A 56497-nucleotide genomic window follows, 5' to 3' on the forward strand; every position below is an offset into this window, starting at 1 on the left:
GGCCACCAATTTCTCCTCGGCCCAGGGCATCGCGTTCATGCATGAGTCCCTGTATGCTGCGGTGGGCAAGCGTCTGCCCTATGTGCTCAACATCGGCTGCCGCGCCATCACCAAGGCCTCGCTCAACGTGCATTGCGGCCATGACGATTATCACTGCATCGACGACACCGGTTTCTTCCAGGTCTTTGCCTGCGATGCCCAAGGCGCCGCCGACCTCAATTTGATCGGACGCAAGATCGCCGAATTGTCTCTGACTCCGGCGGCGGTGGCACAGGACGGATTCCTGACCACCCACCTGATCGAGCCGGTGATGGTCCCTGAGCGCGAATTGATCGCCGAGTTCCTGGGCCGACCGGACGACATGATCGACTGCCCGACCCCGGCGCAGAAAATGATTTTCGGCGAGCGCCGCCGCCGGGTGCCGGCCATTTGGGATGTGGACAATCCGATGGTCTCGGGTGCCGTGCAGAACCAGGATTCCTTCATGCAGACCGTGGCCGCCCAGAGGCCTTATTTCTTCGATCATATCCGCGACATCGCCGATCAGGTCATGGCCGAATTCGAGGATCTGACCGGTCGCCAGTATCGCCGCATCAGCACCTACCGGATGGACAAGGCGGATTATGTGATTGTCGGCATGGGCTCGATGATCCCGCAGGCCCGGGCCATTGCCGACTACCTTCATGAGACCCGTCATCTGAATGTCGGGGTGCTCGACGTGACCATGTACCGCCCGTTCCCGGGCGACCTGATCAGCCAGACCCTGAAGGGCAAAAAGGGCGTCACGGTTTTGGAACGCACCGATCAGCCGCTGGCCGAAGACCTGCCGCTGATTCGTGAAATCCGTGCCGCGATCCTGAAAAGCGTCGAGAACGGCCGGACCACCTCGGGGGACAAGCCCTACCCGGACTATGCCACCTATGGATCGTTCAAGGACCTGCCGCCGCTCTATTCCGGGGTTTATGGCCTGGGCAGTCGGGATCTGCAACCGGAAGGCCTGATCGCCGCCATCGAGAACATGCTGCCCAACGGGACGGCGCGGAAGCTGTTCTATCTGGGCATTGATTTCGTGCCCGCCGTCGCCACCACGCCGAAACAGGAGATCCACCAACAGAAACTGCGGGACCATTATCCCGATGTGGAACGTCTGGCGTTGCACGGCTCCGAAAACCCGGACCTGCTGCCGAAGGGGGCGATCACCGTCCGCATGCACTCGGTTGGCGGCTGGGGGGCCATCACCACCGGCAAGAACCTGGCCATGACCCTGTTCGAGTTGCTGGGCTATCACATCAAGGCCAATCCGAAATACGGCTCGGAAAAGAAGGGCCAGCCGACCACCTATTACATGTCGGCCGCGCCGGAACCCATTCCGTTGAATTGCGAGTACCATTACGTGGATGTGGTGCTCTCGCCGGACCCCAACGTGTTCAGCCATTCCAATCCGATTTACGGCCTGAAAAAGGACGGCGTGCTGATCATCCAGTCGTCGCTCGATGACCCGGACGCCCTGTGGGACAGTTTCCCCCGCGCCGCGCAAACCTACATGGTCGAGAACAACATTCGGGTGTTCTTTATTGATGGTTTCAAAATCGCCCGGGAGGAGGCCTCGTCGGCGGACTTGCAGTTGCGCATGCAGGGCAACGCCTTCCAGGGGGCGTTTTTCGCCGCCTCGCCGCTGATCGAGCGGGCCGGGCTGAATGAGCAAAAGCTGTTTGCCGCCATTACCGATCAATTGCTCGAAAAATTCGGGGCCAAGGGCCGCCGCATCGTGGAGGACAACATCCGCGTTGTCCGCCGGGGCTTTGACGAAATCAGGGAAATCACCAACAAGCCCATCGGCGACGGTTCACGGGATCTCGGCAAGCAGAAGAACAAGCTGCCGATCATGTTGAAGTCGCTGCCTGAGGCCGGGGGCGGATCATCCGACATCCATCGTTTCTGGGAGCAGATTGGCCATTTCTATGCCACCGGCAAGGGCGACAACGTGCTCGCCGACCCGTTCCAGGCCCTGTCCCTCATTCCGGCCTCGACCGGCGTGTTCCGGGACATGACGCAAATCCGCTTCTCCTATCCCGACTTCCTGGCCGAGAACTGTACCGCCTGTGGCGAGTGCTACACGGTCTGTCCGGATTCGGCCTGCCCAGGTTTGGTCAATTCCGTTCAGGAGATTTTCCATTCCGCCATCCTGATCGCCGAACGCAAGCTGGGGGCGACCGAATACCTGCGCCGCGAAACCCGGGCCTTCGAAAAGGCGCTCCGACCACTGCTCGACGCGGCCGGTGAACAGGCCAACGTGCGGGCGCTCCTGGATCAGGTCATGGATGAGGCTCTCCAGGCCTCGGATCTCGAAGGCGCGGCGCGGAGCAAGCTGGAAGCCGAAGTCACCGCCTTCCGGCAGGCGCTGGGCGATTTCAGGTTCGCCGTCACCAAGCCGTACTGGACCACCAAGGAAAAGAAATCCAAGGGCTCCGGCGGTTTGTTCTCGATCACCGTCAATCCCTATACCTGCAAGGGCTGCATGCTGTGCATCGAGGTTTGCGATGATGGCGCGCTGGTGGAGGTGCCGCAAGACACCCCGGCGATCCAGCGGATGCGCGACGAGTGGGACTTCTGGCTGCAACTGCCGACCACCAGCCCGCAATTCAGCCGCATCGACGATTTGAATGAAAAGGTCGGCGCCTTGCAGACTCTGTTGCTCGACAAGGCCAGTTACAATTCCATGGTCTGCGGCGACGGGGCCTGCCTGGGCTGCGGCGAGAAATCCATCATTCACCTGTTCACCGGGACCGTCACGGCGCTGATGCAGCCGCGCATCCAGAAGCATCTGGAAGAGTTGAGCCAGTTGATCAAGGAGTTGGAAACGCATATCCGGATGACCCTCTCCGAAGGCCTGGACCTCTCCGACGTCGGGGCCATCGCCGGCATCCTGTCGGAGGATGCCGATCGGGACCTGACCCTGGCCGACCTGTCTGGCAAGCTGGACAGCGACCGGGAGGCCACGGTGCTCAACCGGGAGTCCATCCGTGGACTGACCAAGCTGCTGGACACCCTGCGCGATCTGAAGTGGCGCTACGAGTCCGGCCCCACCAACCGGGGTCGTGCCGACCTGGGCTTTGTCAATGCCACCGGCTGCACCTCGGTATGGGGCTCTACCTATCCCTTCAATCCCTATCCGTTCCCCTGGACCAGTCATCTGTTCCAGGACAGCCCGTCCATCGCCATGGGTCTGTTCGAGGGCCACATGGCGAAAATGGCCGAGGGCTTCAAGGCCATCCATCTGGCCAAGCTGGTGCTGAACGGCACCTACAACAAGGCCGAACACGATCCGCAATATGAGCATTTCGGCTGGAAGAACTTTTCCGACGAGGAATGGCTGTTGTGTCCGCCAGTGGTCTCGGTCGGCGGCGACGGGGCGATGTACGACATCGGCTTCCAGAACCTGTCCCGGGCCATGGCCTCGGGCATGCCGATCAAGGTCCTGGTGCTCGACACCCAGGTCTATTCCAACACCGGCGGTCAGGCCTGCACCTCCGGTTTCATCTCGCAGGTCGCCGACATGAGCCCCTATGGCTCGGCCTGGAAGGGCAAGGAGGAACCGCGCAAGGAAATCTCCCTGATCGGTCTGGCCCATCGCAACAGCTACGTGCTGCAAGGCTCCCTGAGCAATGTCACTCATTTGCTGGAAGGCTTCATTGACGGACTGAACTGCCGCAACCCGGCGCTGTTCAATATCTATGCCGTATGCCCGCCGGAACATGGCATCGGCGACGATACGGCGGATAAGCAATCGAAGTTGGCCGTGGAATCCCGCGCCTATCCGCTGCTCAAGTACAATCCCGATGCCGGTGAAACCTTCGCCGAATGTCTGGACCTGGAGGGCAACCCGTCGATAGAGGCCGACTGGCCCGAATACAGCATCAAGTTCGTGCATGAGGACGGCAAGGAAGACAAGCTGATCACCCCGCTGACCTTTGCCGATTTCGCCGCCACCGAGGGGCGCTTCGGCAAGCACTTCACCCAGGCCCCGCCGGAAACATGGAACGACGACATGGTTCCCTTCCATGAGTTCCTGGATCTCGACGACGACGATCGCGAGGGCAAGTACCCCTTCATCTGGGGGGTGAACAAGAAAAACCGGCTGGTGCGAATCCTCTGCTCGCAGGAAATCGTCAGCTCGGCCGAAGAGCGCCGTGGGTTCTGGCACCAACTCAAGGGGATCGCCGGACTGATGGATGCGGTGGACGTGGCCGCAGTGGTTCAGAACACCAAAATGGAAATGGCCCAGAACCTCACCTCGGCGCTGCTCGGTCTTTCGGCAGCGGGAAAAGCCGGGGACTTGCTCGGCGGCCTGGCAAAAAGCAACGGCGGCAGCCCCACGGTGGCGACCGGGCCGGGCAATGGCGGCACCGCCCCGGCGGCGGACTACAATCCGGTCTGGGTGGAGACTCCGGAATGCACCGCCTGCGACGAATGTATTGTCATCGCGCCCGGTGTGTTCCAATACAACGAGGACAAACAGGCCATCGTCACCAATCCGCAAGGCGCCTTGTTCAGGGACATCGTCAAGTCGGCCGAAAAATGCACTGCCGGATGCATTCATCCGGGAACACCCTGGGACATGGGCGAAAAGGATATCGAAAAACTTATGAAACGAGCGGACAAATATCAGTAGGGCGAACCCATGAACATCCTTTCCAGGTTCGGAAAAAAAAGGTTCGGCCACGGGATTCATCCGCCGACACAGAAGGACATCACGTCAGCCATTCCCATCCGTCGGCTGGCCTTTCCGCCGCGTCTGGTCGTGCATCTCGATCAGTTCATCGGCGTGCCTGCCGTGCCGTTGGTGAGCAAGGGCCAGGAGGTGGTGCGCGGCGAACCCATCGCCAAGTCGGGCGGTTTCGTTTCGGTCCCCATGCATGCCCCGGCCACGGGCACGGTCCGGGGGATCGAGCCGATGCCGTCGGCCCGGGGCACGATCACCAACGCCATCATTATCGATGTCCAGGGCGGGGCCTCGCAGGAGGTGCTCTATGCCACCCCCCAGCCGCTGGACCGCCTGAGCCGCCGAGAGCTGATTTCGGCTATACAGAACACCGGTCTGGTCGGCCTGGGCGGGGCCGCCTTTCCGACCCATGTCAAATACACCTCGCCCCCCGGAGACGAGCACGAATTGGATACCCTCATCGTCAACGGGGCCGAATGCGAGCCTTTTCTGACCGCCGACCACCGTGTCATGGTGGAGCAGACCGAAGACCTCCTGCGCGGCATCCGCCATGTCATGCGGGCCACCGATGTGAAACAGGCGATCATCGGCATCGAATCCAACAAGCCGTCCGCCGTCGCGGCCCTCGAACGGTGCCTGGCGGGCGAAGCGCCGCCCGGCGAGCCACCCATTCGGGTGCAGGTCGTGGAAACCAAATATCCTCAGGGCGCGGAAAAGATCCTGATCAAGTCCCTGCTTGGACGCACCGTCCAGCCGGGCCAGTTGCCCCGCAGCGTCGGCGTCATCGTCAGTAATGTGGGAACCCTGGCCCAGGTCGGCTATCTGTTGCCGCGCGGCGAAGGCATGGTCGAGCGGGTCATGACCGTGGTCGGGATCGGCGTGCAACGACCAGGAAACTATCGGGTGCCCATCGGCACGCCCCTGCGCTTCATCCTGCAACAGGTCGGCTACGAAGGCGACGTGGCGAAAGTCATCCTGGGCGGGCCGATGATGGGGCTGGCCGTTTCCGATCTGGACACCCCGGTGACCAAGGGCGTGTCCGGCATTCTGGTCCTCAGCGAACCGGCGGTGGACGCCCACGTCGGCCAGAAATGGCCCTGTATCCGGTGCGCCCGATGCGTCAACGCCTGCCCCATGTTCCTCAATCCGTCCCTGCTCGGTCAACTGGCCGCCAAACACCGATACGAAGAGATGGCTGAGAAGTATAATCTCACCAGCTGCTTCGAATGTGGTTGCTGTTCTTATGTCTGTCCTTCACACATTCCTTTGGTGCAGTATTTCCGGGTGGCCAAAGCGGTCAATTTCCAAAGGGCCGCATAGCCGATGAAAAAACATAAAATACGGTTGGAACAAGGCACCTCCCCGCATATTCACAGCGGTCAGGACGTCGTCCAGATCATGCGCAATGTGGTCTACGCCCTGTCCCTGCTGGCGGTCTATATGATTTGGCAGTTCGGTCTGAGCGCCATCGCATTGCTGCTGGCCATCACCGCCTCGTGCCTGTTCACCGAGTGGCTGTTTTCCCGGCTCAAGGGACAGCCCAGCACGCTGAACGATTCGAGCGCCATCATCACCGGCATTTTGTTGACCCTGACCCTTCCCCCCAGTTTTCCCATGTGGATGGGAGCCGTTGCCGGATTCGTGGCCATCGGCTTGGGCAAGGCCATTTTTGGCGGATTGGGGCTGAACATGTTCAACCCGGCCCTGGTCGGGCGGGCGTTCGTGCAGGCCGCCTTCCCGGTCGCCGTCAACACCTGGCCGCCGGCCTTTTTCGAGGGTCGGTTTTCGTCCTTCATTCCCTCGACCCTGACCCCGCCGATGCTGTCGCCACCCAACATTATCGCCTGGGGACAGAGCGTTTCGGATGCCTATTCCGGGGCCACCCCCCTGGCGCTGCAAAAATTCGACGGCCAACAGGTCCCGACATTTGAGCTGTTTATGGGTCTACAGGCCGGATTCTCCACCGGCGCACCGGCGGCGCTCATCCTGGTGTGCGGGCTCTATCTGGCGTTCCGCGGGATGCTGGACCTGCGCATTCCCCTGTCGATCCTGGTCAGCGCGGCAGCGGTCGCAGGGATCATGTACCTGATTGATCCCGGCAAATATCCGGACCCCATGTTCGTGCTGTTTTCGGGCGGGTTGATGCTCGGGGCTTGGTTCATGGCGACCGACATGGTGGGCTCGCCCGTCACCCCCCTGGGCACGGTGATTTTCGGCGTGCTGATCGGCGTCATGACAGTGGTCATCCGATTGTTCGGCGGCATGGCGGAGGGGGTGATGTACGCCATCCTGCTCGGCAACGCGGCGACGCCGTTGATCGAACATTTCACCCAGCCGCGACCGTTGGGCAAGACTCGCGACAAACCTGAAGCAGGGGAGGGCTGATCCCATGACCCAGCCGAGCCCCGACAGTCCCCGCCCCAACACCTCGCCGTTTCCGTTGATCGTGGCGCTGGGGGGTGTGGCCACTCTATCCGGTTTTTTGATCGTGCTGGTCTTCCAATTGACCCGCCCCTATATCGCGGAAAACCAGCGCGTCGCCATCGAGCAATCCATTTTCCAGGTTGTCCCCGGCGCCGTCGAACAGCGCAAGTTCGTGGTTTCGGACAAGGGCGTCTTTCCCTTCGAGGACGGCAGGGACGGCACCCTGATCTATGCCGGATACGATGCGGATGGGCAGTTGCTCGGCATTGCCGCCAAGGCCGCGGCCCAGGGCTATGCCGATATCATCACCCTCCTGTACGGCTACGACCCCGAATGCGAATGTATCCGCGGCATTCGCATTCTCAAAATGGCCGAGACCCCCGGCCTCGGCGACAAGATCAAGACCGACCTCAAATTCCAGAAGAATTTCGAGAGTCTCGACGCCACCCTCAACGACGAACGGACCGCCCTGGAAAACGCCATCGTCACGGTCAAGAGCGGGTCCAAATGGCACGATTGGCAGATCGACGCCATTTCCGGAGCCACCATCTCTTCTCGCGCCGTCGGCAAGGCGCTCAACGGATCGGCCCAGGCGCTGTTGCCGCAATTGGTCCGCCATCTGGATGTTTTACGCCAGGGTCCCCCGCCCCCCACCGGAGCCGGGTCCCTCCCCTGAGAAAGACAGTCCCATGAAACGGAAACAAGACGAGACGATTACCCTGAGCGTTTTCACCGAGGGGCTGTGGCGTGAAAATCCGGTTTTCGTCATGCTCCTGGGCATGTGTCCGGTTCTGGCGGTCAGCAATTCGGCGATTAACGCCCTGGCCATGGGGTTGGCGACGACCTTCGTGCTGGTCGCCTCAGGCATGCTGGTGTCGCTGTTGCGCAACGTGATTCCCCGGCAGGTGCGGATTGCCACCTACATCATCATTATCGCCACCTTCGTCACCATCGTCGACTATCTGATTCAGGCCATCTCGCTGGATCTGTATAACGCACTGGGGGCATTCATCCAGTTGATCGTGGTCAACTGCATCATCCTCGGTCGCGCCGAAGCCTTTGCCTCGAAACATAAAATTCCCAAGACCGTGGTCAATGCCCTGGGCATGGGGCTGGGCTTCACCATCGCCCTGTTGTGTCTGGGGGTGGTCCGCGAGGTGCTCGGGGCCGGGTCGCTGTTCGGCATTGACCTGTTCGGACCGCGCTTCGAGCCCTGGGTGGTCATGATCCTCCCGGCGGGCGGCTTCATCGTTCTCGGTCTGTGGCTGGTGCTGTTCAACGCGATCAATCAGCGTCTGGCCAAGCGGAACACAGAGATGGGAGTGTCCCATGCAAGCTGAAAGCCTGTCGTTCATTTTTCTCAATGCGGCGTTGATCAACAACTTCGTGCTGGCGCTGTTTCTGGGACTGTGTCCTTTCCTGGGGGTATCGGCCAAGCTGAATACGGCGGTGCCGATGGGCTTGGCTACCTGCTTCGTGATGCTGGTCAGTTCGGTTTGCGCCTACGGAATCAATCTCCTGCTGACCAATCTCGGCATCGAATTTCTGCGCCTGATTGCTTATATCACCGTCATCGCCTCGGTGGTTCAGTTGGTCGAGATGATCCTGAAGAAGTATTCCCCCACCCTGTTTAGGGCTCTGGGAATCTTTCTGCCGCTCATCACCACCAACTGCGCCATCCTCGGTCTGGCGCTGTTTCAGACCTTCAAGGAATATGACTTCCTTCAATCGCTAGTCTATGCCCTGGGCGCGGGGGCCGGGTTCACCCTGGCCATTTCCCTGATGGCCGGGTTGCGCGAGCAGTTCGAACTGTCCGAGGTGCCGAATATCGTGCAGGGAGCCGCCCTGAGCCTGATGCTGGGCGGGATCTTGTCGCTGACCTTCATGGGCTTTGCCGGACTGGGCGGCAGTCACTGAGGCGCAACGAAAGGAGCCACGGGTGACCGATTATCTGATCGCCATTTTGGGTATTGGGGGTTTGCTGTCGGGATGGATTTTCGTCCAGCAGGTGTCCCGCAACTACGCCCTGAAGCACCCGGAGTTCGGCCCGCCCAAGGAGGAAGGGGGCGGCTGCGGCGGCCCTTGTTCCTGTTCGTCGGCCAGCCACTGCGCCAAGGCGGATCAGAACTCGTAGGAACTGGTCGCCTCTTCGAGGTTCTTGATATATTGCAGGCGGGTCAGCAGGCCTTTCTCGCCGTCCTCGGCATTCCGCAGGGCCAACCCCCTGATCTCGTCGACGCTGGCATGGCCCTCCTCATCCAGCCACGCGGAAAGCCCGCTCCTGAGCTCCGACAGATACTTCGGGCCGTTCCTGTAGAGGGTCGAACAGACCTGGGTGACCGTGGCCCCGACCATCAGCATCTTGAGGACGCTTTCGGTATCGGAAATCCCGGTGGAGGCGGCGATATGGCAATCCAGCCGCTCGGCGGCCAATCCCACCCAGCGTAACGGCAGGTTCTGTTCCGACGGGGAACTGAACTTGACGGCGGAGACCAGACGCTTGCTGCCCAGGTCCACATCCACCGTGTGGTAGCGATTGAACAGCACCAGCGCCTTGGCCCCCGCCGCAACCACGTCCCGCATCACGCGCAACGGAGAGGTGAAGTGGGAGCCGATCTTGACCGCCACCGGAATCGACACCTTGCCGATGACCTCACGCACGATTTGCACATATCGCGCCTCGATGTCGCGGGAATCCTCTTCCTCGTCCAAGGGAAAATAGGAAATGTTGAGTTCCAGGGCATCCGCCCCGGCGGACTCGATGCTGCGCGCGTAAGAAACCCATTGTTTCGGCGAAACGCAGTTGATGCTGGCGATCACCGGCAGGGAAACTTGCCTGCGCACCTTTTCGATGAATTCCAGGTAGGCCATGGGTCCCAGACTCTTGCCGATATCGACGTAATCGTAGACCTCCGGACGTCCCGCCCCGGAGAAAATCAACGACTTGTCCAGGTCCTTCGACGCCGCGAGGATAAGCTCCTCGAACATGGACTTGAGCACCACCGCCCCGGCTCCCGCATCGGCACAGCGCTCGATTCCAGACACTTGCCCGGTGATGCCGGAGCTTGAAACAACCAGCGGATTGTCCAACTGTAATCCCATGTAGGTCGTCGTCAGGTCAGCCATCTCCTCCCCCCTTTGGTCGTGGATCGCACGGACTTGGAACCCGTCACATTGGCCCCATAGGATATACGGAAGAGGACGTTTTCACACGGGCAATCTGTATGGTGCGCATTCCGACGCAAAGCGGCCACTGATTCCGATCCAAAGCGGCCACTGATTCCGATTTAATCCGGCCACCGATTCCGACGCAAAGCGGCCACTTTTGTCTGGCCTGTGATCGACCTCGTTGGGTGATCTTTTGAGGGTTACCTTCGCACCTTTTGGGAAGGAGCGGAGATGCCCAGGGAGAGGTTGCCCATGCGCAAGATTCGCGACGTTTTGAGGCTGCATGCCGAGGGCCTGTCGAGGCGGCGGATCGCCGTCAGTTTGAATATTGGCCGTACAACGGTCGGGGATTATATCGCCCGGGCCAAACAAGCGGGGTTGAATTGGCCCTTACCCGGGGACCTTTCGGAGGAAGGGCTGGAGCAGCTATTGTTTCCGCCCTTGCGGGTTCGAACGAGGGAACGCCCACTTCCGCCCGATTGGCCGTCGCTGCACCGGGAGAAAAAGAAGCCCGGCGTGACCCTGGCCCTTTTGTGGGAGGAATACCGGGCGCGGCATCCAGAGGGTTACGGTTACAGCCGGTTCTGTGATCTTTACCGGGACTGGCGGGGTAAGCTGAACCCGACCATGCGCCAGAACCATGTGGCCGGTGAGAAGCTGTTTGTCGATTACGCCGGTCAAACCGTGGAAGTGATTGACGGCTTGACCGGCGAGGTCCACGAGGCCCAGATCTTCGTCGCCACCCTGGGAGCCTCCAGTTACACCTACGCCGAGGCCACTTGGAGCCAGGCGCTGCCTGATTGGATCGGTTCGCACAGCCGCGCCTTCAGTTTTTTCGGCGGCGTTCCCAAGCAGATCGTTCCCGACAACCTCAAGTCCGGTGTCATCAAATCCTGCATTTATGATCCCGAGGTTAATCGGACCTACGCCGATCTGGCGAACCATTACGGTACGGCGGTCATTCCCGCCAGGCCCTAAAAACCAAGGGATAAGGCGAAGGTGGAAGTCGGCGTTCAGGTGGTCGAGCGCTGGGTTCTGGCCCGCCTGCGCAATCGCCGTTTCTTCTCCCTGGCCGAACTCAATCAGGCAATCCGTGAACAGCTTGAGGTTCTGAATAGGCGGGTCAGCAAGCATCTGGATGCGTCCCGGCGGCAACTGTTCGAAGAACTGGACCGCCCGGCCCTCAAAGCCTTGCCCGCCGAGCCCTTCGAATACGCCGAATGGAAACAGCGACGCGCCGGCATCGATTACCATGTGGAAGTGGGCAAGCATTTTTACTCGGTCCCGCATGCGTTGGTCAAACAAACCCTGTGGGCTCGCATCACGGAACGCAGTGTCGAGATATTCCATAAAGGCAAGCGTGTCGCCGTCCATATGCGCGGCCCCGGCAATCGGCGTCATACCACGGTCCCGGAACACATGCCGTCATCACACCGACGATACGCCAGTTGGACGCCGGAGAAAATCCGCCGCATGGCTACCGCCCAAGGGGCCAACACGGAAGCCCTCGTTGACATTATTCTGCGCCGCAAGCCACACCCGGAACAGGGCTTTCGTTCCGCTATCGGCATCCTCCGCCTGGCCAAGGTTCATGGGCCGGAACGCCTGGAGGCGGCTTGCGAAAGAGCGCTTGAGATCGGCGCCCATTCCTATTCTTCCGTCAATTCCATCCTCAAGAACAGGCTTGAGGATTGCAAAACGAAACAGGCTGAGAACGGTCCCGCCATCGATCATCCCAACATCCGGGGTTCCGGATATTTTCATTAAGGAGGAAAACAACCATGTTGCAACACCCCACTCACGACCAACTGAAGCTCCTCAAGCTGACCGGTATGGCTCAGGCCTTCGCCGACCTCAGAGACAACCCCCAAGCCGAAGATCTGGCTCATGATCAATGGCTGGCTCTGCTTCTTGATCGTGAAGAAGCCGTCCGTGACGACCGCCGATTGACCTACCGTTTAAGAAACGCCCGCCTGCGCCACGCCGGGGCCTCAGTCGAGAACGTCGATTACCGCAGCCCCAGGCGTCTCGATAAATCCCTGTTCCAGCAACTGGCCCAGGGGAAATGGATCGCCCAAAAACAGAACCTGATCATTACGGGTCCATGCGGTATCGGCAAATCATGGCTCGCTTGCGCCTTGGGTCAAAAAGCTTGCAGAGATGATTATTCCGTCCTCTACAAACGCCTGCCCCGAATGTTCTCCGAATTGGAAATGGGTCGCGCCGATGGCCGTTACCCGCGTTTGTTTCGCGCCCTGACAAAACCAAACGTGCTGATCCTCGACGATTGGGGCCCGGAAAAACTCAACGCTGATCAGCGCCGCGATCTTATGGAAATCGTCGAAGAGCGTTACCAAAACGCCTCGATCCTGATCACCAGCCAACTGCCCGTCGATAAGTGGCACGACGTCATCGGCGAGCCCACCTTCGCCGACGCCATCCTCGATCGTATCGTCCACAACGCCCACAGGCTCGATCTCGACGGACCCTCAATGCGAAAGACCATGGCCGCCAAAACCATTGACCAGACCTAAGGAAAATGACATCAACAAATTACCCAACGGCGTCGATCACGCCGCCAAAAACGAGCCCAGGATAAAGTGGCCGTTTTGGATCGGAATGGGTGGCCGCTTTCCGTCGGAATCAGTGGCCGGTTTCATCGGAATGCGCATGTATGGCCCAGGCTTTGGCCGCTTACTGGAATCCGGGCAGTTGCCAGGCGAAGGCGCTGTCGGCGTTGTTGACCGGCACCTCGACAACGATGTCGTGGCATTTGATACAGCGACCAGCCGGGGGATGGGGCATCTGGGAATCCGGACGCAGCGGCGGGCCCAGCTTGCGCACCTTGGACATTTCTTCGAGCAGCGCCCCTACCGGCGTCTTGTATTGGGTGCCCGGCCCCGGCCCGCCCTCGTAAAGATGACAGTCGGTGCAAGCGCCCACATAGGGATGCGGCATGGGCTGTGTCGGCTTGATGCGGGGAATGCGCTTGATGGACATCAATTGATACCCGGGTTCCGGAGCGACCATTTTCTTGAAGGTCCCGATGATCGTCGGGGTCGTTGGACCATCGAGGCGGCCCATGAAGTGGGAACGCAGCACCCGGGTCGTTTCGGGGGAGGCCAGGCCATGGACGCTGAGATGCGAATATTCCCAAATGATGCCACCCGCGATGAGGCCAATCATGACCATCACGGCAATCTTGCCGCTGAACTTCGCGCCCACCAGGGCCCGGAATTTGCGCAATCGGTCCATCACCCCGTCTGCCCTCACCTGAGCTGGTTGGACCAGATGGCGAAACCTTCGTCATTACGCATTTGGCACAGCCTGCCGTTCAGCACCAGGGTCTTGGCATAGATGAAGGTCTCCTGCCGCTGATCGAACTGAAAGGCGATTCCCTTGACGAAATCCCCCTGCTGAACATTGCATCCCAGATGAATGGCCCACCAGTCCGGAGCGACCGAGACTTCCTGAACCGGATTGACCCCATCGGCGACCCAGATGTGCATCTGGCCCCAGCCGTTGCCGGGAGTCCCTGCGGCTCCCCGGTGCATGATGCGTTCCACCCGTCCCTGATAGCGGACTGTATTGGCCGCCTTGAACGGAACGAGTCCGTTTTGGCCTAATTGTGACTGCGCGGTGGCCTGAGGAGTCGAAACAAAGGGCAAATTGGCGACATTTTGCGCGGCGACGCTCCCGGGCATGGTAATGGAGCCCGATTCCGGCCCCCAAAGGGCGGTCTGCCCGGTCGGCGGCCCCAGGGGACCGACGGCGGGCGGTACCGGCTGCGGGTTCGGGCCGGGCTTATGATTGGAATCGATCACATTGCCCTGAATTCCCGGCAATCCCCCTGGACCAATAGACAGCGCCTTGCCGGCCGACATTTCAAACTGATGCATGTCGTCTTCCCACAGATGCTCGGGCAGCATCGCCGCCGTAGCAATGCCGAGAATGATCAGCAGTCCCGCCAAAAAGATCCAGTTTTCGATTTTCATGCCCGCCTTGTCCTCTCTATTTCCCCCGAACGGCCGTGCCGGTCTCCGGCACGGGGATCAGGCGGCGACCCGGACCGGCGTCACGCCCACATGCACGTCGCGCACATGGTCCACTTCCGCTTCGATCTTGCGCCGAATGCCGTCGGCGATGAGATCGCTTTCGAAAACCTTCAGGTCCGCATCCACGTAGATATTGATGTCCAGATGCACATCCTCGCCCACGTTCCGGCCCCGGATGTAATGAACCCCATGCACATGCTGGGATTCCTTGGCGATGTGGTAGGCGTCAACCAGCACATCGTTTTCCACCGAGGAGTCCATCAGGCCGCCGATGGCATCGACGTTCAATTCGATACCGATCTTGGCCACCAGGATCCCGACGCCGATGGCGGCCAGACGGTCGGCAATGGGGAACCCCGCCACTGCCGCGACAATGCCGATCAACACCGCGACCGACGACAAGGCATCGGACCGGTTGTCCCAGGCATTGGCGATGATGGCCGGACTGTTGTTCTGTCGACCGACGCAATTCTGATAGCGGAACATCAATTCATTGGTGGCGATGGAGACAATCGCCCCGAGCACGGCAAACGCACTGGGGGATTCGGTGTTTCCGGCGATGATCTGCATGGTCGAATCGTACATCAGGTACATGGCCCCGAAGAACAGGATCAGGCCAACGATGGACGAGGCGATGAACTGAATATTGCCATAGCCGAAGGGATAATGATCATCGGCCGGCTTGTCGGACACCTTGACGCTGAACATGGTGACCATGGTCGCCACCACATCGGCACCGGAATGCATGGCGTCGGCGATCAGCGCGGCGCTGCCGCTCAGAGCCCCGAGCACGCCCTTGTAGGTGGTCTGCCCGATATTGATGAAGAATGCCCACCAGATGACTTCATCGCGGCATTTTCTACAGCTTGCTGTGGTCATTTGTTCAAATATTCTATGATGTTTTGGCCAAGGATCTGGTAGTTGCCTTCGAGTAGTTTCGCCATGATCTTCTTATCGTGAATCAGGCGCAATACGGTCTTTCGGTCGGTACCCAACAGTTTCGCGGTTTCCTGGCTCGAATAAATCCGCGCCGGTTTGATGTCGCGGCTCGCCATATCCCACAGGCGCGCAGCCTCGGAGACCACCGACAGGAGTATGCCTCCCCTGGTCAGGGAACTCCAAATCATTTCTTCTCATCCTCGTTTTCGGGCATCAGATTTTGAAATATTGTCGGCGTGATCACTGGCGCCACGGCACTTTCCGTGGAACTGAAGTACTCGATTCGCTTAAAGTCGGTCATCTTGGCGAGCAGATACCAGGGAAACTTGGACACGTTGATATTGTAATCGCGCAGCGCGAGATGGAGTTCATTCCGTCGCTCGGCGATTCGGTCTTCCAGCTCGACCAGCGAGGTCATGGCCTGACGATAGGTTTCCGACGATTTGACGTCTGGATATTGCTCCACTACCGCCAATAGCCTGCCAAGCGAAGACTGAATATCGTTGCCGCCATTGAGCGTTTGCAAAACCTTGTCCCAATCGCCGCCCAGTCCGCCATCGGGAGCCGAGGGGGCCCCTTGCAGAATCTTTTCGGCCAGCGCATCGGGCAGGGTGCTTTTCTTGATCAGATTAGTCCGCGTGTCGGAGGTATGAAAGAAGATGGAATGTTCGAGCGCCGCGTGGTTCAGGGTCAACTTGACCAGATTGCCGAACAGGTTCTGCCGACGTTGCAAGGCCCCTTGCAGGTTGCCGGCCTTGGTGTAGACCTCTTCGCGCAACAAGATGAAGTTGTTGAACTTATAGAACAACGTCGCGGAGAACAGGATCAGCGAAATCACCGAAAAAATGGCGGCGAACCGAACTCCGCGCACCGGCGGTGCCCGAAACGGCGGATCCAATTCCTTGTGATAGAGCTGGGCCAGAATGTTTTCGGAGACCCGGGCTTGATGCCCCGGGCCGTTGCCGACGCCTTCCGGCTTGAAGGAATACTTAGCCATGACCTGCCTGACGCCTCATATTGCCTACTCTTCTTCCAGATCGCTGGCCTTCTTGAAGTGCGCCACGGCGGTTTCGTGGTCGCCCTTCTGCTCGTAAGCAAAGGCAATCGCGCGATGCACCTTCGGGTCCGTCCCGTTCAGCTCCAGGGCCGCGTTGAACTGCTCAATGGCCGCATCGTGCTGGCCCTGATTATCCAACGCCAACCCCAAACGATAGATGATGTTAAAGTTTTTCGGCGCATTTTCAAGCGCCTCACGCAGCAGCGGAATGGCCTTGGCGAAGTTCTCCACCCGGGCATAGGCGACGCCCAGGGTCGCCGCCGTCTTGGCACGATCCTGCCCGGAGGCGTGGGCCTGCTCCAACAGCTTGATGCCGCGTTCCATTTGCCCGGTTTTCAGGCAGGCCACGCCGAGAAACAGCATCGCCTCGAAATCGTCCGGATGTTGCTCATGGACCGCATCCAGCAGCACCACCGCGCGGTCGTACTGCCCCTTCTTGGCCGCCGCGATGCCCTTGTCGCGGTAGAAATTCGCCTTGGCATCGTCGGAGATGCTGAACACGGACTGGAAGCCGCCCACCATGTTCCCGCTAATGCGCTGCAAAACAATCATCGTCTGCTGTGCGTACAAACCCAACGTATCCATGAGGTCAAGATGCTGGCCCATGTGTTCCTCTTCCGGCGTTCGTGATCAGATAAAACGATACCTATTGAATGACGTGGCAGGCCTCACAGGGACCGCGGTCCTCGTGCGGCTGCGCCTTGCGCAGCGCCACATCCTGCAATATCGGCGGCGGCGGCAATGTTATCAGATCGGGGTCGGGGGTCAACTCGAATCCCGAACCGATATTGTGACAGTCCGTGCAGGGACCGCGATAGCTGTGCGGGCGCGGGTCGCCGGGCATGATCATCGGCGCCCCTTCGAGCTGGGCCAGTCCGACCGTCGGATTGCCGTGCATGACAAAGGTCAAGCGGCGCATGGCATATTCGTTGCCGACCATTTTCTTGCGCTTGCGAAAGACCGAGATCTTGACGCTTTTCTTCTTTTCCAGAATACGGCTCTGGTCATGAAGCTCGACCAGATTGGTGATCGGGGTGTCTTCCAACTGCACGATCACGTCACCGCCCAGCATGCCCGAGGCGGCGGCATTCATGGTCACCTCGCCAACCAGCAGCCCTTCCATCCACATGGGAAATTGCAGCTTGCGGGCCAGTTCCGTGGTGAACTGCCGGGCATCGAGCCCCTGCCAGTGCACCTCGTAGGGCAGGACGTTCTGCGGCAGGTAATTGGGCACCGTGGGCTGCCCCGCATCGACCATCTGGGTCGGTCGCACGTCCCCTTGCAGGGCCGCGCCGCCCGCCGTGGTCCGGCGTTGCCAGGGCTGCGGCCCGCCCTGTGCGGGCTCGGCGGCGGCCTGCGGGGGCTGTTCGGGCACGGCGAGCTGCGGCACGATCGGCGACGGCTGCACATTGGCGAAGGGCTGCGGGTCCAACGGAAAGGCCGCCGTTTGCGATTGCGCCTGCGGCTGCGGATCGGGGTCGATCTGAAAACGCGGCATGCCGCCGGTCTCGCCGGGCAGCGCCGAAATGGAGGGGGCCAGGGCCTCCTGGGCCAGCGGCGGACGTTTGGCCCGGGTATTGCCGATTCCGTCCTTCCACAGGTCATGGGTGGCGAATCCCACCAGCACCAGCACGGCGAACAGAGCCATGGAAGCCCCGCCGAGGATCAGACTGCGTTTGACCTGCATGGTGTTTCCCGTCCGGCGCTCAGTTAAGGAACAGAAGTTTGGTGGCAATCGCCAGCATGACCAGGGCGTAGCCCCCCTTGAGCACGACCACCGGCAGCTTGCGCATCAGGCGGGCCCCAATCCAGCCGCCGATGAAGGCCCCGGGAATCATCACCAGAGCCAGGGTAATCGGGGCGTTCCAGTCGATTAGGCCACTGTTGATGCCATGGGCGAAGGCGACCGTCGCGCCACTGACCGAGGCCCAGAAAACCAGCACCGACGAATTGGCGATGGCATTTTGCAGAGTCACCCGGCCCAGATAGCGTTGCAGCGGCACTTCGACAACACCGCCGCTGATGCCCAGAATACCGCTGATCAGGCCCATGGGCAGTCCCAGCGCCATGGCCAATCCCAACGACAGCTTGCGCTCGTTTTTTTCGTCCTCGGCCTGCTCGCCGAACATCATGTCCATGTCTTCGTCGTCCAGGTGGTTGGCCCCCTTTCGACGGCGACGGCGCAGCACGATTTGATCGCCATCGTCGAAAAAGATCTCCTGCAACGCCTTGAAGGTCATCAACAGGGCAAACCCGCCGAGCAGCGCCTTGACCAGGGTGTCCCCGGCGTAATTGCCGAGGAAGTAGCCCAGAGCCACGCCAATGACCGCCCAGGGGGTCAGCTTGCGCACCTTGGACCACATGATCAGGTCGGTTTTCGAATTGCGGTAAGCCGCCGCCCCATACACGAAAATATTGGTCAAATAGGCCACCGGACGAATCAAATACATGCCGTAGCCAAAAAACACCATCATGCCCGCGACCTGCAAAACGCCGCCGCCCATGGTCATCATGCCGCCCAGGATTCCAGAAATAACAGCTAAAAGGGATAAACCGGCGATATCCGCCAAAGGAAGTCCGGCAATTCTGCCGGAGAGGAGGTGATCAGTATCAATGAATGTATCGGCCAAATGGACCAGCGGTCCATCTGGATGCGGTGGCGCGCCCTGCCCCATCTGTGCGGTCGGTTGGCCCATGGCCACGTTGAGAGCCTGCGGCGCGCCGTTCTGGGTGCCGACCAGCATGCGCGCCTTGGCCCACCAGGCGGAAGCCCCGCCGGAGCCCAGACCGCTGATCGGCGGCACGGCGACATTATGCGCCATTTGCTTGTCGGTGGGCAGGGTGACGGGGATTTCCGCCACCTTGCCATTGATCTTGAACGGCACCACGTCCTGGAAGTGCGCCGCGATCACATGCGCCGGCACCGCATAACCGATCAAATTGCCGGTCCCGTCCTGCAAGGCCACGTTGATGCCGACCAGTTTGCCCGACCTGTCAACCAGCGGCCCCCCGGTCTGTTCCCAGGAATAAACCGCATCGGTGCGGATCAGATGGGAGATTCCGGCGTTGCCCACGGTCACCGCTTCCTGCTGCGCAATGATCGTCCCGGCCTTGACGATGGCGTTGCCCGAACTGCCGTGACCGAAGGCATAGACATCAATCGGTAACGGCTGCTGGGTATCGGCCAGTTCGAAAAACATGAAACGGTCGTTGGTCAGCAGCTTGAGCAGGGCGATATCGTGCGTCGGTTCGGACTTCACCACCTGCGCCTCGTACTGCTTCGGACCGGTCGGCGTCCGCACATAGACCCGGATGCTTTCCTGATTGGCCACTGCATGCAATGCCGTCACCACGTAGCCCCCCGGCCCAACCAGCACGCCCGAAGCGGTCACCGACTGGTTGATGGTGCCGCTGCCGACCCCAACCACCGCCGGCGGCACCGTCTGATACAGCCGTTGCAGGTCGGGGCTCGCCACATCCCGGAACAGGAAGTTGGTCACCGAGGTTTCAGCATAGCTCTCGTAGAAATCATCCTCCGAGTAACTAGACAGCAAATAAAAACCCCAACCAAAAGTCAAAAGCACCAAAGTCGCCAGGACCAGGGTGGGAATTCGCCACTCTCGCGTACAAAAGAGAATCGTATTGCGGGCCATGTGGCCGCTTAATTCGTCGGTTTCGATCATTCCGCAAACCCGTCGGTTTTATTCGGTCCCGCTGACCGGATTTTCACGCAGACACAAGCCGGTCCGGCCTTTCCCTTCATGGGGCTTAAAAACCCACATTTCCCAAGGGATTCGCCCTTCCCGGCCTGCCACTCCGATGCTGTTGTTGGTATCATATGATCAGCAGTACGTAAAGGGACGACAACGCCAGGAAGATCCCCATCAACGGCAATCCCCAGCGGAGAAATTCGCGGAAATCCAGGGTTGCCCCCTCGGGCATGGTGGCCCGCATTTCCGGATGGCTGCGCAGATAGGCGCTCAACTGGGTCGCCGCGAGCGCCCCCGCCGTGGCCCCGGTCAGCGCCGCCGACGATCCGGCCTGCACCCCGAGCGACAGCGCCCACCAGACATTGGGGTCCTGCACATCCATGACCAGCCCCGGAACCAGCGAGACGAACAGCGCCGTCGACGGTCCGGCGTTCAGGAAGACCGTCGCCCCGGCGGCGATCCACATCATCGCCAACAGGCGCAGACCTTCGTTGTCTCCGGCCACCGCCACGATGGCTTGGGCAAATATGTCGGGGACTCCGGTAGCAACAAGCCCGCCGACCAGGATGAACAGCCCGGCGAAGAACTGCACGTCACTGCCGCCGCAGGCCTCGAAGATCTCGCCATTGCCGAAGCGCGCCCCGGCCACCGCTACCGCACCTGCCGCCAGGGCAATCCAGCCGGGCCGGATTTGCAGCGCGTCGGCGAGCAGAAATCCGATGATCGCCGCGCCCAGGGTGATCAGTCCCAGCCGCAGGCGGAACTCATCCAGTTTCGGCAACTGCCAATCGTCGATCTCCGGCTTGTCCTCTAGGGCGGAAGCGGGCGTCGGCACGCGCAATTCATGACGTCGTGAATTGAAAAACATCAGCGCCGCAGTGAGTAAAACCAGACAGGGCACCATCATGCCGCCGATAAAATCCTGGAAACTCAGCCGCGCCACCGAGGCGATGATCATGTTGGGGAAATCGCCGACCATGGTCGAGGCCCCGCCCAGGTTGGACGAGACGATCTCGGCGATCAGCACCGGAATCGGATTGATCTTCATGCGGCGGCAGGTGGCCAGGGTCACCGGCAGCAGCACCACCATGGTCGCCAGATTGTTGATGGCCAGCGACAGAACATAGGTGAGCAAACTGAACACCAGCAGCACCCACAGGGCGTTGCCCCCGGAATGTCGCGCCGCCCGGTCGGCCAAATGGGCGAACACCCCGGATCGGGCGAGCAGCGACGAAATGGCGCTCATGCCGAAGATCAGGGCCAGGGTTTCAAAATAGATGGAGTCGATGGCCTGCGAAAAGCCATAGAAGCCGGACAATTCACCAATCACGATCATCGCCGCCGCGCCATAGAGCACCGCCGAATGGCGATCCATCACGCCACGGAAAATGACCACGAAGACGCTGAGGAAGATAACCAGGGCGACGAAGGTGGCCACCCGCTTAACCCTCCTGGGCGGTCACCATGCCCGGATGGTCTTTCTCCCAGGCCAGGCGCAGCTCCTCGCTAACCTCGCCGGTTTCCGCATTGACCGTCAGATGGCCCACATGGGAAACCCGGTGCAGAATCCGCCGTTTCACCGCATCGCAGATGTCATAGGCTTCGTCGATGGTGATTTCCGGATCAACGCCGATGACGATCTCGGCCCAGATTTCCTGGCCCACCCGGCGCGACCGCAGGTAGCGCACGTCCTGCACGCCGTCGGTCGTGGCGATCAGCTTCTCCAGCCCTTCGCGGGCTTTCGGCGACAGGCTGCGATCCATCAGACCCTTGAAGGAATCCCAGAACACATCGCCGCCCAGATAGAGCAGGTGGATGGTCTCGATGACCGCGATCATCGGATCAATCCACGGCATGTTCAGGTAATGGGCGCCGACGATGCCCGCCGCCACACCAGCCGAGGCCGTGGCGTCGGCGTGGTGATGCTTGGCCAGCGTCCGCACCATGGGGCTGTTGGATTCAATGGAGACGCAACGGGAGTAGTAATACATGAACACGTTGACCGCCACCGAGAGCAGCGCCGCCCACAGGGCGATCATGTGCGGGGCCCGGTGGTTGTCGGTGATCAGCAGGGTGCTGATGGCATGGACCAGCAGATAGCCGGTGACGATCATGAAGACGACGGAAATGGCGAACGACAGGATGAACTCGACCTTGCCGTGACCGTAGGGATGTTCCTCGTCAAGCGGCTTGGTGGAGACGGTCATGCCGATGATGACCAGCACCGAACTGATCAGGTCCTTGGCCGAATACATGGCGTCGGCGACCATCGCCTGAGAACCGGAAATCAGGCCGATGAACAACTTCATCACCATCAGCAGACTGTTGGTGATGAGACCGACCCAACCCACGGTCTTGGAACAGGTCACACATTTTTCGTAACGCATTGTCTTCGCCCTGCCTCTTGCTTGCCGTCTTCGTTCCGTCGTCCCGCTTTACATCCTGCGAATTTGGGGCGGCGACGGTGGCCGCGTATAGCGACTTTGCTTCGACCGATCCCGCAACGTGCGGATGATGACACTGAAAATCGCCGTCACGAACCCAATGAAAAAGGACAGCCCAATGACGACGATCAACGGCACCTCAACTGGATTCCCGGCGATCAGGTGCACCTGCACCATGTCCAGATTCTGGCTGGCGAACAGCACGATCCCCACCACGAGGAACAGGTATATCAGCAGTGTCGCCATTCTTGTTCAGAACCTTTCGCCGGGCCCAGCCCACCCAATAGGAGTCTCCTACAAGGGTCTATAACCTGTTTATGACGTCTTGTCAGCCGCTGACCATATCGCCGAGTTGCCCCCAATATTCCGGCGGCAGCTCCTTGGCCAATCTCAGCGCCCCGCTCGCCCCATCGAAGTCCGGGTCCTGCACGCAGGTGACTGTGACTTCACCGTATTCGGCCAGATGGTTCTTGATGTAGCTGTCGAGCCCGCCAATGCGGCACCCGCCGCCAGCAATGATGATGTTTTTCAACACCGTCGCCTGGTCTTCCGGCGGGAAATTGCGAATCAGGGTCTCGATGCCTTCCAGCAGATCGGGCACGATGGATTCACAAGCCGCCTTGATCGCTGCGGTCACATCGCGGGTCACCGGCTTGCCGTCAACCCGCAGATTGGCCTGTACCGGCCCCGCCGCCTTGCCGACGAAGGAATGGGCCTCCTTGATCGCGCGCGCCACATTGGCGTTGATCTGCACATCGGGATAGGTATCGAGAATCGCCACCTGAAGCCGTTCGTCGATGAAATTCCCCGCCTTGGGAATGGTGATCTGATCTTCCGGTGCCGGAACCATGCCCTTCAGGGCGCAGATGTCGATGGTCCCCGCCCCGATGTCGATGACCAGACAGTTGACCAGCTTGCCCTGACCGAAGGCGACCATGAAGGGCTCGGAAACGACCATCGCCGTATCGACCACTTCGCGGGCCAGACTGAGCAGCAGTTCCTTGTTGGCGTGGGAGGCCCGGGCCGGCACACCGATGATGGCACAGACCTCTTCGCCTTCCTGCGGAGCCGCCAGACTGAGCACATGGGTGAACAGATGGCGGGCCACCTCCATGTCCCGTTCGCCCAACTCGCGGATCACTCCGTCTTCCAACGGATAGCGCAGTTCCAGATAGGACCGGGTCTCAATGGCCCGATCCCCCACCACATAAGGCGCACCGAGCAGCTTCACCCCGACAATATCCTTCGGGTAGCCGACCACGGAACTGACCATGGCTTTGGCCCCACGGTCCGACATAATGGCCGTGCGCGAGGTTCCCAGGTCGATTCCCAGGCGCAACCGCTTGCGGGCGCCTGGGGTTGCGCTGGTCTGGCTGGTCTCAGTATTCATCAAGGCTCTCCTTCGTCTGGCTGTTTGACTTACCGTTTACTGGCCCGGCGGGATAATGCCGGGAACCCCCGAACGCCGCAACACGGGAATTGCACAAGTGTCGCATTTGCATCTAGCAAGCCAAATCAGCGCCGACTCAGGCCGTTGTTTCGTCGCTTTCTTCCGTCGAGGCATCGACCACGATGTCCTCGGTGGTGGATTCTTCGACTGTCACATCCTCGGGGGCGACCGCCGTCGCGGCTTCCGGAGCGGCTTTCTTCTTGGCGAACAGATGCGTCACGTTCCCCACCAGACCTTTGGAGTCCTTGGCGATTTCCGTCGCGCCCACCTTCAGGCAGGTGACAAACTCGGTGCCGGCCGTCATGCCCAGGCCAGCCACGCCGAGACCCAGCATCTTGCCGTCCTTGACCAATTCGGACGCGCCGTAGGTCAGGTTGCTTCCAAAGCCGGTCACCGCACCCTTGGTGAAATTGAAGGTGGTCAGGGCCCCATTGCGGGCCAAATTCACCACACCACCCATGAACCCCTCGACGGGAATCGCTCCTGCTGTCGTCATTGCTCGTGCCTCATTGATTGAATTGCCACTGGCGGTATTACCGCTTTCTTCCGTTGTTTGCCAGGGATTGCCCTCGGAGGGCAGCACCCCTTCCTTCTCGTAAATCATTTTGCGCAGGGTGTCGTTGCCCACATCCTCGGCCAACTTCTTGCGCAGGTTGGCGACGCTCTGGGCGACAATTTCGTCCCCCATATCGGTTTCTTCCTCGGGCTTGGAGGGTTCAACGCTTTCAGGTTGCGTCTGAATGTCCTTAGCCATGGTCACCTCGTCGTCATTGTCATCGGGGTCTTCGGTCCGGTCTTCATCGTCAACCACGTCTTGCGGCGCTTCCGCCACCGGGTCCACCTGCGACTCGACCGGTTGCGCCTGCGGCTCTACTTCCTCGATCTCTTCCGGGGCAACGTCGACCGACGGCGTCTCCGGTTGCTCCGGGATCGGATAGGGGCGCGGCTCGACGACGACCTTAGCCTGCACCGCAGGGGCGGGGGCCTGCACCGCAGGAGCCGGGGCCTCGGCAGACGGCTCCACCGGGGCCAGCGCCTCCGCCACCGCTTCTTCCTGCTCGGCGTCTGCTTCTTCCTGTTCGGTGTCCGATTCCTCGGTCACGCGTTCTTGCGGGGCAACGGCTGCAACCGGAACTTCTTCGGTCGCGGGTGGTTCACTGGAAACCCAGGGAATATCCATATTCGGGGTATCGGGCACCGTCGGCTGTGGCGCGGGCTCCGCCTCGACCGCTTCAGGCGCGTCGGCCTGCTGTTCGATCCAGGGGCTTTCCTGACCTTCCGTGCCCTCGGGCAAATCGGCAACGCTGCGCCGACGGCTCAATTTCGGGATATTGGCGCTGCGCGACAAGGGAGGCTGTTTGCTCGCCCAAGGGGAGACGTCGTAGATATCCACCCAGGCCTGCTTGTCGCCGGTATTGTTCTGATCCGCCATGAATCCCCCATAAAACTTCACATGTCGGCCGGTACTGGCCACGTCCACTCTTCGCCCGGGAACAGTCTAGACCACGACCAGGAATTCGCTGCCATCGCGGTTGACCCGCAGCATGACCTGCTTGGCATTGCCATTGGCTTGCGCATTGGTCATCGCTTCGTTGAAGGCCTCGGCGGTCGGCACCCAGGTGTTGTTCACCTGGAGCACGATATCGTTGGCCAGGATGCCGCCCTTCTGGGCCCGCGACATGGGCGTCACCTCGGCGATGCTCGCCCCCTTGATCGGCTGTCCGTTGGGGGCCACGGCACCCTTGGCCGGCATGAAGGCTTCGATTTCCATGCCCAGCCAGTTGAACTCCGTCGGCACCCGGGCGGGCTGCTGCGGTTGCCCCAGTCGGGCCGCCATCTGATCCGCCGTCATCGGAGGAGTCATCTGGGCCATCTGTTGCTGCGCGGTGCCCGGCTGGTTTTGTTGCGCCATCTGTTGCTGCGCCGTCATCGGCTCCTGGGCCACGCCGTTGCCCATGACCGGTGCCGCAATCATCAGATTGACCCGCTTGCGCTTGCCATTGCGTTCCAGGCTGATACGAACCTTCTGATCACGCGGGAAGTCGCGCAGAATGGCCGCCAACTGGCGCGGCGTGGACACCCGACGCCCATCGGCCTTGAGAATGATGTCGCCGGACTTGATTCCGGCCTTGTCGGCAGCCGATCCCTTGACTACCACCGGCACAAACACGCCCTTGCCCTCGGGATGTCCGAGCGCTTGGGAAATTACCTGAGTGACCGGCTGCACCACCGCGCCCAGAATCACGTAGCCGTTGCGCGGCCCTCCGGCCTGTCCGCCGCCCGGGCAGGGCGCCGCCGCCGTGCCCGCCGCATTGCCCTGGGCCACCGCCATGCCGCACGGGCCATTGCCGTTTCCGCCCTGAATCACATTGCGGGCCAGACTGTTAGGGGCCTGGGCATAGCTGAAGGGGCTCTGGTTCCCCGGTGCGGGAGCCGCCACCGGCAGACCGCCCGCCGCAACGATCTGATGACAGATCTTGCAGTCCATCTTTTCCCGGCCGTCCGCGTGCGGCGCGGGCATACCGGCGGTGATGGTCGGCGCGGCCATGCCCTGCGGCGCGGCCACCGGCGCGGCGCGGACCTGCTGTCCCCCGCCCATCGGCAAAATGTCATGACAGATGGTGCAGTTCATCTGCTCCCGGCCGTCCCGATGCGGGGCCGGCTGGTTGGCCCGAATCGGCGGCCCGGATTTGGGCTGCGCCGCCGCAGTCATCATGGGAAAGGCCACCGGCGCGCCGCCCGCCTGATTGGCCGGAATAATGTCGTGGCAAATGGTGCAATTCATCTGCTCCCGGCCGTCCGTGTGCGGGGCCGGTTGGTTGGCCAGGATCGGCGGCCCGGATTTCGGTTGTGCCGCCACTGGCATCATGCCATTGCCCACCGGCGCGCCGCCCGCCTGATTGGCTGGAATGATGTCGTGGCAGATGGTGCAGTTCATCTGTTCCCGACCATCCGTATGCGGGGCCGGTTGATTCGAGAGGATCGGCGGCCCGGATTTGGGCTGTCCGCCCCCGCGCTGGGCCACATTCAAAGACAACTGCGCCACCGGATTTACGGAATTGAGGAAATTGATTTCCTCCAGAACGAATGTTTTGACCTGATTGGACGGGATGGCGAAACCGATCCCGGAGAATGCCCCGGTGGGCGTGTAGATGGCGGTGTTGATGCCAATCACTTCACCGTCCACATTGACCAAAGCCCCGCCGGAGTTGCCCTGGTTGATCGCTGCGTCAGTCTGCAACAGGTCCTTGTGGGTGACGTTTTCAATCACCAGCGAATTACGCTGACCAGAAATAATGCCCCGGCTGACCGTCTGATCGAGGCCGAACGGGCTGCCGATGGCGACCACTTCGTCGGCCACCGAGACCTGCGTCGAATCGCCCAGCATGGCCGCCACCAGGGGAGCCTTGGGGGAAATCTTGAGCAACGCCAGATCCAGCGACTGATCGAGTTTGACGATTTCCGCCGGATAGCGCTCCGTACCACCATTGTCGAACACGGTCACGAACACCGAATCCGCGCCGCGCACCACGTGGTAGTTTGTGACCACATAGCCATCATTGCGAATGATCACGCCGGACCCGACGTTCTCCAGCGACTGACCGCTGAACGGCAGTTGGAAGCGCGGCATGGCGGGTTCAGGATTGGGATCGGCCGCCGCCTTGCCGGGAAGGATGCCGCCCGGACGGCGAATGGTCACGTTGGTGACCGAATTACGCATCCCCACCACCACATGAGAGAACTTGCCTCCTGCCGCCGTGGTCATCAGGCGCTGATCAGGGAGGGTCGGCGACCAGGACGGCGCACCGAGAGCCGGATTGGTCGGACCGGGCGACGGAAGAGTAAAGGTTGGCATCCCGTTGCCCATGATCGTTCCATCGGGCTCCATGGTCGGCAAACCACCCATCGCCACCGGCGCAAAGGCTGCGTTGACCGGGGCCTGCGGCCCCGTCTTCTTGCCGTTCGCCATGGCGGCATCGACCGGACCACCCTGGAAAATCCCTTGCAGACCGGGCATTTTGCCGGTGGTGTAGTAGTTGGTGTACCAATAGACGCCGATCAAGATCAACATGGCGGCGGTAGCAATGACGAAAAAATACTTCCTCAGACCCTTCGAACACACCTCCGGTTCGACATCGTAGTCCTCGTAGATCGGATCCTCGAAGCCCATGACTTGGTATTCCCCAGCTCTTCAACACCTGTGTCCCGCGGCTCCGGTCACCGACCGTCCAGGGGCATAAGTCTCTTGGTTTATGCTTATTCCTCGACGCCGAGAAGGTCCTCGTCATTGACGTCCTTGGCCTGCCGCACCGCGGAGACACCGGCGGCCAGGGCAACCAAGCCCAGCACAATCAGCGCCAGGGGCACGAAACCGCGCAGGAATTCCACCACCGACCACCACCAGATAGTCAGGCTCCACAGCCCCAAAGCCAAGGCCAACAGACCTGTAATGATGCTCGGCATAAAACGTCCTCCTTCAGGGGGCGACAGGCCCCGTCAAATTCTTCAACCGCGTGCCGCCGCCCCTTAAGAGGAAGCTGACGTCCACACGACCTAAACGCCCCCGAAGCCCGATCCCCGTCCGGACTTCAAAGGCTGGCAGATTCCTCGGCACCCGTATTTTCTTCTACGCGCCGATCCGTGCTGACACGGGAGACCCACAAAGCGAAGGCCATGATACCCACGTTGGCAAAACCTGTAAAGACGAATGGGGCGTGCGGCCCTACGGAATCAAATAGAAATCCACCAATTTGCACAAAAAGGATAATACCCAGTGCCCCCATGACATTAAAGGCGCCGAGCATCGACCCGAGAATTTCTCGCGGCGTGATATCCACCGTCAGCACCTGCGGGGCGACCAGGCATCCCGCCTGACCGATGGCGACCAGCGCAGCGGGTAGATAGATCAGCCAATCGAACGGATTAACAACGAAATTGAAGCTCAGGAACCCGGCCCCGGAAATGGCCATGCCCAGGGTGATGGAGGTGATCCGTCCGGCCCGCTGGATGATCTGGCCCCAAATCGGAATGACAATCAAGGTCACCAGACCGATGAAACCAATCAACTTGCCGGCCTGCGCCGCCGCGTCTTCCTGGCTGATGCCCATCAGATCAGCGAAATAGATGAACCAGAGCATCACGAACAGGCCCACCAGGACCATGTCGTTACGGGCGAAAAAAGCGGTGGCGAAGGACAATTGCAGGCGCCGGTCGCGCGCGATCAGCTTGCGAATGCGCCGCCACGGCACCTCGGCTTCCTTCAGTTTCGGGGCGATGTCGATCAGGCACTTGCCCGCCACCCAGGCCCCGGCAATGGCGATGGCTGCGGTCAACAGCATGACCACGCCGATGCCCGCATGCTGCGGAATCTGCATCAGAATCGCATAAACCAGGGTGCCACCCAGGGCCATCATGAAGGCGCTGTTGGACAGCATCCGCGCCCGATTCTCGAAGGTGGTGAAATCGCCGACCAGGGTCGCCAGTTGCGGCCAGACCGCTCCCGATCCGATGGACATGATGATGCGGGCCAGGAAATACACGGCCAGTCCGCCGATGACCAGGGCCTCGCCGATGACCATGCTGTAGGGGGCCAGCAGCGCGCCGATGGCGGCCACCAGGAACCCGCCGACAATGATCGGCACCCGCCCAAAGCGGTCCGACAAGAACCCCAAATAGCCGATCACCAACAGATCGAGCACCTCGGTGACCACCTGAACGCTGGCGTTGATCGATCCGGCATATTCGAACGGAATGCCAAGCACGTTGCGCAGGAACAGCGGCTGCACGGCGACGGCCAGGGTCATGAAGATCATGCACAGCGCCGCCAACAGATAGACGGCATTCCAGTGCCATTGTTCGACAATTTTGTCTTTCATGGGATCGTAACCAGCCTGCCCTGCATCGAGAGATGATCGACGGAGTCCCTGTTTAGCGGAGCTTGGCGCTCCATATCAAATGGATTCAAACGCAAAGGGCGTCCAACCCGCGGGAAGACGCCCTTCGAAACCCGTCTGTTGCCGATAGGTCTCAGAGCTTGGAAGCCAGATAACCAATGAACGGCAGGTTCCAGGCCTTGTTGAACATCACGCTCACCAGACCGAGCAGCGAAAATCCAAGCACCGCCATGACCGAGAAGCTGAAAAACCATTTGCCCGCCCCCGGCATATGCAGGGCGAACAGGGCCAGCACGCCCCACATCCAGATCACCAAACCCTGTTTGGCATGGAAGTAGACGAACTCGTCATCCCGGTTCATCACCAGGGGCACGAAACACAGAATGCCCAGATAGCTCAACGCCGCCATGAATCGGGGCTTGGTTCCTTCCTCTTGGGTCACGACTACAGCCATTGTTTCTACCTCAGTTCCTGATGCGCCCGATTCGGCACGTTATTTGGAATACACATAAGTGTTTAATACTGTACGCCCCCCAAAGCAATACAGTCCTAGAACTCGCCCAGGGCATCCGCCAGTTCGAGTTCCGCATCGGTCTGCTTTTGCTCATCCCGCCGACTGGCCAGATAGCTGTAAGCCGCCGCCGCGCCCGCCGCGACCAGCAGCACCGCGCCCCAGGCCCCCAGGCCGAGACCGAGGCCGACACTGACCCCCTTGGCACCGGCCGCCGCGCCCGCCGCTTTCGCCGCGCCGCCCTTGGCCATGGCTTTCGCCGCCCCCCCCTTGGCCATGGCCGCGCCCGTCTTGGCGGCCGCGCCTGCCTTGGTCGCCATACCGCCCTTGGCGATTCCCGTCGCCGTCTTCGCGCCTGCCTGAGCCACCGCCATAACCGAAATCTCCTATGTGTTTCGAACCCACGCCAAAACCGAGCCTTCTCGGGTCCCGACGTGGGATGAACCCAATAAATCAAAAAACAATCCGAGTGTCAACGCAGCATAATAGTATAGATACACAGTAATATCATGTCTTCAGCGTGGCGATAATCATTCTCATTTACAACAAGTGCCATTTTATTACAATATAACAAGACGAAAACTTTAATTTTCTGTCGATGACTTGATGACTTTTCGGCCCATTCCTGCCATTCTGTCGGTCACATGAATCATGTGCACAATTCAGGGAGACTCAATATGCTGCCCCTTATTCCCTTGGCCATTGGGGCCGTCGTTGCCGGCGCCGGCTTTGCTCTCGGCATGCGGTTGTCCGACCGTTATGTCATTCCCACCGCCGACAAAGCCTTTGATACCGCCGAAAGCGGCTTGAAGAAAGCGACGTCGAAAATGAAAAAAACCACCAAGTCCGACGCCGACAAATAAGTCAAACCATCTGCCGCAGACAAAATAAAACCGCCGGGTCAATCTGGCGGTTTTATTTATTCAGAGACGAATCGGTAAAATCTTTTATTGCGCGGTCAACACCTGATAGCAGACCGCATCCACGGCATTTTCATCCGCATCCCCGGCCCGCTTCCATTTCCGCACCACCTTGTTGAAGCTGAACATATCGCTCTCTTCATCGACGCGGCTATGCAGCTCTTCCAACACCAGGATTTCGCCCGGACTCCCCAGGGGCTCCAACCGGGCCGCCGGACTGATGGAATCGCCGACCAGCTCCGTTTCGCCGGTGCTCGGATCGGTACGGGTGGTGGCGGTGCCCCAATGGATCGCCGCGAAGGCTTCCACCTGGATGTTTTTCAACACATTGATGTAATTGGAGGCGAACAGCAGCGCCTGAACGGGTTCGTGGAACACGCCGATGATGGCGTCGCCCCGAGTGGTCACGCAGACATCGGCGTTTTCGCCGACCACGAACTTGTTGTAGCGCTTCAACAGCGACACCAGATTGCGCTTTTCTTCCAAGGTCCGCTGGGCGAAGTGTTTGATACACAAAGAGAACACGGCCCATTCGCCGGTTTCGTAGCCATAGAAGGCGTTGGGATTCTCCTCCGGTTCCACCTCCACCGGCGGTGCCTGCATTTCCGGTTCCGGTTCCGGCTCGGGCTCGGGCTCGAAGAATTCGGGTTCCGACAGATCGTCCTCGGGCAGCTCCTGATCAAAGTCCTCGGACATGAAACTGTTGTCGTCGTATCCGTCACCCCCCTCGGCGGCATAGTCCTCCTCGAACGCCGATTCGTCGAACTCGCCGAAATCATCGAGAATGGTGCCGCTCAGGTCGGCCCCGTCGAACCGCGCCCCGGCGGTCACCGCGCCGGACAGGTTGGCACCGCTGAGATCCGTATTGCGCAAATCGGCCCCGGCCAGATTGGCCCGCGCCAGATTGGCCCCGCTGAGAATCGAGCCGCCCAGCTTGGCTCCGGCCAGATTGGCGCTGCCCAGATCGGTGCCGGTGAGAATGGCTTCGCCGCCGAACCGCGCACCGGACAGATTGACCCGCCGCATGTCGGCCCCGGCCAGATTAGTCCGGGTCAATCGCGCCCCGGACAGGTTCGACCCCACCATGACGCAACCGGCCAGATTGACGTCTTCCAGAATCGCCCCGGCCAGATTGGAGGATTTCAGATTGGCCCCGCTGAGATTGGCCTTTTTCAGGTTGGCCAGCGACATCACGGCTTCCGCCAGATCCATGCCCGACAGGTTGGCGCCGCGCAGATCGGCCTGACTGAGATCCGGCTGTACGCCAGGCTCGGACTTGCGCCAGGCATTCCACCGCCCGGCCCCCAGGGCCGCGTTTCTCAAATGATGTACATTCGACATGACAGAGGTGCCCTCAGCGTCAAAAATGTTAATTCTTTCTATAAGGTTAAATTAAATCGTTATTTGGGTCAATTCGGGTAATTTTTGCCGGGTCAAGTGGAAAATCCAATGCAAAATAGGCTCGCATTCCTCTAACTTGCCGCTAGATTTGGTATTTCTTCCCTTCTTCTCGGCAATTTTTGCCCACTCACCGAAGTCCACCGAGTCGCGTCTTTCTCATTTGACGAGCTTTCCGAACGACTCGCGGAATCTGTTTTTCCAGTTTTTGTCGGGCGGCGCGGCGGTCTGTGCCGGACTTCCCGCCCGGGGAGCCTGAGCCGTCGCCGGGGTTCCGGGCGGCTCGCCCCACAGCCCCATGTCGCGCCCCAGCAGATGCACGGCCAGGCCGCCACTCAACGCGCTGAGGACCCCGAAGATTCCCATCAACAGGCCCTGGGGCATGACCGCCGCCGCGATGGCGCAGAGCACCCACATGAGACCGAAATACTGACAACCGCGCAAGGTGACTTCCCCGCCTCCTGTTTTATGGGGATCTGTTGTACCCGGTCTCGTTCGACCCATCAACCTCCCGCCTTGACAGGCGTAAAGACCATTCACATATGTCGGGTAAGATTGAACGGTCGCGTTTGTCACAGGGGATTGCTGTCATGTTCGGATGGAGAGCCAAGGTCTCCCTTTGGGGAGGTGTCGCGCTCGTTGCCACGACCTTCGTGGTCTGGACAAGCCTGCACCAGCAGGCCACTCATCAGGCCAGCCTGCGCGAGCCGGTGCAGCGGGCCACGACCCAGATTCGACTGCTTGCCGACGAAGCGGACAAAGGCTTGATTCCCCTGGAACAGGCCCGGCAACAGGCCCGCTCCATTGCCCAGGCCCTGCCCACCGACGGCCATGTCCGCTTCTGGGTCAGCCAGCGCCAGGGCACGCCGGTGGTCAACGAAATCGAGCCCGGCCTGCAACATATCCAGCCCGCCGAGGGAACCGAGACCGCCCAGGTGCTCCAGCGCATCCTTGGCACCGCTTCGGTGGACGGGCAATTCGTCAGCTATGACTGGCCGCCCCGCACCGCCGTTGCCCGGGTGGCCTACGTCCAAAAAATCCATCAGTGGGACTGGGTGATCGGGGCCAGCAGCGACCATCTGGCGCTGGCATCCCTGCTTGTCGAACGTCTGGGGTTGCTGGTCATCGGCCTGGGCCTGTTGGGATTCACCTTGCGCATGGTTTCCACCGGCAGCCGCAACGAAATGTGCCGATGAATCAGTTGGTCGGCGGCGGTCCCTGCTCCATGGGCGTCTGCAAAATCCGCTGCACCCGCTGCGCGCTCATGAGCTGCACATCGTAGGGCACGCCCATTTGGCTCAGTTGCCCGGCGAAGGCCCGCAGGTGATTGCGCGAGCCCCGGCGGATGGTCCGGTAGACCTGCCGAATATCGGCCTGCTGGGTATTATCGAGCGCCGTATCCAAGTCCGTAATATCCACTTCCTCGATCAACCCGCCCACTTCGAAGGCCGCCTGGAGTGAGGTCACGCCTTTGGTGCTGAGGTCCCTGTACAACCCCAACAGATGCGGATCATGAAAGGCCCCGCGTGCCGAGCCGAGGGCCGGGTCCGGAATGCCATACCGAGTCAACATCCCGCCGACCGCATCCATATGCCGCTGTTCGGCCGTGGCCACTTTTTGAAACAGTGGAACCTGCCAACGCTCGTAGAGATCCAGGTAGACATCCCGGGCCAGCTTTTCCTCTTCACGCATATAGACCAGATCCAGCACTTCGCGCTCGCTCAGGGTCACCCCCCCCAGGGAAGGGAAAATCGGCGGCAACTCGAAAGGGGGCAGAGGCTGCGGCGTGAACACCGCATGCTGGGCCTGGGCCGTGGTCAGACGCGGTGTGCCGGTCGGCCGCAGATCGTTGGCATGCAGCAGCGCATCAATCACCAGAATCAGCACCCCGAGCACCAGGGCGACCGCCAGCAGCAGTATAAAAGTCTGGGCCCCTTGACTTCCCTGAGGCGTTGGCTTGCCGATCATCTGTAGCACCCTCTCTGCAACATAGTCATTGCCACATGGGGACACCGAGGGTGTCGCGCAGCAGGCAGGTCTTGCCATTGACGGAAATGGATTTGACGTACAGCGGGTCCACCGCATGGGGCAATTCAATGCGGAAGGCCAAGCCCTTGACGTACATGTTCAGAGCCACCGGACAGCGCTGCTCGTTGAGGAACCAGGACGGAGCCAAAACCGCCCGGTGCGGCACGTTCACGCCGTCGTCCACCCAAATATTGATCAGCGAATCCGGCCCGTTGGGCGCGGCAATGGCGACCTGCGAGATCTTGCCCTGGAAGCGGTGCAGTCCGGCCCGGTCCAGGGGAATGGTCAGGGCGCCGAAATCGGTGACGTCCTGCCCCGTCTTCGGACCGGCGATTTGCAGACGGCGCACTCCATCGGGCGGCAGAACCGGCTGCATGGCATTGGTCGCCATGCCGGGATTCGGAGTCCAGGCGGCAGACACCCCCATCGGCGCAGGCGGCGTCGGATTGGCGGACTGCACGCGCTGACCATGCAGGGCCTGCGCTTCGGAGCGTGGAATGATGTGATGGCAATTGCGGCAGGCCTGGTTTTGCCGACCGTCCGTGTGCGGCGACAGGGTTCCGGCACGAATGGGCGGCACGGCGATACCCGCAGCGTTGGGATTGGTTGGCGGCAGCGCCGCCTGATTGCGCATGGACATGATTTCGTGACAGCTCGAACAGGCCATTTTCTCGCGCCCGTCCCGGTGCGGGGCCGGGATTCCGGCAACGATGGGCGGCGCGTGCTCGTAGGAATCCTCGTGCCACAGGTCGTCGGAAAACAGGGTAATGAACAGCAGCGCCAGACTGAAGACGATGCTGACCCCCATGATCCATTGTTCGGTCTTGATTTTATCCATCTTGATCGACCAGACGTGCTCCGAGCGGCACCGGGGCACGGCCTCGCCGCCCCCGTCCCACACATAAAAATCTTGCTTCGCTGTTTCGAATTAGTATAAATCTCTGAAAGGATCAACTGGAAATGCCGTTGAACCTGTTCTTTGGAATACCCATTCCAATTCTTGGGTTAGACTTAAAAACCTGGATATCAATATTTCCGTGGGCGAAAGTTAACGTATGTCATCGGAAATCGAGATTTTGCCAAGAGTGACTGTGAGACGGGCCTGTATCGGATGACTATTCCCAAGATAACATCCAAGAATTGGAACAGCGTCTACATGCTGTCGGCCATGGGCTCGACCATCATGGCTCTGGCCCTGGGCATTCAGCCTTTGTTCCTGGACAAGGTTCTCAAGATTCCCTTCGAACAGGCGGGCACCATTAACGCCGACATCCAGGTGGTCGTGGAAATCCTCAGCCTGATTTTGATCGGCTATCTGGGCTACCTGTCGGACCGCTATGGCCGCATTCCCGTGGTGGTGTTCGGATTCCTGATTTCAGCCACCGGCGCCGCCCTCGCCCCATTCAGCCTGGAACTTGGGATGGCGCTCGGAGTCGGCGGGCTGGTCGTCTATTACCTGATGCGCATTCTCATGGCGCTGGGGGCCGATGCGGTGCAGTTGCAGATGACCACCCTGGCCGGCGACTTCACCACCTATAACAACCGCGCCCGCTTCATGACCAATACGGTGTTCATGATGACCTTCGGCAGCACCATCATCTATGCGGTGATGATGCAGGTCCCGAAGCAGGAAGGCGGCATCTGGGTCGTGATGATGGCCCCGGCGGTGATCGGTCTGCTGGGGGCCTGGGTGGCGCGGAACTTCCTGGTCGATATCACCACCCGCCTCGAAGAAGAGGAAAAGCCCTGGAAGCGGGTTTGGAATCTGGCGATGAACGATCCCCGGATGCTGCTGTGCTTCGCCTCCGCCTTCTACACCCGCGCCGACATGGTGTTCATCGGTCTGTTCTACATGCTGTGGAGCATCTCTTTTGCCGACGTGGTCGGGCTGACCCGCACCGACGCGGCAGCCCATGCGGGTCTCATGATCGGCCTGACCGGGGTGATGGTGCTGTTCTGTATTCCCTTCTGGGCGCGCTTCATCGAAAAGCACAGTCGCATCGCCGCCATCGGGGCCGGGCTGTCGCTGTCCGGGGCGGGCTTTATCTTTCTGGCCCTGTTCGTCAACCCGTTCGACTGGACAGTGATTTTTCCGTTGATGCTGATTGGGGCCGGTCAGGCGGGCTGTCTGGTCGCCCCACGGGTGCTGATCAGCGACCTGTCGCCCAACAAGATTCAAGGGTCGGTGCAGGGGGCCTTCAATCTGGCGGGAGGGATCGGCATCGTGCTGCTGGTCCAAAGCGGCGGTTATTTCTTCGATGCAGTGGGGCCGCGCTCGCCGTTCATTCTCGCCGCCACCGGCAACCTTTTGGTCATGGGCTATGCCATCTGGCTGCTCTACAACGGGGTTGATGAATCACCGAAACATATTCTGACAAAGCTCAAGAAGACCGATCTCAAGCCGCTGGTCTTCATGACCTGTCTGCTGCCGTTGATCTGGTTGATTGGTCGGGTCATTGTCAGCGGCATGTTGCCGGGCATTGACGTGGGGCAGATGCCGGTCGGCTTCTTCAACCGCTATCTGGGCGACTGGGCCTTGAACTTCTTGATTTTGTCGCTGGCCCTGCGGCCGTTGCGCGAAGTCACCGGAGCCAACAAGATCGCCAAATACTCCCGCATGATCGGGCTCTATGCGTTCTTCTACGCCTCTTTGCACGTGATCAGCTATTTCTGGCTGGAATGGGATTACAATTGGGCCGAGATCGGCAAGGACATTGCCAAGCGCGAGTTCATCCTGATCGGGATCTTCTCCTATATGATTTTACTGCCGCTGGCTGTCACCTCTTGGAAGAAGATTGTCCAGAGCATGGGCGGTCGCAAGTGGAAGAAACTGCACCGCTCGGTCTATCTGCTCGATATCCTGGTGGTGCTGCACTTCCTGCTGGCCGCCGAACCGGAAAACGGCGAGCCCTATCTGTACGCGACTTTGGTAGTTCTGCTGCTCGGCTATCGGGTGCGCCACAGCAAATGGGTGACCCCCTATCTGAAGCGGGTCACCGGCAAGGCCTGATGCCTGCCTGCGTGGGCAGGCCGCACAAGGACCCTACCTGGATTTACGATCATCATCAGAAAACAATTCCCGCACGTCTTCACCGCCGCAAGGCATGATGAAGATCAGGAACGCCCGCCCGAAGCGCTTCAACAGGGCACGCCAGGAAAACGGAGCCTTTTCCTTGGTCCGGTCCTTGTCCTTGCCTGCCGAGAAGCTGCCCAATAGCCCGTTTCCCTGTTCGAAACCGGACAACCGACCCAGATGATGGCCCCCGGCGATGTGGTGCGTGCTCATATTAGCCATTACCCTTACCTTTTGTCATGGTATTCATCAATTCCGCTTATCATGTGATAATATAACATATCTGAATTGACCAGCACAAATGTTCTTTGCTCGGCAAAATACGCCAACGCAAAACGGCGGCCACTGGGGCCGCCGTTCGGGAAAAGCGAGAAGGAAAGGGTTCAGACGGTCTGCCGACGCCGACGCAACCAGCCGAGACCGGCCAGACCCCCGGCGAACAGGGCCAGGGAGGCGGGCTCGGGAACCGTCACTGCGGCCGCGCCCACATTGAAGCCATAGTAGCTTTCAGTGCGATCCGCATACCAGCTGATGGATGTTACTTCGCCAAGGAACTGGATGGCTCCATTGCCCTCGCGCCCAAACAATACGTTGCCCGCCGTCTGGGCTAAGGTACCGTAGCCCCAGTTACCACCGCCCGTGCTCAGAAAATCATAATCCTGGGAAAAGCTCAGATTGAGGGACGTGCCATAGTTGCCGAGACTGAAAAATGTCATCACCGGATCAAGGACGGCTCGGGAAAACGTTACCGTATTCCAGCCGCTGTAGACCAGAGTCACGGAATCAATCGGAGCATTGTCGATCACGCTGCTGCCGGTGTAGGCGCCTGGGATGGACGTTTCGCGCCACCGCCGGGCATCGGAACTGATACCCGTTCCCGAGGCACCGGAATAGCTGACGCCAACGGTCATGCCATCCTGGGACAAGGTCCCGCTGCCCAGGGTCGTCCAATCTGTCCAACTGATGACTGCCGCCTTGGCGCTGCCCGGCGCCGCAGCCCCCAGGACGACACCCGCCAAAAGCAAGATTTTCAATAGGTTCCGTTTCATAAGTATCCCCAGTGTTATTTTTTGACACAGAAAAGCTGGCTTAGGAACAAGACAGCAAAGACCGTGCCAAATAAATCAATTGGTTAGTAAGCGCCTATTGTATAGGCAGAATCTCGGACGAAAAAAATGCGAACCATTTTCAACCGACCTTATACTGTAAAAAATCCTGACGCTCAGCCCCGGCGCGGCGAAAAAGTCACCCAAAAAAATCCGCCCCGAAAGGCGGACTTGAACGAATTTAAAAGGGAAAAAATGGTGCCGCCGCACAGAATTGAACTGTGGGCCTCACCCTTACCAAGGGTGCGCTCTACCCCTGAGCTACGGCGGCACTGGGAAAGTGGGCGGAAACTGCCATAGGCCGGAGGGGGATGCAAGGACTTTTCGGCCCGCCGAAGGATGTCATTGACCCCCCTGCTCCAGCACGGCAGACTCAGCCCATGTCAGACCAAAAGCCCCCCAAGGCGCAACCCGCGTCCACCGAACCGCCATCGCGCCGCGACAAGCAGGCCGAGGCCCTGCGCGCCAACCTAGCCAAGCGCAAGCAGCAACAGCGGGCGCGCACCGAGCCGCCCAATTCTCGCAAACCGGACTGAGCCACCGCTTTTTCGTCCCATTGTCGTCTTGAACCCGTGCCCTGATGCGGGTATGACCCTTCATCTTCTTTCTCCCGACCGCTGGTCGGACCAACGGACGGGCCAAGGCATGGATCGTATTCTCATTCAGGGGGGCTTCCCGCTTACCGGGACCATCCCCATCGGCGGTGCCAAAAATGCCGCCCTGCCCTTGATGGCGGCCGGCCTGTTGACCGACGAGGTGCTGACCCTCTCCAATCTGCCCCATCTGGCCGACATTTCCTCGATGGCCAATTTGCTGGTCGAACTGGGGGTCGATCTGGGCATGAACGGTCATGCGCCCAACGGCGGCCATGCCGGACGCACCTTTGATCTGAGCTGCCCCAATATCAAGGCGACCACCGCGCCCTATGATCTGGTGCGCAAGATGCGCGCCTCGGTGCTGGTCCTGGGGCCGCTGGTGACCCGCCACGGTCTGGCCCGGGTGTCGCTGCCCGGCGGCTGCGCCATCGGCACCCGCCCGGTGGATCTGCACCTCAAGGCGCTGGAGCAGTTGGGGGCTGAAATCGAACTGACTGCCGGATACATCGAGGCCCGCGCCCCGCAGGGACTGACCGGAGCCAAGATCATCTTCCCGGTGGTCACCGTCGGCGGTACTGAAAACATCCTGATGGCCGCCACCCTGGCCCGTGGCGAAACGGTGCTGGCCAATGCGGCCCGCGAGCCGGAAGTCACCGACTTGGCCCATTGTCTGGTCGCCATGGGGGCCAAGATCACCGGCATCGGTACCGATACTCTGCGCATCGAGGGGGTGGACCGGCTGCATGGGGCACATCATACGGTGGTCCCCGACCGCATCGAGACCGGCTCCTATGCCGTGGCCGCGGCGATCACCGGCGGCAACTTGTTGCTGGAGGGGGCGCGTCTGGACCTGATCGGGGCGCTGGCCGATACCTTGCGCAAGGCCGGGGTGGAGATCACCGAGGACCCGGCCGGTCTGCGGGTGTCGCGGATCAATGGCGGGCTCAAGGGGGTCGATATGATGACCGAGCCCTATCCCGGCTTCCCCACGGACATGCAGGCCCAGGTCATGGCCCTGATGGCGGTCGCCGAGGGTGCCTCGATGATCACCGAGACCATTTTCGAAAACCGCTTCATGCATGTACCGGAACTTTGCCGCATGGGCGCCAACATCAATGTCCACGGGGCCTCGGCCATCGTCCGGGGGGTGGACAGCCTGTCCGCCGCGCCGGTCATGGCGACCGACCTGCGGGCCTCCATGTCGCTGGTCCTGGCCGGTTTGGCGGCCCGGGGCGAGACGGAAATCAACCGGGTCTATCACCTGGATCGGGGCTACGAGCGCCTGGAAGACAAACTGTCGGCCTGCGGGGCACGCATCGAACGGGCCAAGGGCGCTTGACAGATTCCTAATTAAAGGCTTTTCTGGTGCTTCCTTCGCAACTGCAACATGGAGTTTTCGGCGATGGCAAAGTACCTTGTGGACGGCATGACCTGTGGCGGCTGTGCCGCATCGGTGGAGCGGGCGATCAAGGAACTGGCCCCCAATAGCACGGTCTCCGTGGATTTGGCGGCCAAGGAAATCACCGTGGGCGGCGTCGATGACGATGCGGTCATCCAACAGGCTGTAGAAAACGCCGGATTCGAATATAAGGGACAGGTGTAATCAGCACTTTTTAAGAAGTAAATGCGTCCTGGTGGGCTGATGGAACCAGATTCCGTCGGCGCGCCGTTCTCCATATTCCTCGAAGGCCGCCCGCATTTGGGCGTCGAGCCGCGCGAAGGCTTCGCTGCGGGCCGGGTCGATATTGCCGATGCGCTGGGCGAAGGTCTCATAATCGGGATAGCGCATGGGATGCAGATAGGTATCCCGGGTGATTTCGGTCAGCCCCTGGGCCTCCGCCGCCTCAATGGCCGCCAGGGCCAGGGCGCGGACGTCGGTTTCGTCGTCGATGGGCTGCATGAGCCGGAAAAACGCCCCCTCGGCCACCGGCTCGGAAATATAGACATGCCCGCCGGGCCGCAACACCCGGGCCGCCTCGCCCAGCGCCGGGGCCATCGCCGCAGGCGGCAGATGATGCAGACTGTTGAAAAACACCACCAGATCGAACCTGCCGTCTTCGAACGGCAGCGATTCGCCGCCCGCCGATAGATAGGTCTCGCCCCCCACCGGGGGCACCGCGCGGGCGTGGGCCAATTGCACCGGATTGGGTTCCAGACCGATGACCCGCGCCCCCTGCCCGGCCATGCGGCGGGCGATATCGCCAACCCCGCAGCCCACATCGAGAACCTGCTTGCCGTCCAGGGCCAGGGCATCGCAGAGGGCATCGGCATTGCGTTTGATCAACATGGGCAGGGCTTCCTTTTTCGGTCGAGCAGCGGGAGCAGGCGGGGATGGCAAGGGTCTCAGTGTGAGCAGCAATCCATAATGCAGCACCGCCCCGAGTAGCGACAGTGGGGCCGCCAAAACCCAGTTGACGCTTTCCAGGACCCAGGGTGCGGCACCGGGAATGGTCGCATCGGGATAGCTGATCCCTAAGGCGACCGTCAGATTGATCGCCGCGTGCAGGCCGATGGAGGCTTCCAGGCCGTTGGTGCGATGGACCAGAATGCCCAGATACAGACTGAGCACCAGATAATCGGCCACCACCGAAAGACCGCCCCCCGCCACTTCCGGATTGGGTAGGTGAATGGCGGTGAACAACAAGGCGGGCAGCAACACCCGCAGCCAGGGATGGGCAAAGAACAGCCCCACCGTCTGATAGACGTAGCCGCGAAACAGCGCCTCCTCGGCGGTCACCTGGGCGAGCAGCGGCAAAGGCAATAGCAGCAGCGCGAACAGCCACACATCCGGGTCCCAGGACAAGGTCGCCGTGCCTTCCCCCGACCACACCAGCAAGGCCCACATGCCGCCATTGACCAGCAGCCCGATTCCCAGGCTGAGGCCGAACAGACTCCAGTTGAAACGGCGGCGTCCGGTGAACAGACTGCGCAAAGGGCGTCGATGGAGAATCCGCACCGCCGCCAGCAGCCCGGGCAGCGCCAGGGCGACGGAAGTCAACATAAAGGCCGTATAGACGCTGTCGCGCACCCGCCCGTCGATGGCCAGCATAAAGGCCGACCAGGCACTAGACAGATTCCAGGACCAGGATTCGTAAAGCGCCCCCAACAGGTAAATCAGAACCACGTTGAGCAGCGGCAGAGAGAAGACAATCACCACCACGGCCAGCGCATAGGGGGCCAGCCCGGTGCGGCCCGAACGGGCGAGATCACCGAAGCAACGATCCTGTGAGAAAGGCGTCTTATCCATATGTTCTATGTAGCCGCATTGCCATGTCAACGCCAGGGACTGGACAAAGCGGCCCTCATGGGCCAGATGTGGATAAACCAATGACCCTCCGGAGTTCACCCATGCCGCCCCTGTCCTGGCACGACCGTTTCAATGTGGACGACTATATCTACGGCACCGCGCCCAATCGCTTCCTGGTTTCCCAGGCCCATCGGCTGCGCCCCGGCCAAAGCTGTCTGGCGGTGGCCGACGGCGAAGGCCGCAACGGTGTCTGGTTGGCCGAGCAGGGGCTGATTGTGCATTCGGTGGATGGGGCGGCCAGCGGTCTGGCCAAGGCGCGCAAGCTGGCCGAAACGCGCGGTGTCCCCTTGCACACTGAACTGGCGGACCTGCGCCATTGGAACTGGCCGAAAGCAACCTACGATGTGGTTGCCGCCCTGTTCATCCATTTTGCCTCCGATGATCGTCCGACCATGCACCGGGCCATGGCCGAGGCCCTGAAACCCGGCGGCCTGCTGCTCATGGAGGTGTTTCACCCGGATCAGTTGGCCTACAAGACCGGAGGCCCGCCGGTGGTAGACATGCTCTATGCCGCTGCCACGTTACGCGAGGATTTCAACGGCCTGACCATCGAGAGCCTGGAGGAATGTCGGACTGAATTGGACGAAGGCGTTCTCCATTCCGGCACCGCTGCCGTCACCCGGTTGATCGCGACCCGCCCATGAGTGACGGCCCCCTCTCCGGTCTGCTGGTGGTGTCACTGGAACAGGCGGTGGCGGCCCCCTATTGTTCATCGCGGCTGGCCGATGCCGGGGCAAGGGTCATCAAGATCGAACGCCCGGAAGGGGACTTCGCCCGCCGCTATGACCATGCGGTGCAGGGGGAAAGCGCCTATTTCGTCTGGCTTAACCGGGGCAAGGAATCCGTCGTGCTGGACATCAAAGACCCGGCGGACAAGGAACTGCTCGGGAGGATGATCGCCAGAGCCGATATTTTCATCCAAAACCTGGCTCCCGGCGCGGCGGCGCGGGCCGGGTTCGACCCCGAGGAACTGCGCCAACAGCATCCCAAGCTGATTACCTGTTCCATTTCCGGCTATGGGGACGACGGCCCCTACCGCGACCGTAAGGCCTATGACCTATTGGTGCAGGCGGAAAGCGGCCTCTGTTCGATCACCGGCACGCCCGAAGCGCCGGGCCGGGTCGGCGTGTCGGTCTGCGACATCGCAGCGGGCATGTATGCCTATCAGGCCCTTCTGGAAGCGCTGATCCAGCGGGGCCGGACCGGACAAGGACGGCATCTGGCGGTGTCCCTGTTCGATGGCATGGCCGATTGGATGACCGTGCCGCTGTTGCATCATGACTACGCAGGTCAGGCCCCGTCGCGGGTCGGGCTTCGTCATCCGAGCATCGCACCCTATGGCGGCTTCACCACCGGCGACGGCACCGAGATCCTGCTCTCTATCCAGAACGAACGGGAATGGGCCGACTTCTGCCGGGTCTTCATGCAACAACCGCACTGGGCCGCGAGCGGTCCCTACGCCGACCCGCAATCCCGGGTGGCCCATCGTGCCGAACTGGATGCCGCCATCGCCCGCCGCTTCGCCGCCCTCGACCGGGCCACCGCCATTACCTTGTTGGATCAGGCGCGCACCGCCTATGGCCTGCTCAACGATGTGGCCGCCTTTTCCGCCCATCCCATGCTGCGCCGGGTCCGAGTCGATACGCCGAGCGGGCCGGTAGACTTACCCGCGCCCCCGGCGATCCAGGATGGCGATGATCCATCCCTTGGTGAGGTCCCCGCCCTCGGTCAGCACACGGACTCCCTGCGCCGGGAGTTCGGGTCATGAGCCCGCTGGACGCCATCGTCGTTCTGGGTGCCGCCGTGCTGCCCGATGGTCGTCCCAGCGCCGCCCTGCGCCGCCGGGTGGCGGTTGCCGTGCGCTGCTACTTTGAGCATGAGACGTTACCGTTGGTGATGAGTGGCGGTGCGGTCAGCCATGCCACGCCGGAATCCCATGTGATGCGCGATCTGGCCCGGGCGGCAGGTGTCCCGGAGACGGCAATCATCGTCGAGGACCGCTCCCGAAATACCTGGCAGAACGCCCAGGAAGTGCGCGTTCTGGCCGAAACCCGGGGATGGACGCATCTGCTTTTGGTGTCGGACCGGTTTCATCTGCCGCGAGCGCGGGACATGTTTCGCCGCCACGGCCTAGCGGTCTCCACCGCGCCGGTGGACCGCGCCCCCGGTGATAGCCGCCTGGCCTGGATCATGGCCCATGGCCGGGAAACCCTGTCCTGGGTCAAGCATGGGATACTGTGCCGCTTTCCGCCTAAAGCGTGATGCAGATTTCTGCATCACGATCCAAGCCGCCGTTGAGGCGGCGGCCAAGCGCGTAGCGCGCCCGGCGAGGGGCTCAAGTGATGCAGATTTCTGCATTACAAACTAAACAACAAGGGCCGCCGTCACCCGCTCGCCCTGGGCCAGCGCCACCGCAGCGGTCTTGTCGCCCTGACCCGTTCGCACCGCGTCGCCGATGACGAAAGCCGTGTCCTGCATATTTGAACGAGCGGTATCAAAATCCACCGGACACCAGCCAGTGGCATCGACCAGCCCAATGCGTTGGGCCAGATCCCCGGCCCACTGCTCGGGAATGATGTTGATCAGATCACCGGTGAAGACCCCGGCGGAGGTCCGCACCTTCCGCCTTGTCCGATCCACCGCCTCCAGAGAGGCGACAACCCGCTCCACGGAGTCCGGCAGGGCCGTCATGGGGACGGGGTTGGCATCAAGCAACAGGATCTTGGCGCGGGGATTGTGTCGAGCCAGGGTGGCAGCAGCGCGCATCGCCCGCAGGTAGGGGCCGACCATGAAACGGTGCGGTCGCCGGGGCACGGTCAGGAGCACCGTGCCGCCGGTCTCGACGGCGGCGAGCCAGGACTGGAACCGGGCCTCATCCTCCGCATCCTTCCAGAAATGCGGCATATCCTTTTGCGCCCGACCATCGTAGCCTTCGATCTCCTGCGCCTGGAACGCCACGCCCGGGGCAAGGATCAGCCGATCGAAGGCATACCTCTCGCCGGACCAGGCGATGGCCCGACGTTGCCCCCAATCCACATCGACGATTTCCGCCGAGGCCACCCGCACCCCCCGCTCCAGCAAGGCGGCGGCGCGACGCGACGGGAAACGATCCAGCAGGGTCACCGTGGATTCGGGAAACTTTGCTTGCAGGCGGGCGGCGGCGGTGACTCCGGCCACGCCGCCGCCAACAACCAGCAGACGGCGCGCCTCGGCGGTGAAGGGAGCCAGGACGCTCAGACCAACGGCGGCACCGAGTGTCAGAAAATGACGGCGTGAAATCATGGTGCGGTTACTCCTCCTGGTTCAGCCCCCCGCGACGGCGGCCCGACGTTCGGTTTCCGTTGGTTCCTGCTTCCTCAAACGCACCGGTTCCTCTCCCAGAACTGCCGCCTCGGTGACCATACACTGGCTCACCTGCGTCTGCGAGGGCAGTTCATACATGGTCCGGCGCAAAATTTTCTCCAGCACCCCGCGCAGGCCACGCGCCCCGGTGCCCCGATCCCGCGCCAGCCTGGCGATGGCCCTCAAAGCCCCGTCGGTAAAGGTCAGTTCCACATGCTCATGTTCGAACAAGGCCTGATACTGGCGCACCAGCGCGTTGCGCGGTTCGGTCAGAATGCGCACCAGATCGTCGACCCCCAGATCATCCACCGCCGCAATCACCGGAAACCGTCCGATGAATTCCGGGATCAGGCCGAAACGGCGCAGATCGTCAGGCAGAATGTCCGTGAAATCGAGGGGTTCCTTATCCGCCGATTTCTTGTCTTTGATCGTGGCGTGAAAGCCGATGGTCGCGCCGTCATGAACGGTGCGGGCTTCAAGAATCTTCTCCAGGCCGCTGAACGCGCCCCCGGCGATGAATAAGATGTTGCGGGTATCCAGATAGAGCGTATCGCCGCCCTCCTTGCGTCGTCCGCCGCTGGGCACCTTGACCTGCTCGCCCTCGACCAATTTGAGCAACGCCTGCTGAACGCCCTCGCCGGAGACATCGCGCAGACCATGACCGGACTCTCCGGCCCGGGCCAGCTTGTCCACCTCGTCGATATAGACGATGCCCCATTCGGCCAGCCCCACATTGCCATCGGCGGCCCCCAACAACCGGGTCAATAGGCTCTCCACGTCATCACCCACATAACCGGCCTGGGTCAGGGTGGTAGCATCGGCGATGATGAACGGCACCCCGACGATGCGGGCCAGGGTCCGGGCCAACAGGGTCTTGCCGGCACCCGACGGCCCGAGCAACAGTATGTTCGATTTTTCCAGTTCCACCCGGTCGGTCTCATCGACGCGGGCGGGCCGGGGCTGACTCTCAGCGGCCAGGCGCTTGTAGTGATTATAAATAGCCACGGCGAGGGTTTCCTTGGCCGTGTCCTGACCGATCACATATTTATCCAATCGGTCTTTAATCTCTTCGGGGATCGGCGGCGCGGCGAACGGGTCGGCCATGGCGCGCCGACGGCCCCAGCGTTCGACCATGCGGGCGGCCAGGGTCACGCAGTCTTCACAGATCAGCCCCTCGTTCCCGGCGATCAGCGGACGTTCCGGGGATTGTTCGGCCCCACAAAAGGAACAGCTTGGCGAGGCCTCCGTCATGACCGGTCTCCCAAAGCCCCAATCTGGTGCAGCCATTGGCGCTGGACCTCCTGTTGACGCCGCCGCAGCAGATACTCGCGAATGCGCGGCGCGGCTTCGTCGAGGGTCGCCGCGCGGGCCGGCAGGATCGCCTCGCATAGTAAAATGTGATAGCCCATGTCGGATTTCACTGGTCCGGCGATGTCCCCTTCAGCCATTTTGAACAATTGTTCATCAACCTCCGGATAGAGTTGCCCCCGCCCCACCATGCCCAACGCGCCCCCCTCCAGGGCACTCGGGCATTCAGAAACCGCCTGCGCCAGAGCGGCGAACGAGGCGGGCTTGTCGCGCAACCGGGCGACCAGTTCCGTGGCCCGCTGGGCCGCTTGCTGCGGCGCGTTTTCCGTATAGTCGTCATTGATGGTAATCAGAATATGGCGCACACGACGGCGCTCCAGTTGCTGAAACTTGTCGCCGTTGGCGTCGAAAAACTGTTGAACCTCCGCCGCGCTGGGGGACTCCGCCTGCGCACCGATGCGTTCCATCACCGCCCCGAAGCGCAACTCCCGCGCCAGACCTTCACGCAACGCGCCCTCGTCCAGGCCATTGCTCTGCAAATCCCGCAGAAAGGCCCCGCGGCTTTCATAGCGCGCGGCAATCTCGGCCAGGGATGCGGCGAGACGGTCCGTGTCCACCCCCACCGCCAAGGCCTCAGGCGTACTCAGGGCCTTGCTTTCCAGACGGAATGCCCGTTCCGCCTGGGCCGCCGCCACCTGACCTTGGCTGTCGTCCAATTGTCCCGGACCAACGCCGAATTTTTCCAGGGCACAGCGCAGCAGATGATAGGCGTAGCCCGACTTTATCGGACTGTCGCTCAGCAGGGCAAAACTCACGATGCCGTCTCCCTCTCCAAGTCAACCTCGTCGCCCATGCGGGCACCCGTCGGGGCCGCCTGCAACGCCGATTCCGGCACCACGAAGGTGCGTCCCGGGAAACGCACATGATAGGTCATGCCGCCCGGCGCGTCCCGCAGAACCTTGAGAATCTCCCCCACCGTTTGGATATCGGCAACCACTTCGCCGTCGACCCCCAGCGGGATTTTCGGCGTCACCTTGTCGCGGAATTCGAACAGACTGGGGACCCAGGGGTCGTCGGCCCCGATCAGTTCCTCCTCGCGGCAACCGACCATGATATTGTCGTCCAGAAACTGCACCGAATAGACGATCTGGTCTTGCAGAAACGTGCCCACGTCCTTGACAAAGCCGACCGCCCCCCGACGGATCAACAGATCCCCCGGGTTCTTGCCGGGAAAGGTGCCATCGTCACGCAAGGAGCGGATCACCCGCACCGCATCGCCATAATCGAATCGGGGCCGCATATCCGTTCCTCCTATTTCACCAGGGCTTCCAAGGGGACGAAACCGGCCGGTCCGGGCTGGGCCGGGGCTGCCGCCACATCATGGAACACCTTGAACACCTTTTCGGTCAGCGCGTCGGAGGCGACAAAATCCGCGTAGGCCTTTTCCAGCAACAGCTTGTACCGGTCGTAATCGGGATCGGTCTCCTTGGCGAGATAGTCGTGAAACCGTTGCAGGATATGCAGCCGGTTCACATGCACCACCTTCTCGTCGTAGGTCACACCGAAGTAGTCGAGGAAATCCTCGGCGCTGCTCAAGTCGTCCAGGTCATCACGGAAATCGTCGGTCATGGGATCTCTCCTTGCAGGGTGGCGCGGGCAGTGGCGGCGAGGGCTGCAGCCCCCAGACGGTCGGCGTCGTCCAATTCTTTAATTTTATCCAAACGTTCCAAAGCTTCCTTGAAGCGGCCCAAGCGCAGGAGCAGATAGCCGCTGCCTTTCAGTGCCAAAAGGTGGAAACGCAACAAGGTTTGGCGGCCACCGAGCAGCACGGCAATATCCCGCGGGGTCAAGGCCCGCCAGTCGGTGGGGAGATTGAGTTGCCCCGCCGTCACACGGAGCAGCTTCTCGGCCAAGGAAAAGGCCGCGTCATAGTGATGGCGATAATAATAATAGCGGTACAAGGCGACGAATACCGACAGATCCCGGGGCGCCATCTGGTGCGCCTGTTTGAGCAAAACTTCCGCTTCGTCGCTCGGATAAAGGTCCGCTGCCCGAAGGATCAAGGCTTCCACCTCGGGCACGCTGGGATCGTCGAAACACAGATCCTGGCCCTCGAAATCCAACAGATCCATGGCCGTCACTCCCCCACCGCATGGCGCGGAAGAATTACGGTTTCCGTTTGCTGAGTTCCGCAGATGGGGCTGGTCTCGCAATCCATGCAATGCGCCTCCTGGCCGTCTTCGTGGGGCAGATCCACTTTCGCCTCCAATTGCCGGACCCGCTCCATCAGGCAGGCCAGGGCCTCGGCCACCGGGTCGGGGATCAGATGATGATTGAGATCAATGCCGAACGGATTGAGGTGACCGGGGCGGGCGCTCTGCACCACCCGGCCGGGAATACCGACCACCGTGCAGCCGCCGGGCACATCGCCGACCACCACCGAGTTGGCCCCGATCTTGGAGTCCTTGCCGATGGTCAGAGGGCCGAGGATTTTCGCGCCGCTGCCCACCACCACGCCGCTTTCCAGGGTCGGATGGCGCTTGCCCTTGCTCCAGGACGTGCCGCCCAGGGTGACCCCGTGATAGAGAGTCACGTCGTCGCCGATTTCCGCTGTCTCGCCGACCACCACGCCAGCCCCATGGTCGATGAAGAAGCGACGGCCGATGGTCGCCCCGGGATGGATTTCGATGGTCGTCCACCAGCGCGACAAAAACGACAACAGGCGCGCGCCGAATTTCCAATTGCGCCGCCACAACGCATGGGCCAAGCGATGCGACAGGATCGCATGGACGCCGGGATAGGTCGCCAAAACCTCCCAAGTGTTGCGCGCCGCCGGATCGCGTTCGAACACGCAGGCCACATCCTCGCGCCATAAGGCGATCAGTCCGGGGGCGCTCACAGGGCGGTCTCCAGGTAAAACAATTCCAGATCGGCCCGTTCGGGCAGTCGCTTGCAGGCGCTGACGAAGCCGCGCACCCGATCCAGGATATGTTGGGCCTGCCAGGCCTCCACCGTGATGCCCAAGTCGCGATAGGCCAGCGTCACCCCCTTGGTGCCGGAATGCTTGCCCAGCACCAGCCGATGATCACGACCCATTTCCGCCGGATCGAAGGCTTGATAGTTGGCCCGGTCCTTGATCAGGCCATCCACATGGATGCCCGCCTCGTGGGTGAAGACCCCGGCCCCGATCAGGCTTTTCTGCCAGGGCACCGGACGCCCGGAGGCAATGGCCACGCTGTCCGAGAGATATTGGTAGTCGCGCAGGTCGATGCCGGTCTCGATGCCGTAGAGATGCTTGCCGCCCATGACGACTTCCTCCAGCGCCGCATTGCCCGCCCGTTCGCCCAGGCCATGCACGGTGGTATTGGCATGGGTCGCCCCGCCCAGGGCGGCGGCCAGGGTATTGGCGGTGGCCAGCCCCAGATCGTCATGGGCATGGATTTCCAGTTCCAGGCCGGTCCCCGCGCGCAAGGCGGCGAAGCGCTGCCGGGTACCGAAGGGCTCCAGGATGCCCACCGTGTCGGCAAAGCGGAAACGCTGCGCCCCGGCCCGCTCGGCGGTTTCGACAATGCGTTTCAGGAAATCTCCATCAGCCCGCGAACTGTCCTCGCCACCGATGCAGACGCCCAGTCCCAGATCCCGAGCCTGCGGCACCACGCGGGCGATTTCGGCCAGCACCCAGGCGCGGTCGCGGTTCAGCTTGCCCCGAATCTGCTGGTCGGACACCGGGATCGACAGATCCACCGCATCGACAGCCAAATCGCGGCACAGACCCAGGTCGGCCTCACTCATGCGACACCAGACCATCAGTTTGGCCTTGAGGCGCAGGGCAGCCACGGCGCGAATGCTCTCGCGTTCTGCTTCGCCCATAGCCGGAATGCCGATTTCCAGTTCCGGCACCCCGAGCCCATCCAGGCGGCGGGCGATGTCGAGTTTCTCCAACTGCGAAAAGGCGACACCTGCGGACTGTTCGCCGTCGCGCAGGGTGGTGTCGTTGATGATCAGGCTCTGACGGGGCACGCTCATGACGGAATCTCCTTATTCCGAACGAGTCCTCCGCAAGCGCCGTGCCAAAGGATGTTTTATTGCATTTCAATTGGTTGCTGAAAAAGTGCCCCTCACCCCGACCCGACAAAAAAAACGGGTTGTCGGAAAACCGACAACCCAGATTAGTCACGGGGAGGAAAGCTTCAGGCGTAGGCGGGCGCAAAGGCTTTTTCCGGATCGGTGATCGGGCCGTTGTCGCCCCAATAGGGGGAAAGCTTGCGCAATTGAGCAATGATGCCCGGCAGCACCTCGACCACCCGGTCCACGTCCGCCTGGGTGTTGTAGCGGGACAGGGAAAAGCGGGTCGAACCATGGGCGGTGGTGAACGGAATGTCCATCGCCCGCATCACATGGGACGGCTCCAGCGAGCCCGAGGTACAGGCCGAGCCCGACGAGGCGGCGATACCGAACTTGTTGAGCAGCATCAAGATCGCCTCGCCCTCGACGAATTCGAAGGCGATATTGCAGGTATTGGGCAGCCGGTTGTCGGGATCGCCAGTGACGAAACAATGGGGGATGGCCTCCAGCAGCCCATCCTCCAACCGGTCACGCAGCGCCTTGACCTGGGTGGTTTCCAGGGCGATGGCGGCCTGCGCCAATTCGGCGGCCTGGCCCAGGGCGACAATGGCCGGGGCGTTTTCGGTCCCGGCCCGGCGGCCCCGTTCCTGATGCCCGCCGCGCAGCAACGGCCGGAACCGCACGCCGCGCCGCAGATAGAGCACTCCGATGCCCTTCGGCGCATGGAGCTTGTGGCCGGACAGGGACAGCATGTCGATGGCGGTCATTTTCAGGTCGATGGGGATCTTGCCCACCGCCTGCACCGCGTCCGTATGGAACAAGGCCCCGGCATTGCGGGCCATCTCGGCCATCTTGACCACCGGAAAGATCGTCCCGGTCTCGTTGTTGGCCCACATCACCGAGACGATGGCGGTGCGCTTGGACAGCAGCTTTTCGTATTCATCCAGGTCCAGCCGCCCCTTCATGTCCACCTTGAGATAGTGCACCGTGAAGCCGTCCTTCTCCAGATGCTCGCACAGGGCCAGCACCGCCGGATGTTCGACCGCCGTGGTGATGATTTCCCGCTTGTCCGGATAGGCGCGCAGGGCCGACAGGATGGCCGTGGAATCGCTCTCGGTGCCGCAGGAGGTGAAAATGATTTCCGAATCATGGGCCGCTCCGAGCAGCGACTGGATCTGCCCCCGGGCCGTCTTCAGCGCCTGCCCGACTTTATTGCCGAAAGAATGCATGGACGAGGGGTTTCCGAACTGCTCGGTAAAAAACGGCATCATGGCCGCCACCACCTCGGGCGCGACCTGGGTCGTGGCATTGTTGTCTAGATAAATGGCGTCCATGGGAGCGGCTCCTTATGATTTGGTCAGTTGACCGGCGGGCAGGACACGAACGAACTCGCCCAGGGATTCCATGACTTTCTGTTGGATGCCGCCGAGGGTGACCGAGGCCATCTGGCAATTCATGCAGGCCCCTTTCATGTTGACGTAGATGCGGTCTTCCATCACCTCGACCAGTTCCACGTCCCCGGCGTCGGCTTGCAGGGCCGGACGCAGCAATTCGATGGCTTGCTCAATCTTGCGGATGCGTTGCAGGTTGGTCATGCCCGAAACCAGCGACTGCGGCGAGGCCTCGGTCACCGGCAGGGCCTCGGCACTGGGATCGAAGGTCTTGCCCTGCTCGGCCATTACGCGAGTCAGAATTTCCTCGATGCCCTCATGACAAGACGCGCAACCGCCCCCTGCCTTGGTGTAATGGGCCACCTCCTGAACCGTGGTCAGATTGTTGGCGCGGATGGTTTCCTCGATCAAAACGTCATCGACGGCGAAGCACTTACAGACCAGCGCCCCCTCTTCGTGATCGTCGGCCCAGGCCTCGCCCCGGTAATTGGCGACGTCGGCCTGCAAGGCCTCGCGCCCCATCACCGAGCAATGCATCTTTTCCGGCGGCAACCCTTCCAGATAATCAGCAATATCCTGATTGGTGACCTTCAACGCTTCATCGAGGGTCATGCCCTTGATGATCTCGGTCAGCGCCGAGGATGAGGCGATGGCCGAGCCGCAGCCGAAGGTCTGAAAGCTGGCTTCCTGGATCACATCGGTTTCCGGCTCCACCTTGAGCATCAGCCGCAGGGCGTCGCCGCAAGAGATGGAGCCCACGTCGCCGACCCCATTGGCACCCTCCAACACGCCCGCGTTGCGCGGATTATAGAAATGTTCTTTGACCGTCTCGGAATAGTCCCACATGGGTCAGGCTCCCTAGTTCTTGGTGGCGCAGGAGGAGGAAAAAGATTTGCCGCAGCCGCAGGTGGAGGCGGCATTTGGATTATCGAAAGTGAATCCCCGACCCTCGACGGACTCGACGAAATCAACCACCATGCCCGACAACAGGGGGGCGCTTTCCGGGTCGAGGATCAGGGTCACGGCCCCGCATTCGATCAAAATGTCATCCTCGGTGGCGGTTTCTTCCAGCGCCATGGCATAGGTGTTGCCGGAGCAGCCGCTGGCCGTCACCCCGATGCGCAACCCCTTGTAGGATTTCTGCCCGGCCTCCATGAAGCGAGAAACGGCGGCTTGCGCGGAATCGGTCAATGTCAGCATGGTCGGTGTCCTTGTCGGTTGGAGCAAATCTCTCCGAGAATGGTTCGCAAGGAATGTGCCAAGCGACGCAGAAGACCAACTAATTGATTTTACAAGAAAGATGGGGCGGCTTGTTTGTCGGAAACACGACAATGACGGACAGCGCCTTGTCGGCCCGGTTTCAGCCGCTCTACTTCCTGGAAGTTGCTCGCGGTAAGGGCCAGCGAAAATAAAAAGCCCCTGTGCCGGGAAGTCGACAGATAGGCATGAATATGCATAGCAATGTCTCACTCCGGTGTCTCTCCGTCGAACACTGCTATCTAATGCGTTGTTTTTAAAGGGAATGGCGGAGAGACAGGGATTTGAACCCTGGGTGGGATCGCTCCCACAACGGTTTTCGAGACCGCCCCGTTCAGCCGCTCCGGCATCTCTCCGCAATAAACCCATTGGGCAGGCCGGACATGTCGTCCGACGTCCCTTGTTTCCCACCGTTGGCCCGCTATTTCAGCAAGACGGACCGGGGGGAGCCGCGTTTCTACCCTACCCCGCGTTCCCGTGCAAGGCTTCGTCCGCCCTTCTTGTTTTACAATGATTAATTGTCAATCTTCCCCACCAAAAGGTGGACTCATCCGTTATGTGGATAGGGAAATGAAGCGTAAATGTTATTCTAGTGTGGGGTCAGTTTTATTAAAATGCTCAGACCTGCAGTTTTTATGTGCTGTTGTGACGACGGTCACATTTAGGATTTGGGGAATTTTGATAAATTTGATTTCAAATTCAGGGTAGCGCTTTGGGCGCGGTAGGCTTGGCAAGGGATTGGGGTCTGACATGAACATCATGGACACGGGTTTCAGCGGCGCATCTGGCAGCAGCGTGATGACCGCGACGGTGGACGCCGGAACGGAACAGATTGTTCTGCCGGCGGATTTCCCCATGGCAACGGCGGATTATGGCCGCGAAGGGTCGGACCTGGTGCTGACCGGGTCCGATGGCGCGCAGGTCACCCTGGTGGATTATTTCGCCCATGGCGCCCCGGCCACCCTGACCACGCCCGACGGGGCTGAGATTGCCGGCAGTGTGGCGGCGAAATTGGCCGGACCGCTGGCCCCCGGTCAGGTCGCGCAGGCCGTCGAAGTGGCCGCGACCACGGGTCAGGAACCCATCGGTCAGGTGGACACAGTGGACGGCACGGTGACGGTGACCCATGCCGACGGCACCAAAGAGACGCTGGCCAAGGGCGACTCGGTGTTCCAGGGCGACATTCTCGAAACCTCCGCCGACGGCGCGGTGGGCATCGTGCTGGCCGACAATTCGGTATTCTCGCTGAGCGACAGCGGGCGCATGGTGCTCGACGAAATGGTCTATGATCCGGGCAGTCAGGAAGGCTCGGCCTCGTTTGCCCTGCTGACCGGCGCGGCGACCTTTGTCTCCGGCCAGATCGCCAAATTCGGCCAGGACGCCATGGTGGTGAAGACCCCGGTGGCGACCATTGGCATCCGGGGCACCAAGGTGTTCCTGGAGACCGACGGCCAGTCCATCCAGGCGGTCAACCTGCCGGAAACTACCCTGAAGGGCGAGACGGTCGGCGAAATCGTGCTGATGAGCCCGTCCGGTGCCATGCTCGGCACCATCAACAGCTTCGGCGGCGGCTGGCAATGGACGCCTTCCGCCTCGGCGACCCCGTCGCTGCTGCAAATGGATGCGGCGCAGGTGTCCAACATCGTCTCCCAGGTCACCAATTACCTGCCCAAGACCCTGGAAGAGAAGGCCGTGGGCGTTATGGACCGGCTCAACGAGATCCGCGCCGAGGCCGAAGCCGCACAGGCGGCGGGCGACGAGGAACGGGCCGCCGATCTGGAGGCCCAGGCCGAGGAAGCCGAGGCGCAGTTGGAACAGGCGGTGAAAGAGGTCGAGGAAAACCTCGGCTACAAGGTCAATCTGATCAATGAAGAAGACACCCTCGGCCTGGAAGATAGCCTGGATAACTTCGATACGGCGGCGGGCGGCGATGATATCATCGGTGGCAGTGGCCTGGGCAATCTGGGCGGTCGTTCCGGTCTGGACATCATCCGCGGCCAGGAAATCGCCGGTGGCGGTCCGTCTCTGGTCATTACTACTGAAGAAGACAATCAGGTAATTAATCATGTTGTGACTGAAGCCTCTGCCACAGACTTGCAAGGACAAGGTAATGGGCTCGAGGGCAATGACGGCAATGATGTCGAGGGCGGTGGTCAGACGGACGGTGACAACGACACGACGGAGGACGGTACCGACGATGACGGCGGCGCCACCGTTACCGTGTTCTCCGGCCAAGTGGTTGACGGTTATCTGGCCGGAGCCCGGGTGTTCGTCGATGTGGACGGCGACGGAACTTGGGACAGCGGCGAGGACTATACCTTCACCGACGAT

55 protein-coding genes, 2 tRNA genes and 1 pseudogene (2 of these 58 only partly in view) are annotated in these 56497 nt (G+C 61.1%); 19 read left to right on the plus strand and 39 right to left on the minus strand.

Features of this window, described 5'->3' with window-relative positions; genetic code table 11:
• The 7 genes in view from ACYQ1P_RS03830 to ACYQ1P_RS03860 are tightly spaced (at most 22 nt apart) and all read left to right on the plus strand, a layout consistent with a single transcriptional unit that may run on beyond the window.
• Positions 1–4672: the 3' portion of a 2-oxoacid:acceptor oxidoreductase family protein gene (locus ACYQ1P_RS03830; protein ID WP_460019048.1), read on the plus strand. It extends 266 nt beyond the left edge of the window; 4672 of the gene's 4938 nt are visible here — the last part of the coding sequence; its start codon lies beyond the left edge, outside the window; its stop codon occupies positions 4670–4672.
• Positions 4673–4681: 9 nt separating this feature from the next.
• Positions 4682–6043, plus strand: a complete 1362-nt coding sequence (gene rsxC / locus ACYQ1P_RS03835; RefSeq protein WP_460019049.1) for an electron transport complex subunit RsxC — start codon at positions 4682–4684, stop codon at positions 6041–6043.
• 3 nt (positions 6044–6046) lie between these two features.
• Positions 6047–7108, plus strand: coding sequence for an RnfABCDGE type electron transport complex subunit D (locus ACYQ1P_RS03840; protein ID WP_460019050.1), 1062 nt, complete (start codon positions 6047–6049; stop codon positions 7106–7108).
• 4 nt (positions 7109–7112) lie between these two features.
• Entirely contained in the window at positions 7113–7823 is a 711-nt protein-coding gene (locus tag ACYQ1P_RS03845) for an RnfABCDGE type electron transport complex subunit G (protein WP_460019051.1), read from the plus strand.
• Between the two features lie 13 nt (positions 7824–7836).
• Positions 7837–8487, plus strand: a complete 651-nt coding sequence (rsxE, locus tag ACYQ1P_RS03850; RefSeq protein WP_460019052.1) for an electron transport complex subunit RsxE — start codon at positions 7837–7839, stop codon at positions 8485–8487.
• Positions 8477–9064, plus strand: a complete 588-nt coding sequence (locus ACYQ1P_RS03855) for an electron transport complex protein RnfA (RefSeq protein WP_460019053.1) — start codon at positions 8477–8479, stop codon at positions 9062–9064. The genes rsxE and ACYQ1P_RS03855 overlap by 11 nt, the downstream gene beginning before the upstream one ends.
• A gap of 22 nt (positions 9065–9086) precedes the next feature.
• Positions 9087–9281 carry a hypothetical protein gene (locus tag ACYQ1P_RS03860; RefSeq protein ID WP_460019054.1) on the plus strand — a complete coding sequence of 65 codons (195 nt, stop codon included), beginning with the start codon at positions 9087–9089 and terminating at the stop codon, positions 9279–9281.
• Here the strand turns inward: ACYQ1P_RS03860 and ACYQ1P_RS03865 are convergent.
• Positions 9269–10273: a dihydroorotate dehydrogenase-like protein gene (locus ACYQ1P_RS03865; RefSeq protein ID WP_460019055.1), complete on the minus strand. Its 1005-nt coding sequence runs from the start codon at positions 10271–10273 to the stop codon at positions 9269–9271. The two genes, ACYQ1P_RS03860 and ACYQ1P_RS03865, sit on opposite strands and share 13 nt — an antisense overlap.
• A gap of 294 nt (positions 10274–10567) precedes the next feature.
• Here ACYQ1P_RS03865 and istA point away from each other — a divergent pair.
• Together istA and istB are read left to right on the plus strand one after the other, a co-directional pair.
• Positions 10568–12082, plus strand: a pseudogene (gene istA / locus ACYQ1P_RS03870) (IS21 family transposase).
• A 14-nt stretch (positions 12083–12096) separates the two neighbouring features.
• Entirely contained in the window at positions 12097–12849 is a 753-nt protein-coding gene (gene istB / locus ACYQ1P_RS03875) for an IS21-like element helper ATPase IstB (protein WP_460019056.1), read from the plus strand.
• A 160-nt stretch (positions 12850–13009) separates the two neighbouring features.
• On the opposite strand, the gene ACYQ1P_RS03880 is transcribed toward istB, so the two are convergent.
• The 18 genes from ACYQ1P_RS03880 to ACYQ1P_RS03965 form a co-directional block, all read right to left on the minus strand.
• Positions 13010–13570 (minus strand): magnetochrome domain-containing protein, encoded by a 561-nt coding sequence (locus tag ACYQ1P_RS03880; RefSeq protein ID WP_460019057.1) that lies wholly within the window; start codon positions 13568–13570, stop codon positions 13010–13012.
• 14 nt (positions 13571–13584) lie between these two features.
• Positions 13585–14310, minus strand: a complete 726-nt coding sequence (locus tag ACYQ1P_RS03885; protein WP_460019058.1) for a MamS/MamX family magnetosome protein — start codon at positions 14308–14310, stop codon at positions 13585–13587.
• A 57-nt stretch (positions 14311–14367) separates the two neighbouring features.
• Positions 14368–15249, minus strand: a complete 882-nt coding sequence (gene mamB, locus ACYQ1P_RS03890) for a magnetosome biogenesis CDF transporter MamB (protein ID WP_460019059.1) — start codon at positions 15247–15249, stop codon at positions 14368–14370.
• Positions 15246–15497 carry a helix-turn-helix domain-containing protein gene (locus tag ACYQ1P_RS03895; RefSeq protein WP_460019060.1) on the minus strand — a complete coding sequence of 84 codons (252 nt, stop codon included), beginning with the start codon at positions 15495–15497 and terminating at the stop codon, positions 15246–15248. The genes mamB and ACYQ1P_RS03895 overlap by 4 nt, the downstream gene beginning before the upstream one ends.
• Complete coding sequence (gene mamQ, locus ACYQ1P_RS03900; RefSeq protein ID WP_460019061.1) at positions 15494–16306, minus strand: magnetosome protein MamQ; 813 nt, start codon at positions 16304–16306, stop codon at positions 15494–15496. The genes ACYQ1P_RS03895 and mamQ overlap by 4 nt, the downstream gene beginning before the upstream one ends.
• A 24-nt stretch (positions 16307–16330) precedes the next feature.
• The gene (mamA, locus tag ACYQ1P_RS03905) at positions 16331–16972 is read right to left on the minus strand and encodes a magnetosome protein MamA (protein WP_460019062.1); all 642 of its coding nucleotides are present in this window, start codon (positions 16970–16972) and stop codon (positions 16331–16333) included.
• A 40-nt stretch (positions 16973–17012) separates the two neighbouring features.
• Positions 17013–18053 (minus strand): magnetosome magnetite formation protein MamP, encoded by a 1041-nt coding sequence (mamP, locus tag ACYQ1P_RS03910; RefSeq protein WP_460019063.1) that lies wholly within the window; start codon positions 18051–18053, stop codon positions 17013–17015.
• A 19-nt stretch (positions 18054–18072) separates the two neighbouring features.
• Positions 18073–20049: a magnetosome protein MamO gene (gene mamO, locus ACYQ1P_RS03915; RefSeq protein WP_460019064.1), complete on the minus strand. Its 1977-nt coding sequence runs from the start codon at positions 20047–20049 to the stop codon at positions 18073–18075.
• Positions 20050–20200: 151 nt separating this feature from the next.
• Positions 20201–21514 carry a magnetosome biogenesis transporter MamN gene (gene mamN, locus ACYQ1P_RS03920; protein WP_460019065.1) on the minus strand — a complete coding sequence of 438 codons (1314 nt, stop codon included), beginning with the start codon at positions 21512–21514 and terminating at the stop codon, positions 20201–20203.
• A 4-nt stretch (positions 21515–21518) separates the two neighbouring features.
• Complete coding sequence (gene mamM / locus ACYQ1P_RS03925) at positions 21519–22463, minus strand: magnetosome biogenesis CDF transporter MamM (RefSeq protein ID WP_460019066.1); 945 nt, start codon at positions 22461–22463, stop codon at positions 21519–21521.
• 48 nt (positions 22464–22511) lie between these two features.
• Positions 22512–22766, minus strand: a complete 255-nt coding sequence (locus ACYQ1P_RS03930; protein ID WP_460019067.1) for a lipopolysaccharide assembly protein LapA domain-containing protein — start codon at positions 22764–22766, stop codon at positions 22512–22514.
• 82 nt (positions 22767–22848) lie between these two features.
• On the minus strand, positions 22849–23910 hold the full coding sequence (mamK, locus tag ACYQ1P_RS03935; RefSeq protein WP_460019068.1) for a MamK family actin-like protein: 1062 nt from the start codon (positions 23908–23910) through the stop codon (positions 22849–22851).
• Between the two features lie 136 nt (positions 23911–24046).
• Complete coding sequence (locus tag ACYQ1P_RS03940; RefSeq protein ID WP_460019069.1) at positions 24047–25402, minus strand: hypothetical protein; 1356 nt, start codon at positions 25400–25402, stop codon at positions 24047–24049.
• 66 nt (positions 25403–25468) lie between these two features.
• On the minus strand, positions 25469–28141 hold the full coding sequence (locus tag ACYQ1P_RS03945) for a magnetochrome domain-containing protein (RefSeq protein ID WP_460019070.1): 2673 nt from the start codon (positions 28139–28141) through the stop codon (positions 25469–25471).
• 86 nt (positions 28142–28227) lie between these two features.
• Positions 28228–28434 (minus strand): magnetosome protein MamI, encoded by a 207-nt coding sequence (gene mamI, locus ACYQ1P_RS03950; RefSeq protein ID WP_460019071.1) that lies wholly within the window; start codon positions 28432–28434, stop codon positions 28228–28230.
• 125 nt (positions 28435–28559) lie between these two features.
• Entirely contained in the window at positions 28560–29846 is a 1287-nt protein-coding gene (gene mamH / locus ACYQ1P_RS03955; protein ID WP_460019072.1) for a magnetosome biogenesis transporter MamH, read from the minus strand.
• A gap of 151 nt (positions 29847–29997) precedes the next feature.
• Positions 29998–30318 carry a hypothetical protein gene (locus ACYQ1P_RS03960; protein WP_460019073.1) on the minus strand — a complete coding sequence of 107 codons (321 nt, stop codon included), beginning with the start codon at positions 30316–30318 and terminating at the stop codon, positions 29998–30000.
• A 95-nt stretch (positions 30319–30413) separates the two neighbouring features.
• On the minus strand, positions 30414–30749 hold the full coding sequence (locus ACYQ1P_RS03965) for a hypothetical protein (protein ID WP_460019074.1): 336 nt from the start codon (positions 30747–30749) through the stop codon (positions 30414–30416).
• 303 nt (positions 30750–31052) lie between these two features.
• Here ACYQ1P_RS03965 and ACYQ1P_RS03970 point away from each other — a divergent pair, with 303 nt between their 5' ends.
• Positions 31053–31238: a hypothetical protein gene (locus tag ACYQ1P_RS03970; protein ID WP_460019075.1), complete on the plus strand. Its 186-nt coding sequence runs from the start codon at positions 31053–31055 to the stop codon at positions 31236–31238.
• 84 nt (positions 31239–31322) lie between these two features.
• Here ACYQ1P_RS03970 and ACYQ1P_RS03975 read toward each other — a convergent pair whose 3' ends face one another.
• Positions 31323–32636 carry a pentapeptide repeat-containing protein gene (locus ACYQ1P_RS03975; RefSeq protein WP_460019076.1) on the minus strand — a complete coding sequence of 438 codons (1314 nt, stop codon included), beginning with the start codon at positions 32634–32636 and terminating at the stop codon, positions 31323–31325.
• Between the two features lie 216 nt (positions 32637–32852).
• On the minus strand, positions 32853–33137 hold the full coding sequence (locus ACYQ1P_RS03980) for a hypothetical protein (RefSeq protein WP_460019077.1): 285 nt from the start codon (positions 33135–33137) through the stop codon (positions 32853–32855).
• Between the two features lie 146 nt (positions 33138–33283).
• On the opposite strand from ACYQ1P_RS03980, the gene ACYQ1P_RS03985 reads away from it, so the two are divergent.
• Entirely contained in the window at positions 33284–33889 is a 606-nt protein-coding gene (locus tag ACYQ1P_RS03985; RefSeq protein ID WP_460019078.1) for a cache domain-containing protein, read from the plus strand.
• Between the two features lies 1 nt (position 33890).
• Here the strand turns inward: ACYQ1P_RS03985 and ACYQ1P_RS03990 are convergent, their stop codons facing one another.
• On the minus strand, positions 33891–34661 hold the full coding sequence (locus ACYQ1P_RS03990; RefSeq protein ID WP_460019079.1) for a DUF2202 domain-containing protein: 771 nt from the start codon (positions 34659–34661) through the stop codon (positions 33891–33893).
• A gap of 25 nt (positions 34662–34686) precedes the next feature.
• Positions 34687–35622, minus strand: a complete 936-nt coding sequence (locus tag ACYQ1P_RS03995) for a magnetochrome domain-containing protein (RefSeq protein WP_460019080.1) — start codon at positions 35620–35622, stop codon at positions 34687–34689.
• A gap of 210 nt (positions 35623–35832) precedes the next feature.
• Between ACYQ1P_RS03995 and mamZ the strand changes: the two genes are divergently transcribed.
• On the plus strand, positions 35833–37731 hold the full coding sequence (mamZ, locus tag ACYQ1P_RS04000; RefSeq protein ID WP_460019081.1) for a magnetosome biogenesis transporter MamZ: 1899 nt from the start codon (positions 35833–35835) through the stop codon (positions 37729–37731).
• Between the two features lie 33 nt (positions 37732–37764).
• Here mamZ and ACYQ1P_RS04005 read toward each other — a convergent pair whose 3' ends face one another.
• The 3 genes from ACYQ1P_RS04005 to ACYQ1P_RS04015 form a co-directional block, all read right to left on the minus strand.
• Positions 37765–38007: a hypothetical protein gene (locus tag ACYQ1P_RS04005; protein ID WP_460019082.1), complete on the minus strand. Its 243-nt coding sequence runs from the start codon at positions 38005–38007 to the stop codon at positions 37765–37767.
• 170 nt (positions 38008–38177) lie between these two features.
• Complete coding sequence (locus ACYQ1P_RS04010) at positions 38178–38843, minus strand: PEP-CTERM sorting domain-containing protein (protein ID WP_460019083.1); 666 nt, start codon at positions 38841–38843, stop codon at positions 38178–38180.
• A gap of 253 nt (positions 38844–39096) precedes the next feature.
• Positions 39097–39171, minus strand: a tRNA-Thr gene (locus ACYQ1P_RS04015).
• 109 nt (positions 39172–39280) lie between these two features.
• On the opposite strand from ACYQ1P_RS04015, the gene ACYQ1P_RS04020 reads away from it, so the two are divergent.
• From ACYQ1P_RS04020 to ACYQ1P_RS04030, 3 genes are all read left to right on the plus strand, one after another.
• Positions 39281–39436: a hypothetical protein gene (locus tag ACYQ1P_RS04020; protein WP_460019084.1), complete on the plus strand. Its 156-nt coding sequence runs from the start codon at positions 39281–39283 to the stop codon at positions 39434–39436.
• A gap of 109 nt (positions 39437–39545) precedes the next feature.
• Positions 39546–40835 carry a UDP-N-acetylglucosamine 1-carboxyvinyltransferase gene (gene murA, locus ACYQ1P_RS04025; protein WP_460020129.1) on the plus strand — a complete coding sequence of 430 codons (1290 nt, stop codon included), beginning with the start codon at positions 39546–39548 and terminating at the stop codon, positions 40833–40835.
• Positions 40836–40898: 63 nt separating this feature from the next.
• Positions 40899–41099, plus strand: coding sequence for a heavy-metal-associated domain-containing protein (locus tag ACYQ1P_RS04030; RefSeq protein ID WP_460019085.1), 201 nt, complete (start codon positions 40899–40901; stop codon positions 41097–41099).
• On the opposite strand, the gene ACYQ1P_RS04035 is transcribed toward ACYQ1P_RS04030, so the two are convergent.
• Positions 41100–42743, minus strand: coding sequence for a methyltransferase domain-containing protein (locus ACYQ1P_RS04035; protein WP_460019086.1), 1644 nt, complete (start codon positions 42741–42743; stop codon positions 41100–41102). It lies immediately after the preceding gene.
• Positions 42744–42844: 101 nt separating this feature from the next.
• On the opposite strand from ACYQ1P_RS04035, the gene ACYQ1P_RS04040 reads away from it, so the two are divergent.
• The 3 genes from ACYQ1P_RS04040 to ACYQ1P_RS04050 are packed head-to-tail and all read left to right on the plus strand — an operon-like array spanning position 42845 to position 45065.
• Positions 42845–43447, plus strand: coding sequence for an SAM-dependent methyltransferase (locus tag ACYQ1P_RS04040; protein ID WP_460019087.1), 603 nt, complete (start codon positions 42845–42847; stop codon positions 43445–43447).
• The gene (locus ACYQ1P_RS04045) at positions 43444–44571 is read left to right on the plus strand and encodes a CaiB/BaiF CoA transferase family protein (RefSeq protein ID WP_460019088.1); all 1128 of its coding nucleotides are present in this window, start codon (positions 43444–43446) and stop codon (positions 44569–44571) included. Before ACYQ1P_RS04040 ends, ACYQ1P_RS04045 begins: the two co-directional genes overlap by 4 nt.
• On the plus strand, positions 44568–45065 hold the full coding sequence (locus ACYQ1P_RS04050) for a YdcF family protein (RefSeq protein WP_460019089.1): 498 nt from the start codon (positions 44568–44570) through the stop codon (positions 45063–45065). The genes ACYQ1P_RS04045 and ACYQ1P_RS04050 overlap by 4 nt, the downstream gene beginning before the upstream one ends.
• A gap of 102 nt (positions 45066–45167) precedes the next feature.
• Here the strand turns inward: ACYQ1P_RS04050 and ACYQ1P_RS04055 are convergent, their stop codons facing one another.
• The 12 genes from ACYQ1P_RS04055 to ACYQ1P_RS04110 form a co-directional block, all read right to left on the minus strand.
• The gene (locus tag ACYQ1P_RS04055) at positions 45168–46085 is read right to left on the minus strand and encodes a hypothetical protein (protein WP_460019090.1); all 918 of its coding nucleotides are present in this window, start codon (positions 46083–46085) and stop codon (positions 45168–45170) included.
• Between the two features lie 21 nt (positions 46086–46106).
• Positions 46107–47396: an ATP-dependent Clp protease ATP-binding subunit ClpX gene (clpX, locus tag ACYQ1P_RS04060; RefSeq protein ID WP_460019091.1), complete on the minus strand. Its 1290-nt coding sequence runs from the start codon at positions 47394–47396 to the stop codon at positions 46107–46109.
• Positions 47393–48268 carry a nitrogen fixation protein NifM gene (gene nifM, locus ACYQ1P_RS04065; protein WP_460019092.1) on the minus strand — a complete coding sequence of 292 codons (876 nt, stop codon included), beginning with the start codon at positions 48266–48268 and terminating at the stop codon, positions 47393–47395. Before nifM ends, clpX begins: the two co-directional genes overlap by 4 nt.
• Entirely contained in the window at positions 48265–48753 is a 489-nt protein-coding gene (locus tag ACYQ1P_RS04070) for a nitrogen fixation protein NifZ (protein ID WP_460019093.1), read from the minus strand. Before ACYQ1P_RS04070 ends, nifM begins: the two co-directional genes overlap by 4 nt.
• An 11-nt stretch (positions 48754–48764) precedes the next feature.
• Complete coding sequence (gene nifW, locus ACYQ1P_RS04075; protein WP_460019094.1) at positions 48765–49082, minus strand: nitrogenase-stabilizing/protective protein NifW; 318 nt, start codon at positions 49080–49082, stop codon at positions 48765–48767.
• A complete protein-coding gene (locus ACYQ1P_RS04080) occupies positions 49079–49585 on the minus strand; it encodes a hypothetical protein (protein WP_460019095.1) in 507 nt (168 codons plus the stop codon). The genes nifW and ACYQ1P_RS04080 overlap by 4 nt, the downstream gene beginning before the upstream one ends.
• A 5-nt stretch (positions 49586–49590) precedes the next feature.
• A complete protein-coding gene (gene cysE, locus ACYQ1P_RS04085) occupies positions 49591–50352 on the minus strand; it encodes a serine O-acetyltransferase (protein ID WP_460019096.1) in 762 nt (253 codons plus the stop codon).
• Positions 50349–51479, minus strand: coding sequence for a homocitrate synthase (nifV, locus tag ACYQ1P_RS04090; RefSeq protein WP_460019097.1), 1131 nt, complete (start codon positions 51477–51479; stop codon positions 50349–50351). Before nifV ends, cysE begins: the two co-directional genes overlap by 4 nt.
• A gap of 164 nt (positions 51480–51643) precedes the next feature.
• A complete protein-coding gene (gene nifS / locus ACYQ1P_RS04095; protein WP_460019098.1) occupies positions 51644–52852 on the minus strand; it encodes a cysteine desulfurase NifS in 1209 nt (402 codons plus the stop codon).
• Between the two features lie 12 nt (positions 52853–52864).
• A complete protein-coding gene (gene nifU, locus ACYQ1P_RS04100) occupies positions 52865–53755 on the minus strand; it encodes a Fe-S cluster assembly protein NifU (RefSeq protein WP_460019099.1) in 891 nt (296 codons plus the stop codon).
• Between the two features lie 12 nt (positions 53756–53767).
• Positions 53768–54109: a HesB/IscA family protein gene (locus tag ACYQ1P_RS04105; RefSeq protein ID WP_460019100.1), complete on the minus strand. Its 342-nt coding sequence runs from the start codon at positions 54107–54109 to the stop codon at positions 53768–53770.
• 323 nt (positions 54110–54432) lie between these two features.
• A tRNA-Ser gene (locus tag ACYQ1P_RS04110) sits at positions 54433–54522 on the minus strand.
• 394 nt (positions 54523–54916) lie between these two features.
• Between ACYQ1P_RS04110 and ACYQ1P_RS04115 the strand changes: the two genes are divergently transcribed.
• On the plus strand, positions 54917–56497 hold the 5' portion of the coding sequence (locus ACYQ1P_RS04115) for a FecR domain-containing protein (RefSeq protein ID WP_460019101.1). 4293 nt of this gene lie beyond the right edge of the window; only the first 1581 of its 5874 coding nucleotides appear in the window; the start codon lies at positions 54917–54919; its stop codon lies beyond the right edge, outside the window.

This window comes from Magnetospira thiophila (genome assembly GCF_054657015.1).

Excerpts from the sequence above, each read along its gene's own strand:
- rsxC (WP_460019049.1), top strand. The coding sequence starts at position 4,682 with ATGAACATCCTTTCCAGGTTCGGAAAAAAAAGGTTCGGCCACGGGATT.
- ACYQ1P_RS03840 (WP_460019050.1), top strand. The coding sequence starts at position 6,047 with ATGAAAAAACATAAAATACGGTTGGAACAAGGCACCTCCCCGCATATT.
- ACYQ1P_RS03845 (WP_460019051.1), top strand. The coding sequence starts at position 7,113 with ATGACCCAGCCGAGCCCCGACAGTCCCCGCCCCAACACCTCGCCGTTT.
- rsxE (WP_460019052.1), top strand. The coding sequence starts at position 7,837 with ATGAAACGGAAACAAGACGAGACGATTACCCTGAGCGTTTTCACCGAG.
- ACYQ1P_RS03855 (WP_460019053.1), top strand. The coding sequence starts at position 8,477 with ATGCAAGCTGAAAGCCTGTCGTTCATTTTTCTCAATGCGGCGTTGATC.
- ACYQ1P_RS03865 (WP_460019055.1), bottom strand. The coding sequence starts at position 10,273 with ATGGCTGACCTGACGACGACCTACATGGGATTACAGTTGGACAATCCG.
- istB (WP_460019056.1), top strand. The coding sequence starts at position 12,097 with ATGTTGCAACACCCCACTCACGACCAACTGAAGCTCCTCAAGCTGACC.
- ACYQ1P_RS03880 (WP_460019057.1), bottom strand. The coding sequence starts at position 13,570 with ATGGACCGATTGCGCAAATTCCGGGCCCTGGTGGGCGCGAAGTTCAGC.
- ACYQ1P_RS03885 (WP_460019058.1), bottom strand. The coding sequence starts at position 14,310 with ATGAAAATCGAAAACTGGATCTTTTTGGCGGGACTGCTGATCATTCTC.
- mamB (WP_460019059.1), bottom strand. The coding sequence starts at position 15,249 with ATGACCACAGCAAGCTGTAGAAAATGCCGCGATGAAGTCATCTGGTGG.
- ACYQ1P_RS03895 (WP_460019060.1), bottom strand. The coding sequence starts at position 15,497 with ATGATTTGGAGTTCCCTGACCAGGGGAGGCATACTCCTGTCGGTGGTC.
- mamQ (WP_460019061.1), bottom strand. The coding sequence starts at position 16,306 with ATGGCTAAGTATTCCTTCAAGCCGGAAGGCGTCGGCAACGGCCCGGGG.
- mamA (WP_460019062.1), bottom strand. The coding sequence starts at position 16,972 with ATGGGCCAGCATCTTGACCTCATGGATACGTTGGGTTTGTACGCACAG.
- mamP (WP_460019063.1), bottom strand. The coding sequence starts at position 18,053 with ATGCAGGTCAAACGCAGTCTGATCCTCGGCGGGGCTTCCATGGCTCTG.
- mamO (WP_460019064.1), bottom strand. The coding sequence starts at position 20,049 with ATGATCGAAACCGACGAATTAAGCGGCCACATGGCCCGCAATACGATT.
- mamM (WP_460019066.1), bottom strand. The coding sequence starts at position 22,463 with ATGCGTTACGAAAAATGTGTGACCTGTTCCAAGACCGTGGGTTGGGTC.
- ACYQ1P_RS03930 (WP_460019067.1), bottom strand. The coding sequence starts at position 22,766 with ATGGCGACACTGCTGATATACCTGTTCCTCGTGGTGGGGATCGTGCTG.
- mamK (WP_460019068.1), bottom strand. The coding sequence starts at position 23,910 with ATGAATACTGAGACCAGCCAGACCAGCGCAACCCCAGGCGCCCGCAAG.
- ACYQ1P_RS03940 (WP_460019069.1), bottom strand. The coding sequence starts at position 25,402 with ATGGCGGATCAGAACAATACCGGCGACAAGCAGGCCTGGGTGGATATC.
- ACYQ1P_RS03945 (WP_460019070.1), bottom strand. The coding sequence starts at position 28,141 with ATGGGCTTCGAGGATCCGATCTACGAGGACTACGATGTCGAACCGGAG.
- mamI (WP_460019071.1), bottom strand. The coding sequence starts at position 28,434 with ATGCCGAGCATCATTACAGGTCTGTTGGCCTTGGCTTTGGGGCTGTGG.
- mamH (WP_460019072.1), bottom strand. The coding sequence starts at position 29,846 with ATGAAAGACAAAATTGTCGAACAATGGCACTGGAATGCCGTCTATCTG.
- ACYQ1P_RS03960 (WP_460019073.1), bottom strand. The coding sequence starts at position 30,318 with ATGGCTGTAGTCGTGACCCAAGAGGAAGGAACCAAGCCCCGATTCATG.
- ACYQ1P_RS03965 (WP_460019074.1), bottom strand. The coding sequence starts at position 30,749 with ATGGCGGTGGCTCAGGCAGGCGCGAAGACGGCGACGGGAATCGCCAAG.
- ACYQ1P_RS03970 (WP_460019075.1), top strand. The coding sequence starts at position 31,053 with ATGCTGCCCCTTATTCCCTTGGCCATTGGGGCCGTCGTTGCCGGCGCC.
- ACYQ1P_RS03975 (WP_460019076.1), bottom strand. The coding sequence starts at position 32,636 with ATGTCGAATGTACATCATTTGAGAAACGCGGCCCTGGGGGCCGGGCGG.
- ACYQ1P_RS03985 (WP_460019078.1), top strand. The coding sequence starts at position 33,284 with ATGTTCGGATGGAGAGCCAAGGTCTCCCTTTGGGGAGGTGTCGCGCTC.
- ACYQ1P_RS03990 (WP_460019079.1), bottom strand. The coding sequence starts at position 34,661 with ATGATCGGCAAGCCAACGCCTCAGGGAAGTCAAGGGGCCCAGACTTTT.
- mamZ (WP_460019081.1), top strand. The coding sequence starts at position 35,833 with ATGACTATTCCCAAGATAACATCCAAGAATTGGAACAGCGTCTACATG.
- ACYQ1P_RS04005 (WP_460019082.1), bottom strand. The coding sequence starts at position 38,007 with ATGAGCACGCACCACATCGCCGGGGGCCATCATCTGGGTCGGTTGTCC.
- ACYQ1P_RS04010 (WP_460019083.1), bottom strand. The coding sequence starts at position 38,843 with ATGAAACGGAACCTATTGAAAATCTTGCTTTTGGCGGGTGTCGTCCTG.
- ACYQ1P_RS04020 (WP_460019084.1), top strand. The coding sequence starts at position 39,281 with ATGTCAGACCAAAAGCCCCCCAAGGCGCAACCCGCGTCCACCGAACCG.
- murA (WP_460020129.1), top strand. The coding sequence starts at position 39,546 with ATGGATCGTATTCTCATTCAGGGGGGCTTCCCGCTTACCGGGACCATC.
- ACYQ1P_RS04030 (WP_460019085.1), top strand. The coding sequence starts at position 40,899 with ATGGCAAAGTACCTTGTGGACGGCATGACCTGTGGCGGCTGTGCCGCA.
- ACYQ1P_RS04035 (WP_460019086.1), bottom strand. The coding sequence starts at position 42,743 with ATGGATAAGACGCCTTTCTCACAGGATCGTTGCTTCGGTGATCTCGCC.
- ACYQ1P_RS04040 (WP_460019087.1), top strand. The coding sequence starts at position 42,845 with ATGCCGCCCCTGTCCTGGCACGACCGTTTCAATGTGGACGACTATATC.
- ACYQ1P_RS04045 (WP_460019088.1), top strand. The coding sequence starts at position 43,444 with ATGAGTGACGGCCCCCTCTCCGGTCTGCTGGTGGTGTCACTGGAACAG.
- ACYQ1P_RS04050 (WP_460019089.1), top strand. The coding sequence starts at position 44,568 with ATGAGCCCGCTGGACGCCATCGTCGTTCTGGGTGCCGCCGTGCTGCCC.
- ACYQ1P_RS04055 (WP_460019090.1), bottom strand. The coding sequence starts at position 46,085 with ATGATTTCACGCCGTCATTTTCTGACACTCGGTGCCGCCGTTGGTCTG.
- clpX (WP_460019091.1), bottom strand. The coding sequence starts at position 47,396 with ATGACGGAGGCCTCGCCAAGCTGTTCCTTTTGTGGGGCCGAACAATCC.
- ACYQ1P_RS04070 (WP_460019093.1), bottom strand. The coding sequence starts at position 48,753 with ATGCGGCCCCGATTCGATTATGGCGATGCGGTGCGGGTGATCCGCTCC.
- nifW (WP_460019094.1), bottom strand. The coding sequence starts at position 49,082 with ATGACCGACGATTTCCGTGATGACCTGGACGACTTGAGCAGCGCCGAG.
- ACYQ1P_RS04080 (WP_460019095.1), bottom strand. The coding sequence starts at position 49,585 with ATGGATCTGTTGGATTTCGAGGGCCAGGATCTGTGTTTCGACGATCCC.
- nifV (WP_460019097.1), bottom strand. The coding sequence starts at position 51,479 with ATGAGCGTGCCCCGTCAGAGCCTGATCATCAACGACACCACCCTGCGC.
- nifS (WP_460019098.1), bottom strand. The coding sequence starts at position 52,852 with ATGGACGCCATTTATCTAGACAACAATGCCACGACCCAGGTCGCGCCC.
- nifU (WP_460019099.1), bottom strand. The coding sequence starts at position 53,755 with ATGTGGGACTATTCCGAGACGGTCAAAGAACATTTCTATAATCCGCGC.
- ACYQ1P_RS04105 (WP_460019100.1), bottom strand. The coding sequence starts at position 54,109 with ATGCTGACATTGACCGATTCCGCGCAAGCCGCCGTTTCTCGCTTCATG.